51 protein-coding genes, 1 tRNA gene and 1 other RNA gene (2 of these 53 running past the window's edge) are annotated in these 57671 nt (G+C 40.5%); 45 read left to right on the top strand and 8 right to left on the bottom strand.

The window, feature by feature from the left end; genetic code table 11:
* The 10 genes from RCP16_RS18185 to hisJ form a co-directional block, all read left to right on the top strand.
* Nucleotides 1-623, top strand: partial view of an acyltransferase gene (locus tag RCP16_RS18185; protein ID WP_137225564.1) — the 3' portion only. Its footprint begins 592 nt before the window's first position; only the last 623 of its 1215 coding nucleotides appear in the window; the start codon falls outside the window, past its left edge; its stop codon occupies nt 621-623.
* A 311-nt stretch (nt 624-934) separates the two neighbouring features.
* Nucleotides 935-2137 carry an ATP phosphoribosyltransferase regulatory subunit gene (locus RCP16_RS18180; RefSeq protein ID WP_308641001.1) on the top strand — a complete coding sequence of 401 codons (1203 nt, stop codon included), beginning with the start codon at nt 935-937 and terminating at the stop codon, nt 2135-2137.
* Between the two features lie 45 nt (nt 2138-2182).
* A complete protein-coding gene (gene hisG / locus RCP16_RS18175; RefSeq protein WP_069325839.1) occupies nt 2183-2815 on the top strand; it encodes an ATP phosphoribosyltransferase in 633 nt (210 codons plus the stop codon).
* An 89-nt stretch (nt 2816-2904) separates the two neighbouring features.
* The gene (gene hisD, locus RCP16_RS18170) at nt 2905-4188 is read left to right on the top strand and encodes a histidinol dehydrogenase (RefSeq protein ID WP_308641000.1); all 1284 of its coding nucleotides are present in this window, start codon (nt 2905-2907) and stop codon (nt 4186-4188) included.
* A 45-nt stretch (nt 4189-4233) separates the two neighbouring features.
* Nucleotides 4234-4839 carry an imidazoleglycerol-phosphate dehydratase HisB gene (hisB, locus tag RCP16_RS18165; RefSeq protein WP_308640999.1) on the top strand — a complete coding sequence of 202 codons (606 nt, stop codon included), beginning with the start codon at nt 4234-4236 and terminating at the stop codon, nt 4837-4839.
* 3 nt (nt 4840-4842) lie between these two features.
* A complete protein-coding gene (gene hisH, locus RCP16_RS18160) occupies nt 4843-5469 on the top strand; it encodes an imidazole glycerol phosphate synthase subunit HisH (protein WP_308640998.1) in 627 nt (208 codons plus the stop codon).
* A gap of 72 nt (nt 5470-5541) precedes the next feature.
* Nucleotides 5542-6273: a 1-(5-phosphoribosyl)-5-[(5-phosphoribosylamino)methylideneamino]imidazole-4-carboxamide isomerase gene (gene hisA, locus RCP16_RS18155; protein WP_193555971.1), complete on the top strand. Its 732-nt coding sequence runs from the start codon at nt 5542-5544 to the stop codon at nt 6271-6273.
* Between the two features lie 28 nt (nt 6274-6301).
* Nucleotides 6302-7060, top strand: coding sequence for an imidazole glycerol phosphate synthase subunit HisF (gene hisF / locus RCP16_RS18150; RefSeq protein WP_273592906.1), 759 nt, complete (start codon nt 6302-6304; stop codon nt 7058-7060).
* A complete protein-coding gene (gene hisIE / locus RCP16_RS18145; RefSeq protein ID WP_137225555.1) occupies nt 7057-7794 on the top strand; it encodes a bifunctional phosphoribosyl-AMP cyclohydrolase/phosphoribosyl-ATP diphosphatase HisIE in 738 nt (245 codons plus the stop codon). Before hisF ends, hisIE begins: the two co-directional genes overlap by 4 nt.
* Nucleotides 7795-7812: 18 nt before the next feature.
* Nucleotides 7813-8637 (top strand): histidinol-phosphatase HisJ, encoded by an 825-nt coding sequence (hisJ, locus tag RCP16_RS18140; protein ID WP_308640997.1) that lies wholly within the window; start codon nt 7813-7815, stop codon nt 8635-8637.
* 95 nt (nt 8638-8732) lie between these two features.
* Here the strand turns inward: hisJ and RCP16_RS18135 are convergent, their stop codons facing one another.
* The 3 genes from RCP16_RS18135 to RCP16_RS18125 all read right to left on the bottom strand — a co-directional run bounded on the left by RCP16_RS18135 (nt 8733) and on the right by RCP16_RS18125 (nt 11954).
* The gene (locus RCP16_RS18135; RefSeq protein ID WP_308640996.1) at nt 8733-10001 is read right to left on the bottom strand and encodes an ABC transporter permease; all 1269 of its coding nucleotides are present in this window, start codon (nt 9999-10001) and stop codon (nt 8733-8735) included.
* On the bottom strand, nt 9985-11295 hold the full coding sequence (locus tag RCP16_RS18130; RefSeq protein WP_308640995.1) for an HlyD family secretion protein: 1311 nt from the start codon (nt 11293-11295) through the stop codon (nt 9985-9987). Before RCP16_RS18130 ends, RCP16_RS18135 begins: the two co-directional genes overlap by 17 nt.
* A gap of 137 nt (nt 11296-11432) precedes the next feature.
* Entirely contained in the window at nt 11433-11954 is a 522-nt protein-coding gene (locus RCP16_RS18125; RefSeq protein WP_069325831.1) for a MarR family winged helix-turn-helix transcriptional regulator, read from the bottom strand.
* A 240-nt stretch (nt 11955-12194) separates the two neighbouring features.
* Between RCP16_RS18125 and RCP16_RS18120 the strand changes: the two genes are divergently transcribed.
* From RCP16_RS18120 to RCP16_RS18085, 8 genes are all read left to right on the top strand, one after another.
* Nucleotides 12195-13142, top strand: a complete 948-nt coding sequence (locus RCP16_RS18120) for a ribose-phosphate diphosphokinase (protein ID WP_069325830.1) — start codon at nt 12195-12197, stop codon at nt 13140-13142.
* A gap of 168 nt (nt 13143-13310) precedes the next feature.
* A complete protein-coding gene (locus RCP16_RS18115) occupies nt 13311-14690 on the top strand; it encodes a tetratricopeptide repeat protein (RefSeq protein WP_308640994.1) in 1380 nt (459 codons plus the stop codon).
* A gap of 49 nt (nt 14691-14739) precedes the next feature.
* Entirely contained in the window at nt 14740-15693 is a 954-nt protein-coding gene (gene trxB, locus RCP16_RS18110) for a thioredoxin-disulfide reductase (protein WP_069325828.1), read from the top strand.
* Nucleotides 15694-15995: 302 nt separating this feature from the next.
* Nucleotides 15996-16943 (top strand): ROK family glucokinase, encoded by a 948-nt coding sequence (locus tag RCP16_RS18105; RefSeq protein WP_069325827.1) that lies wholly within the window; start codon nt 15996-15998, stop codon nt 16941-16943.
* A 52-nt stretch (nt 16944-16995) separates the two neighbouring features.
* Complete coding sequence (gene rapZ / locus RCP16_RS18100) at nt 16996-17889, top strand: RNase adapter RapZ (RefSeq protein WP_069325826.1); 894 nt, start codon at nt 16996-16998, stop codon at nt 17887-17889.
* A 12-nt stretch (nt 17890-17901) separates the two neighbouring features.
* Nucleotides 17902-18894, top strand: coding sequence for a gluconeogenesis morphogenetic factor MgfK (gene mgfK / locus RCP16_RS18095; protein ID WP_069325825.1), 993 nt, complete (start codon nt 17902-17904; stop codon nt 18892-18894).
* A gap of 5 nt (nt 18895-18899) precedes the next feature.
* Complete coding sequence (whiA, locus tag RCP16_RS18090) at nt 18900-19838, top strand: DNA-binding protein WhiA (protein ID WP_069325824.1); 939 nt, start codon at nt 18900-18902, stop codon at nt 19836-19838.
* Nucleotides 19839-19986: 148 nt separating this feature from the next.
* Complete coding sequence (locus RCP16_RS18085) at nt 19987-20256, top strand: HPr family phosphocarrier protein (RefSeq protein ID WP_069325823.1); 270 nt, start codon at nt 19987-19989, stop codon at nt 20254-20256.
* 70 nt (nt 20257-20326) lie between these two features.
* Here RCP16_RS18085 and RCP16_RS18080 read toward each other — a convergent pair whose 3' ends face one another.
* The gene (locus RCP16_RS18080) at nt 20327-20788 is read right to left on the bottom strand and encodes a stalk domain-containing protein (protein ID WP_069325822.1); all 462 of its coding nucleotides are present in this window, start codon (nt 20786-20788) and stop codon (nt 20327-20329) included.
* A gap of 292 nt (nt 20789-21080) precedes the next feature.
* On the opposite strand from RCP16_RS18080, the gene RCP16_RS18075 reads away from it, so the two are divergent.
* Together RCP16_RS18075 and RCP16_RS18070 are read left to right on the top strand one after the other, a co-directional pair.
* The gene (locus RCP16_RS18075; protein WP_069325821.1) at nt 21081-21845 is read left to right on the top strand and encodes an SIMPL domain-containing protein; all 765 of its coding nucleotides are present in this window, start codon (nt 21081-21083) and stop codon (nt 21843-21845) included.
* A gap of 355 nt (nt 21846-22200) precedes the next feature.
* On the top strand, nt 22201-23361 hold the full coding sequence (locus tag RCP16_RS18070) for a stalk domain-containing protein (RefSeq protein ID WP_308640993.1): 1161 nt from the start codon (nt 22201-22203) through the stop codon (nt 23359-23361).
* A gap of 79 nt (nt 23362-23440) precedes the next feature.
* Here RCP16_RS18070 and clpP read toward each other — a convergent pair whose 3' ends face one another.
* Complete coding sequence (gene clpP / locus RCP16_RS18065; protein ID WP_069325819.1) at nt 23441-24037, bottom strand: ATP-dependent Clp endopeptidase proteolytic subunit ClpP; 597 nt, start codon at nt 24035-24037, stop codon at nt 23441-23443.
* 355 nt (nt 24038-24392) lie between these two features.
* Nucleotides 24393-24467, bottom strand: a tRNA-Arg gene (locus RCP16_RS18060).
* Nucleotides 24468-24719: 252 nt separating this feature from the next.
* Here RCP16_RS18060 and RCP16_RS18055 point away from each other — a divergent pair.
* The 25 genes from RCP16_RS18055 (at nt 24720) to RCP16_RS17935 (ending at nt 56821) form a co-directional block, all read left to right on the top strand.
* Nucleotides 24720-25751 carry a sugar-binding transcriptional regulator gene (locus tag RCP16_RS18055; protein ID WP_069325818.1) on the top strand — a complete coding sequence of 344 codons (1032 nt, stop codon included), beginning with the start codon at nt 24720-24722 and terminating at the stop codon, nt 25749-25751.
* 131 nt (nt 25752-25882) lie between these two features.
* The gene (gap, locus tag RCP16_RS18050) at nt 25883-26887 is read left to right on the top strand and encodes a type I glyceraldehyde-3-phosphate dehydrogenase (protein WP_069325817.1); all 1005 of its coding nucleotides are present in this window, start codon (nt 25883-25885) and stop codon (nt 26885-26887) included.
* A 134-nt stretch (nt 26888-27021) separates the two neighbouring features.
* Nucleotides 27022-28203, top strand: a complete 1182-nt coding sequence (locus tag RCP16_RS18045; RefSeq protein ID WP_069325816.1) for a phosphoglycerate kinase — start codon at nt 27022-27024, stop codon at nt 28201-28203.
* A gap of 104 nt (nt 28204-28307) precedes the next feature.
* On the top strand, nt 28308-29060 hold the full coding sequence (gene tpiA, locus RCP16_RS18040) for a triose-phosphate isomerase (protein ID WP_069325815.1): 753 nt from the start codon (nt 28308-28310) through the stop codon (nt 29058-29060).
* Complete coding sequence (gpmI, locus tag RCP16_RS18035; protein WP_069325814.1) at nt 29061-30605, top strand: 2,3-bisphosphoglycerate-independent phosphoglycerate mutase; 1545 nt, start codon at nt 29061-29063, stop codon at nt 30603-30605.
* An 82-nt stretch (nt 30606-30687) separates the two neighbouring features.
* Nucleotides 30688-31992, top strand: coding sequence for a phosphopyruvate hydratase (gene eno, locus RCP16_RS18030; protein ID WP_069325813.1), 1305 nt, complete (start codon nt 30688-30690; stop codon nt 31990-31992).
* 306 nt (nt 31993-32298) lie between these two features.
* The gene (secG, locus tag RCP16_RS18025; protein WP_069325812.1) at nt 32299-32529 is read left to right on the top strand and encodes a preprotein translocase subunit SecG; all 231 of its coding nucleotides are present in this window, start codon (nt 32299-32301) and stop codon (nt 32527-32529) included.
* A gap of 431 nt (nt 32530-32960) precedes the next feature.
* The gene (gene rnr, locus RCP16_RS18020) at nt 32961-35729 is read left to right on the top strand and encodes a ribonuclease R (protein WP_308640992.1); all 2769 of its coding nucleotides are present in this window, start codon (nt 32961-32963) and stop codon (nt 35727-35729) included.
* Nucleotides 35730-35856: 127 nt separating this feature from the next.
* Nucleotides 35857-36339 carry an SsrA-binding protein SmpB gene (gene smpB / locus RCP16_RS18015; RefSeq protein WP_308640991.1) on the top strand — a complete coding sequence of 161 codons (483 nt, stop codon included), beginning with the start codon at nt 35857-35859 and terminating at the stop codon, nt 36337-36339.
* Nucleotides 36340-36596: 257 nt separating this feature from the next.
* Nucleotides 36597-36961, top strand: a transfer-messenger RNA (tmRNA) gene (ssrA, locus tag RCP16_RS18010).
* 280 nt (nt 36962-37241) lie between these two features.
* Nucleotides 37242-38141, top strand: a complete 900-nt coding sequence (locus tag RCP16_RS18005; protein ID WP_308640990.1) for a hypothetical protein — start codon at nt 37242-37244, stop codon at nt 38139-38141.
* 219 nt (nt 38142-38360) lie between these two features.
* On the top strand, nt 38361-39086 hold the full coding sequence (locus RCP16_RS18000) for a DUF3990 domain-containing protein (protein WP_308640989.1): 726 nt from the start codon (nt 38361-38363) through the stop codon (nt 39084-39086).
* Nucleotides 39076-39441 carry a hypothetical protein gene (locus RCP16_RS17995; protein ID WP_308640988.1) on the top strand — a complete coding sequence of 122 codons (366 nt, stop codon included), beginning with the start codon at nt 39076-39078 and terminating at the stop codon, nt 39439-39441. The genes RCP16_RS18000 and RCP16_RS17995 overlap by 11 nt, the downstream gene beginning before the upstream one ends.
* A gap of 101 nt (nt 39442-39542) precedes the next feature.
* Nucleotides 39543-39767 carry an IS3 family transposase gene (locus RCP16_RS17990; protein WP_308640987.1) on the top strand — a complete coding sequence of 75 codons (225 nt, stop codon included), beginning with the start codon at nt 39543-39545 and terminating at the stop codon, nt 39765-39767.
* 254 nt (nt 39768-40021) lie between these two features.
* A complete protein-coding gene (locus tag RCP16_RS17985) occupies nt 40022-40207 on the top strand; it encodes a MarR family transcriptional regulator (protein ID WP_308642506.1) in 186 nt (61 codons plus the stop codon).
* Nucleotides 40204-40791, top strand: coding sequence for an AAA family ATPase (locus tag RCP16_RS17980; protein WP_308640986.1), 588 nt, complete (start codon nt 40204-40206; stop codon nt 40789-40791). The genes RCP16_RS17985 and RCP16_RS17980 overlap by 4 nt, the downstream gene beginning before the upstream one ends.
* A gap of 124 nt (nt 40792-40915) precedes the next feature.
* A complete protein-coding gene (locus tag RCP16_RS17975) occupies nt 40916-42076 on the top strand; it encodes a cobalamin-independent methionine synthase II family protein (RefSeq protein WP_308640985.1) in 1161 nt (386 codons plus the stop codon).
* A gap of 150 nt (nt 42077-42226) precedes the next feature.
* The gene (locus RCP16_RS17970) at nt 42227-42550 is read left to right on the top strand and encodes an AbrB/MazE/SpoVT family DNA-binding domain-containing protein (protein ID WP_308640984.1); all 324 of its coding nucleotides are present in this window, start codon (nt 42227-42229) and stop codon (nt 42548-42550) included.
* 1 nt (nt 42551) lies between these two features.
* Entirely contained in the window at nt 42552-42944 is a 393-nt protein-coding gene (locus tag RCP16_RS17965; RefSeq protein WP_273592917.1) for a type II toxin-antitoxin system death-on-curing family toxin, read from the top strand.
* Between the two features lie 182 nt (nt 42945-43126).
* Complete coding sequence (locus RCP16_RS17960; RefSeq protein WP_308640983.1) at nt 43127-43918, top strand: carbohydrate-binding protein; 792 nt, start codon at nt 43127-43129, stop codon at nt 43916-43918.
* Between the two features lie 162 nt (nt 43919-44080).
* Nucleotides 44081-46867, top strand: a complete 2787-nt coding sequence (locus RCP16_RS17955) for a glycoside hydrolase family 3 C-terminal domain-containing protein (RefSeq protein ID WP_308640982.1) — start codon at nt 44081-44083, stop codon at nt 46865-46867.
* Between the two features lie 228 nt (nt 46868-47095).
* Nucleotides 47096-50836, top strand: a complete 3741-nt coding sequence (locus tag RCP16_RS17950) for an alpha-L-arabinofuranosidase family protein (protein ID WP_308640981.1) — start codon at nt 47096-47098, stop codon at nt 50834-50836.
* An 86-nt stretch (nt 50837-50922) separates the two neighbouring features.
* Nucleotides 50923-53454: a LamG-like jellyroll fold domain-containing protein gene (locus tag RCP16_RS17945; RefSeq protein ID WP_308640980.1), complete on the top strand. Its 2532-nt coding sequence runs from the start codon at nt 50923-50925 to the stop codon at nt 53452-53454.
* Between the two features lie 256 nt (nt 53455-53710).
* Nucleotides 53711-55102 carry an MATE family efflux transporter gene (locus RCP16_RS17940; protein ID WP_069325798.1) on the top strand — a complete coding sequence of 464 codons (1392 nt, stop codon included), beginning with the start codon at nt 53711-53713 and terminating at the stop codon, nt 55100-55102.
* 174 nt (nt 55103-55276) lie between these two features.
* Nucleotides 55277-56821 carry a right-handed parallel beta-helix repeat-containing protein gene (locus tag RCP16_RS17935; RefSeq protein WP_308640979.1) on the top strand — a complete coding sequence of 515 codons (1545 nt, stop codon included), beginning with the start codon at nt 55277-55279 and terminating at the stop codon, nt 56819-56821.
* A 21-nt stretch (nt 56822-56842) separates the two neighbouring features.
* Here the strand turns inward: RCP16_RS17935 and RCP16_RS17930 are convergent, their stop codons facing one another.
* Both RCP16_RS17930 and RCP16_RS17925 read right to left on the bottom strand, forming a co-directional pair.
* Nucleotides 56843-57163 (bottom strand): AzlD domain-containing protein, encoded by a 321-nt coding sequence (locus RCP16_RS17930; protein ID WP_308640978.1) that lies wholly within the window; start codon nt 57161-57163, stop codon nt 56843-56845.
* Nucleotides 57156-57671, bottom strand: the 3' portion of a protein-coding gene (locus tag RCP16_RS17925) for an AzlC family ABC transporter permease (RefSeq protein WP_308640977.1). 177 nt of this gene lie beyond the right edge of the window; the window shows 516 of its 693 coding nt (coding positions 178-693); its start codon lies beyond the right edge, outside the window — the gene reads right to left on this strand; it ends in the stop codon at nt 57156-57158. Before RCP16_RS17925 ends, RCP16_RS17930 begins: the two co-directional genes overlap by 8 nt.

The following is a 57671-nucleotide window of genomic DNA, read 5'->3' as shown; positions in this document are numbered from 1 at the left end:
CGTATTTCTCTTACTATATGATGGGTGCATTTGTAGCGATTTATTTCAAACCATTTCGTGCATGGCTCATGAGCAAATGGACAGACATGTCTGAAAGGCAAAGAGTTAGTACGATATTGTTGTGGGGTACTTGGCTAGTTACTGGATTGATCTATGTACAAATCTGGTATAGTGCTCGTATGACCAATGAATGGTTAGATTCGTTAGTTTATGAACTGATGTGGAATGTATATACGATGTTATCTTCATTAGTATTACTTCACTCTGCTTTTATTCTTAATCGGATAGCTCCCAAATGGGTATTAGCGATTATGCGCCGATTAGGAGAATTATCGTTTGCGATTTATTTAGTTCATCCATTTGTATTGGCTTACTATCGTGAAACAAGAGAATTTCTTACGTTAGGCACATTAGGTTATTTTATCTGGATCTATGGCGGAATGTTATGTGCATTAATCATTTCAGCCGTCTTCGTACAAATGGTCTTTAGAAGAGTATCGTTCTCATGGGTATTGCTAGGCAGTATTCCAGCTTCATTATCTGGACGACACAAAAACAAAAAACAAGCAAAATCAAATAGTCGTACAACCAAAACAGACGCTGTGAAAAGACCAAGTCCCTAACAGTTGTCATGACATGATTCAGTTGAAGTCTGTATGTGCAAAACCACCTTTAAAGCTAAGGTGGTTTTTTTATTTTCCGGGAAATAATGTGAGATATGATTAGCTAGGATTAGTTAGGTTGATCGTATGGTTAATGATACAATTAGAAATATAAAAATCTGATAAACCCATCTACTTTGGAATACATATTTACAGGTAAAGTTGCGTTGACGGTCGATATCGATTTGTGTTATTATATCCAATATCCTTTACTTTATTAGCAAAGTAACACTTTAAAGCGTTAAAATATTGATCAATTAGAGGTGACTGTTTTGTCCAAGCCCAAAGGATTCGAAAAGCCCGCAGGTGTACGTGATTATCTACCGCATGTTGTAACCAAATTGCGTCATATTGAACGCAATGTACTGGACTGCATGTCTGAGTGGGGCTATCGTCAGATTATAACGCCTACAATGGAATATTATGATACGGTTGGTGTAGCTAGTTCTACATCAGATCGCAAACTATATAAAATGTTAAATAACCGTGGAACAACGATGGTATTACGTTCGGATATGACTACACCGATCGCTCGTGTAATGGGTTCTGTTTTAAAAGAAGAATCATTACCTGTTCGTCTGTCTTATCATGCCAATGTGTTCCGCTCGATTGAAGAAAAAGCGGGACGGGAGACAGAATTTTTTCAAACCGGTGCAGAATTAGTAGGAAATGATTCAGCTGAAGGAGATGCAGAAGTGATTGCTTTAGCGATTGCTTCATTGCAAGCAGCAGGAGTAGAAACATTCAAAATTTCACTCGGACATGTTGGATTTTTGACAGGCTTATTGGAAGAAGTATTACCGGATCAAACGATCGAACAAGAAGCACTGAAAGAAACGTTGCTTAATCGTGATTTTGTTGGCTTCCGAGAACAGTTAGCACATTTTCAATTGTCTTCAGAACAGCGCCAAGAATTAGAAGGATTGCTTCGTTTGCGTGGAGCGCAAGATATTTGTCGTCAAGCGACAGCGTTAAGTAGTAATCCACGTGCTATCGCTTCGATTCAGCATTTGTGCAAAGTATGGGAAGTGCTAGAAGCGTATGGCGTATCTGAGCATGTGATGATCGATTTAACGATGATCGGAGACTTTTCGTATTATACAGGTATGGTATTTGAAGGGTATGCAGCAGAGCTGGGCTTTCCTGTATGTAGTGGAGGACGGTATGATAATCTGCTTACCCAATTCGGAAGACCTGTAGCTGCTACAGGATTTGCTTTGAAAACGAATCGGATACTGGACGGGGTTAATCTTCTTTTACCACAAGAAGAAGCACCCGTACTGATCGCTTATGATGTAAATAGTCGACGTGAAGCATTCGCACATGCTACAGAACTTCGTCGCCAAGGCAAAATTGTGATCACTGAACATATCGAAGCGACTCACAGACTAGAACCATCTACAGATACTCATCCATTAACAGTGAAATATAGTCAGACAATTCGTTTTACCGATGGACAAGTCATTTCTATCTAAAACGTAATCAGATATATAGTAAATAACAGGGAGATGTACCCTTCTATGACACAAATTCTTAAAGTTGCGATGCCAAAAGGGCGTATCTATAAAAAGGCAGCAGAGCTTTTTCGTAAAGCAGGGATTGAGGTTCCTTTAGATGTCGATGATTCACGGAAATTAATTGTACATTTACCTGAAGTGGGTATGGAATTTATTCTAGCCAAGCCAGTCGATGTACCGATCTATGTGGAACATGGAGTTGCCGATATCGGTATTGTTGGTAAAGACGTACTGATTGAAGAAAATCGAGCAGTATACGAATTATTGGATCTGGGTATAGCTCGTTGCCGGATGTCTGTAATTGGTCTACCGGATTGGAAGCCCGGTATTCAGCAACGTGTAGCTACCAAGTATCCAAATGTGGCTTCTCAATATTTCCGGGAGCAAGGACAACAAGTCGAAGTCATTAAATTAAACGGTTCGATCGAGCTTGCACCGATGATTGGTCTTGCTGATCGTATTGTGGATATGGTCGAAACGGGAGAAACATTACGCGAAAACGGATTAGTTGAAATGGAGACTTTATTTGGTATTACCAGTCGCTTAATTGCTAACCGTGTCAGTTATCGGATGAAAAATGAAGAAATTCAACAGCTATGCGATCAATTACAACGGGTGATTCCAGAGCCAACATGACTTGAATAAATATAAAGTAATCTGTATAGATGGATATATTACACCCTAGATAAACAGAACACAGTGGGACAGATAAGGGGGAAATAGCAGTGAAGATCGTATCTGCACGAGATTTTGATTTGCGAAGAGAAGTGGATTACGGATCACCAGAGCAAAATGCAACTGTGAAGCAAATTGTGCAAGATATCAAGCACACTGGAGACCAAGCTTTGTTACAGTATACCAAGCAGTTCGATGGTGCAGACCTGACAGCAGACTTGCTTCGTGTCACCGATGAAGAGTTGCAAGCAGCTTATCAAGAAGTAGAACCTTCTTTTGTCCAAGCGATTACAGCGGCGGCTCATAATATTCGTCAATTTCATGAAAAGCAAAAACGTAACTCATGGATGGATCTACAATCGGATGGAAGTCTATTAGGGCAAATCATTCGTCCGCTCAAACGTGTCGGTGTCTATGTTCCCGGTGGGAAAGCAGCTTACCCTTCTTCTGTACTAATGAATGTAATTCCAGCTCAAGTGGCAGGTGTACCAGAGATCGTGATGGTGACCCCTCCTTCAACAGGTGGTAAAGAAGGAATTAACCCTTATATTCTAGTCACCGCAGCAGAAGCAGGAGTGACTGAAATGTATCGTGTCGGTGGAGCTCAAGCGATAGCGGCACTAGCCTATGGTACTCAAAGTATAGAACCGGTGGATAAAATTTGCGGACCGGGTAATATCTATGTTGCACTGGCGAAGCGGGAAGTGTACGGTGTTGTTGATATTGATAGCATTGCAGGCCCAAGCGAAATTGTTGTACTAGCAGATGAATATGCGAATCCAGCTTATATTGCAGCAGACTTGTTGTCTCAAGCGGAACATGATGAGATGGCTTCTGCCATTCTAGTGACTTGTTCTGAACAGCTGGCAGCTGCTGTAGCTTCAGAAGTACAACAACAATTAGAAACATTGCCTCGTCAAACTATTGCTAATGCTTCGATTCAGAATCATGGAGCAATTATTGTGACAGAAACGATCGCAGAAGGTATCGATGTAGTCAATCGACTTGCTCCTGAGCATCTGGAGATTATGGTCGAACAACCGATGAATTATGTAGGCATGATCGAAAATGCCGGGGCGATTTTCCTCGGAAATTACAGTTCAGAACCAGTAGGCGATTATTTTGCTGGACCGAATCATATTATTCCGACCAATGGAACAGCGCGCTTTTCTTCCCCTGTAGATGTCGATGATTTTATCAAAAAATCAAGTATGATCTATTATAGTAAAGAAGCATTGTTAACGAATGGGAATACGATTATGGAGTTAGCTCGCCATGAAGGATTAGAAGGTCATGCACGCGCAATCGCGATTCGTTTGGAACAAGAAGGTTAAGCTTTGACCCATAGATACTTTAGAACCCAAGCAGGAGGTATAGGTATGTCAACTGAAAGCCAGAATACACGTCAAGCCGATGTCAGCCGTAAAACCAATGAAACGAATATTCAGCTTGCTTTTAACGTCGATGGAACAGGTATTTCTGAAATAGAGACAGATGTTCCTTTTCTAAATCATATGTTGGATTTGTTCACCAAGCATGGACATTTCGATCTAAATCTCAAAGCACAAGGTGATATTGAGATTGATGATCATCACACGGTAGAAGATATCGGTATCTGTCTTGGACAGACGCTACGTGAAGCATTAGGTGATAAACGTGGGATTAAACGTTATAGCAGTGTATTTATTCCGATGGATGAAGCTTTGGCACAAGTGGTGATTGATGTGAGTAATCGTCCGCATTTTGAATATCGTGCTGAATATCCTTCTTCACAAGTAGGCAGTTTCCAGACAGAACTGGTTCATGAATTTTTGTGGAAATTTGCTTTAGAAGCGCGAATTACTCTTCATGTCATCGTACATTATGGGCAAAATACGCATCATATGATTGAAGCGATTTTCAAAGCATTAGGACGTGCTGTGGATGAAGCAACAACGATTGATCCACGTGTGACAGGAGTACCTTCGACGAAGGGAGTGCTATAACAGATGGCGATCGCTATTGTTGATTATGGAATAGGCAATCTGCATAGTGTCAGCAAAGCGATTGAACGATTAGGCTATGAAGGTATAGTCACAGGCGATCGTGATGAGATTCTGAATGCAGAGGGTGTCATTTTACCAGGTGTAGGTGCTTTTGGAGATGCAATGAATCATATTCGTGAAGGCGGTATGGATCATGTTGTGCTTGAAGTTGCCAACAGTCGTAAGCCTTTGTTGGGTATTTGTCTAGGGATGCAGTTGTTATTTACAGAAGGTGAAGAGCATGGTATTCATCAAGGACTGAATATTTTACCGGGCAAAGTGGTGAAGTTCGAAGATAGTGATTACAAAATTCCGCATATGGGCTGGAATCGACTAGAGTACAAACAACCGGATCATCCTCTTGTGCGTGACCTTTATAACGGGCATGTATACTTCGTTCATTCGTATCATGTCAAACCCGATCATGCAGATGATCTGATTGCTGTATGTGATTATGGGCAACCGGTTACCGCCATTGTAGGACGAGATAATGTATACGGTATGCAATTTCATCCTGAAAAAAGTGGAGAATTGGGTACGTTGTTATTACGCAATTTCTTAGCATTATGTACGGGTGAGCGAACGAATTAAGTTGAAAAGAAATCGTTAAATAGATTTTATATATTTTATCGAATGACTTATATAATCAAGGGGGAAATCATATTGTCTTCTTTTACTATTTATCCTGCTATTGATATTCGAGGAGGTCGCTGTGTTCGTTTGATTCAAGGCGATTACAATCAGGAAACTGTCTATAATGATGATCCTGTGGCTGTAGCTACTGATTTCACAGTAAAAGGAGCACAATATGTCCATCTTGTCGATTTGGATGGTGCCAAAGCAGGGCATCCTGTCAACCATGAGTTAATTGGTCGTATTGCTAATGCTGTGTCTGTACCTGTACAAGTGGGTGGCGGATTACGTACGCTGGCAGATGTAGAGACGTTATTGAATCTTGGTGTCAGTCGTGTCATTATCGGTACAGCGGCTATCGAAGATCGTGAATTTACAGAGTCTGTGTTGGGTACATACGGCAATCGTGTAGCAATCGGTATCGATGCACGTAATGGATTTGTAGCGACTCGTGGCTGGTTAGAGACTTCAGAAGTGAAAGCAGAAGTGTTAGCCAAAGAATTAGCGGCTAAAGGAGCCGAAACGTTTATTTTTACCGATATTTCACGTGATGGTATGATGCAAGGTCCTAATATTGATGCGATTGCAGCAATTGCTCAAGCTTCAGGTAAACAAGTGATTGCTTCTGGTGGAGTAACTGTACTGGATGATCTCGTGAAGTTAGCAGCACGTCGTGAAGAAGGAATTAGCGGAGCTATTGTAGGAAAAGCAATCTATACAGGCAATATTGATCTGGAATTAGCTTTACGTACGATTCAGTAAATGTTATCAAGCTTGAGGAGGGCGAACCATGCTTGCAAAGCGTATTATTCCATGCCTTGATGTTAAAGAAGGGCGAGTCGTCAAAGGTGTGAATTTTGTTAATCTGCGCGATGCAGGTGATCCGGTAGAATTAGCGGCTCTGTATGATCGGGAAGGTGCAGATGAGATTATATTTCTGGATATTTCAGCTTCGATTGAAGGCCGGGAAACGATGATTGATGTTGTACGCAGAACAGCGGGTGAAATATCGATTCCTTTTACAGTAGGTGGCGGTATTTCTAAAGTCGAAGATATGAAAAATATTCTACGTGCGGGTGCAGACAAGATCGGAATCAATACAGCAGCAGTACTCAATCCGCAATTGATCAATGATGGTTCACAGCGATTCGGAGCACAGTGTATTGTGGTTGCGGTAGATGCGAAGTTCAACCCGGAATGGGGCGAGTGGGAAGTGTACACTCATGGAGGACGCAAACCTACAGGTATTCGTGCATTGGCATGGATCAAAGAAGCGGAACAACGTGGAGCTGGTGAAATTCTGCTAACCAGTATGGATGCGGATGGAACCAAAGATGGATTTGATATTGATCTGACTTCCGCTGTCTGTGAAGCGGTTAATATTCCGATTATTGCGTCAGGCGGAGCAGGAACATCAGAGCACTTCTATGATGTATTCACTAAAGGCAAAGCTGATGCCGGGCTAGCGGCTACTATTTTTCATTACAAAGAGATCGGTATTCCTGAGCTTAAAAATCAGTTGAAAGACAAAGGAGTGGAGATTCGATGAGTGGATCTGATTTTCAACACGAGATTATTCATCAGTCTTTATCTTGGGAACAACTGGTCGCTAATATCAAATGGGATGCTGATGGGCTTGTACCTGCGATCGTACAGGATGAGAATAGCAAACAAGTACTAATGATGGCTTATATGAATCAAGAATCGTTACAACGCTCTCTAGACTCTCAAGAGACATGGTTCTGGAGCCGTTCTCGTCAAGAATACTGGCATAAAGGTGGAACATCAGGCAATACTCAACAGATTACATCGCTATCTTATGATTGTGATGGAGATACGTTATTAGTCATGGTTCATGCAAAAGGCCCTGCTTGCCATACAGGCAGAATAAGCTGTTTCTATAATGAGGTGAATGAAGTGGATAATCAACCAACATTTAACAATAATGAAGAACAAGATGCAACGTTATTGGCTTCTGGTAAAGATCGCTTTGCCATTTTAGCAGAATTGGAACAAATGATTGCTGACCGTGATCGTGATCGTCCTGAAGGTGCGTATACAACGTATCTGTTTGAAAAAGGAATCGATAAAATTTTGAAAAAAGTAGGCGAAGAAACGGCTGAAACGATCATTGCAGCTAAAAACCAAGATAATGATGAACTTCGTTATGAAGTTAGTGATCTGATCTATCACTTGTTAGTATTATTACAAGAGCGTAAATTGCCTTTAGATGATGTACTGGCTGAATTGGATCGCCGTCATGAGCGTCCACGCAAAGATTAAGAGCGGAGGCGAAAGTCTATGCGAATAGATTATCATACCCACCATGCACGCTGTGGACATGCTGTAGGTGAGCTAGAAGAGTATGTACAGCGAGGTATCGCTATCGGGTTGTCTCATCTAGGGTTATCGGATCATCTGCCACTGATTCATGTCGATCCTGCAACGTATTATCCTGAAATGGCGATGCCCATGGATGAGTTACCTCGTTATATTGAAGAATGTCTGATGCTCAAAGAAAAGTACCGTGATCAAATTGCGATCAAAGTTGGTTTGGAAGCAGACTATATTGAAGGATATGAAGAGAAGATTCAGCATATTCTGAATCAGTATCCTTTTGATTATGTGATTGGTTCGGTTCATTTTCTAGGAGAGTGGGATATCTCCGATTTTCGCCAGACCGCAGGTTGGGAAGGTAAGCATGTACTGGATGTGTATCGCCAGTATTATGATGCAATCAGCAAAGCGTGTGCGACAGGATTTTATGATATTGTAGGGCATTTGGATGTGATTAAGCGCTTTGGTTATGTACCGTTGCCAGAAGAGACAGAGGAGCGTATTGCTCTGGAAGATATGGCGCTACAAGCAGTAAAACAGGCAGATATGGTGATGGAGCTTAATTCATCCGGTCTATCTAAAGTCTGCAAAGAAATCTTCCCCAGTCGTCGTATCGTGGAGCAAGCGATTGCGCTTGATATTCCGTTAACGCTAGGCTCTGATGCTCATGATCCGCTGAAATTAAGTGATCATTTGGATGAAGCTAGAGCATTGTTGCAAGAGTTAAATGTGCAGCAATTAGCAGTATTTGAACAACGTCAACGTTCGTTTGTTCCTTTAAATGGATAAAAAATAACCCTTTAGCTGAATTCAGTTAAAGGGTTATTTATATGGTATATCAGGCTATATTATTGGTCTTGTTTGAAATGTACTTACGAGTACGATTATACTTTTTGTGGTTTACCACCAGAAGGTAAAGTAGCAGATGAATCAGTAGATGTTGTATTCACACTAGTATCAGATGTAACGACAGTTGTACCACTATCTGTAGGTCCTTCAGGTAGAGTATTCACACCATCCCGTTCAGCTTTGCGTGCTTTACGACGCTCGTTCAAGATCAGTAAGAAGATCACGAACAGAATACAAGTGATAAGAATCAAGAATCCACCTAGCTCTTGTGAAAAGTATTTTAGATCTCCACCACGGAAACCAAGTCCGCGTAAAAATTTGAAATGCCAGGATAGAGGTAATGCATGACTGACCTGTTGCAAAATAGGTGGCAACAACGCTACAGGAATCTGAGCACCACTTAAAATAAAGGATGGTAACAGGATCATCGTAATTCGACCTGCTGCTTTGGCAGGAGAGGAAGCACTCCAACCAACCATCATACATAGCAACGATAAAGCGATAGTATACATAATGAATGGAATAAATAACTGAAATACATTCGCTTCAAATCGTAATCCGCCTACTTGTTTGAGACAACCCATAACCAAGTACATCGAAGCTGTCGCAATTAAAGAGTAAGGGATAACTCGGAAAACGATGCTAAGTGGTTTCTGTACCATACCTGCAAGTAAACCTTGTTCACGTAGACGCGGTACGATCCCCAATGTGGCTCCACCTAGAATCGATAGAAATACCGTATTTACAAATCCGATAACTGAACTCATTAACATGTTATTCGTAGGGTTATATAGTAATCGAGTCTGCAAATTGAGTCCTGTAGATAAATTAGTAGCCTGTGTAGCGTTCAGTCCCATCGCTACAAGCTTTCCTGAAGAAGCAGTAGAGTTCTCTGCTGTGATGACTTCAGTAGCCCCTGTACGCAAGCTAGCAGTCGCTGTCGACAAAGCTGTATCCACGTAGAATCCAATATTGCTTTGGTTCCCTTGAGCACGAGCTTTCTCTAAGCCGGCTGGCAAATAAATAACACCTAAATATTTTTCATTGTATAAAAAATCATTTGGATCGGTGTAGTTATACGTGATGTACTTGATATCAATATACTGATCGGCATCGAGTTGTTCAATCAGATGTTGACTGTATGTGCTGTGATCCATATCGACCACAGCAACAGGTGCTTCATTTAATTGATTGTTTTTAAAAACATAACCAAAAGCGGCTGAAATAATCAATGGAGCAATAATGATAATAAAAATAAATTTACCATTCAGAATGAGCTTGAATTCATCAATTATTGCTTTCATTGGTTAGAACCTCCACCGTCATTCCCGGCAGCAATTCAGATGTGCGTTTCACATCGACACGCACAATGAAAGAAGTTGTGTCGGCTTGACCTTTTTCACGGCTCATCCGCAAAGCAGCATACTGTGGTGCAGATGTAATATAACGAACAGTACCTTGTACATCTTTATTAAGTGAAATCACATCTGTTTTCACTTTAGCGCCAGCTTTGAACGTTTTGATATTTTCTTCGCCAACATAAAGGTCATAATACAATTTACCTGTTTCGATTACGACTACCGGTGTACCCGCAGAAACGTTTTCGCCTACTTTGGGTACGACACGAGTTACTTTACCGTCTACCGCTGCTTTTAGCACACGACGATTTTTTTGAACGTTTAGTGTATCTAGGTTGATTTGCAATGAATCTTTTTGTTTTTGCAACAATTCGATATTGTATTTACCGTTACCGATATCTTCTTGCCCTTGTTGAATTTGTTTTAAAGCTTGTTGAGCTTGTGCTACTTTGAGACTAGCTTGCTCACGATCTTCAGCAGTTGCTCCATTTTTCATTTTTTCAAGTGCGGTTTCTTGTGCTTTTACTTGATTACCTGTGAGTTCTACTTGTTTTTGCGCAGTCGCTAATTGATCTTGTGCGCTTTGTAATTGTTTATTTGCGGTATCTACAGCATTTTGAGCACTATCTACACTCGCTTGTGTAGCTAATCCATTATCAAAAAGAGATTTGTTACGATCAAAGCTGGTTTGAGCGAAATCAGCAGCTTGTTGAGCAGCTGATACAGCCGTTTGTGCAGAAGTCACTGAATTATTCGCAATTTCGACTGATTTTTTAGCCGAATCGACAGCGATTTCTTGGCTGGTAATATCTTCGGCACGAGCGCCTTGATTGACTTGAGTCTCTGCTAGTTGAGCCGCTTGAATATTTAATTTAGCATTGGCTTCTTGTTCTGCTAATTTATTAGATTGACTGGTTAAAGAGCTTCTAGCTTGACTGATTTGGACATCGACTTGAGACATTTGTTCTTTGATTCCTTTGATTTGCAAATCAATATCATTGGTATCTAACGTCATCAGAACTTGTCCTTTTTTCACACGTTGCTCTTCGATAACTTTAACAGAGCTTAATTTACCAGCTTGTCCTTCAAATGAACTGTTCACAGTATCAATAGTGAGGACACCTTCTTTTTTGAGAGCAGCCATAGAAACAGCATCTTTACCATGCATAGTTAGTAAGTATCCACCTATACCTAGGGCAGCTATTAATACAATAATAGGGATTAGTTTTACGATTTTCACTTGTTTGTGCTCCTGTTCTTCATCAATTAAATATCATTTTTTTAATATAAAATTCAAACTATCTCCTCGACGTTATCTTAAAAAGATATGGTACGGGGGCTGATAGTAAGGTTCCGTATTACTTTGCCAAAAAAAAGTTAACCTTGTTTAGATGTTTCTAGTCCTGCTTGAATCTTGTACAATAAACGATGTAGCACTTTTTGTTCATCATCGGTTAGCTGAGACATCATTCTATCAATCTGTTCCATATAGATAGGAAGGGTGTCATGAATCAATTGCTTACCTTCATCGGTTAAATGAATAGAGGTCATTCGGCGATCCTCATGTGCACCACGTCGAATTAATCCGTCTTTTTCCAGACCATTAATGAGTCCAGTCATTGTTGAACGAGTTACACCTGAATATTCAGCAAGATCGGAAGGTTGTAGCGGTTTTTTGCGTAACAATAATGGCACCAAAATACGCATTTTACTTGGTGATAGTCCATGTCTAGCAAGCAAAGTGGATGTTTCATTAAATATTTCATGCGAAGTACGAATTAATAAAATCGAAGTACGCATACAATCGATATTGAAATCAGGGTATAATTTACTTAATTCGCTTAATTTGTCCATCTCTTCCGATGGAGTATGCTCATCAGATGATTCTATTATCGACATTTTCTTCACCTTTCTTTAGGGCAAAACTAACATTTCAATAATAACGGCTTATGACTTGATTAACATATTGTACGGTTCCGTACTACATTTAGTCAAGAAAATTTTATGAAAGTTTCTGAATATGGTTTTCTTTAACGCTTTATAATGGTTTCCGGTATGATAGAAATAATTAATCTATCTGTAACTACCGATAATATAATGTTAGGTTGACGGAGTCTGGATATGAAATAGGAGGCGCTTATGAAAGATAAATTACGTATTTTCTCAGGATCATCTTGCCCGGAGTTAGCAGCTCAGATTGCCGAGCGACTCGGTGTACAGCTAGGCAAAATTAAATTATCTCAATTCAAAAGTGGCGAAACCTATGTTCATTATGAAGAAAGTATTCGTAATATGGATGTATTTTTGGTGCAATCGTTATCGCATCCGATCAATGAAATGTTTGTCCAATTATTAGTGATGATTGATGCGGCGAAGCGTGCTTCTGCGCGTACGATCAATATCATCGTTCCTTATTATGGATATGCAAGACAAGAACGCAAGTCCGCTCCACGTGAACCGATTTCTGCCAAAATGGTAGCTGATGTACTGACAACAGTAGGTGCTCATCGTGTGATTACAATTGATCTGCACGCATCGGCTATTCAAGGATTTTTCAATATTCCTGTCGATCACCTAACAGCTCTGGATCTGATCAGTGGTTATCTTAAAACGAAAAAAATAGAAGACGCTGTCGTGGTATCTCCTGACGCTGGCCGAGCTTCTATGGCGGAAAAGTTAGCTAATCGTCTGGATTCTCCTTTTGCTATGATGATCAAAAAACGTCCGGCACATAATGAATCGGTTATTACGCATGTGATCGGTAATGTAGAAGGCAAAACGCCTATTATTATCGAAGACTTGATTGATACAGGAACAACGATTATTAATGTAGTCGAAAGTTTGAAAGAGCGTGGAGCCAAAGAAGTGATCGTCTGTGCTACCCATGGTCTTTTCTCAGGAGCAGCTTTGCAACGTTTGGATCATCCGTATATTCGTGAACTGGTTGTGACGGATTCGATCAGCCTGCCTCCAGGACATCTGGATCGCTTAACTGTATTATCGGTTTCGCCGATGCTTGCTCATGCCGTACGCATCATTATGGAAGGTGGCTCTATCGCTACTTTATTCAGTGATGCAGGGATCTAATTATACTTTGGTAGTAGGGTGATAGAACCGTAGCTTTAGTGTGTCAGAGGGATATGATATACTTACTTGATAATGATTTTTAAATGACAATCATAGTCGTCTAATTCTAAATAAATGATATAACTATTGATAAATGTGGTATAGAAACAAAGGAGGTGCCTTGATCCGGTGAATGATTATAAGCGAAAAGTAGAAGAAGATGGGCGTAAAGTCATCTCTCTTCATTGGGATGCTAACTTCTTTTTCGAAAGAGCTGTCCGTTCATTAGACCGTCATCATTATGACAAGGCATTGAAATATTTTCAAAAAGCTGTTGAATATGAACCTAATAATCCTGTGAATCATTGCAATCTAGCGGGTATATTATCTGAGATGGGTAATTATGAAGGATCGAACCAAGTACTTGCTGATATTCTGGACGGCGTAGACCCTGCAATGGTTGAATGTCATTTTTATATGGCGAATAATTATGCCAATATGAGTCAATTTGAACAAGCAGAGACTTCATTGTTAACCTACCTTGATTTAGATAAAGAAGGTCAATTTCTAGACGAGGCTGGCGAAATGATGGAGCTATTGAATAAAGAATTGAAGCGTTCATCAAGTACCGATTCACATACGCAGTTACCTGTGAGTGATTATGATGCAGCTCAGCGTTTATTGCAGCAAGGGCATTTTGCAGAAGCATCTGAAAGCCTAAAGCAGATCATAGCGGTGCAACCTGATCTGCATGAAGCACGTAATCAGTTAGCGATTGTGCTGTACTATCAAGGGAAGATTACAGAAGCGGCTATACAGATTGAAGAGGTTCTTTTACAAGATCCTTATCATTTGCATGGGTTATGTAATCAAGTGATTTTGATGCAACATCTCGGACAGACCGAACAAGTGAAGCAACGTATGAATATTCTGAAACGAATGATTCCTTTTCAACAAGAACATTTGTTAAAGTTAGCGACTACACTTGGTATGCTGGGGGAACATCAATTAGCGTACACGTATTTTCGCAAGCTGATCAAACAGCAAGAATCGGTTCATCAATGGGCAATTTATCATTATGCGGCAACAGCAGCCTGTCATTTGCAAAAGGTAGATGAATCTCAGAAGTTATGGCAGATGATTTTGCGCTTTGAGCCAGAAGCGGAAGTGCCTGCATTTTATATGGAACATTTGGAACAGATTAAGCTTGGTGAATTGATGCCTTCTTATCAGTATCAGTTGTTATCTCCATCAACAAGTACAGCGTATCCCAGCGTGAGTATTGAACATTATATGTATGCAGAACCTACATATATTCAATTGCTCCATATGTTAGCTCATGGAAATGAACAACAACAGCTACGTGCGCTTCAATCTTACGTATTTGATGATAATGATGAAGTGTATCAAGCTTTACGCCAATTGTTGATCGAGCCACAGATTTCAGAGACATTACGTACTGAAGTCAAGCGGGTATTACGACAATGGACAACAGCACAGACATTGCCGACTGACTATTTTAGAGTGGATACAGAACTTGCAAAGTCTAGTCTACCTATTGTAGATTAGAAAGCTTGTCACATATATCTTTTAACTACATCAAGGAGGTTTTCTATTTATGTATAAAACAATCGTTATTGGTACAGGACCTGCTGGATTAACAGCAGCTATTTATTTGGCTCGTGCAAATCTAAAACCGTTAATTATTGAAGGCCTACAACCAGGTGGACAATTGACTACAACCACAGAAGTAGAAAATTTCCCGGGATTTACAGAAGGTATTATGGGACCTGAATTAATGGACAATATGCGTAAACAAGCAGAACGTTTTGGTGCAGAATTCAAATCAGGATGGGTAGAACAAGTTGATCTATCTCAACGTCCTTTTAAAGTAAAAGTAGAAGGAATGGGCGAGTTAGAAGCCGAATCCGTGATTATTTCAACAGGTGCTTCTGCAAGATATCTAGGCATTCCTGGAGAGCAAGACAATATCGGTCGCGGTGTAAGTACATGTGCGACTTGTGATGGATTCTTTTTCCGTGGTAAAAAGCTAATTGTTGTCGGTGGCGGCGATTCAGCAATGGAAGAAGCAAGCTTCTTGACTCGTTTTGCAACCGAAGTAACAGTCGTGAATCGTCGTGATGAGCTTCGTGCTTCCAAAATCATGCAAGATCGTGCACAAGGCAATCCTAAGATCAAATGGCAGTTAAACCGTAAGCCGCTTGAAGTAGTATCAGACGGTATGGGTGTTAAAGGTCTAAAAGTGCTGAACAATGAAACAGGACAAGAAGAAGTCATTGAAGCAGACGGTGTCTTTGTAGCGATCGGTCATACACCGAACACTGGTTTCTTGGGCGAACAGATCCATACGGATGGACACGGTTATGTCACAGTTACTCCAGGTACAACAGAAACCAATATCCCAGGCGTATTCGCTTGTGGTGATGTGCAAGATACACGTTACCGTCAAGCGATTACAGCAGCAGGTAGTGGTTGTATGGCTGCAATGGATTGTGAGAAGTATCTTGAAGGCAGTATGGTACACGACTGGAGCGAATCACTCAACGAGTAAGAACATAGATGGAGAGGGAGCCATTATGGCTCCCTTTTTGGTGAGATTAGACAAGACAACAGAGCCGTGGGTTCGCTTGACCAGAATCTAAGGTTCGCTTATAGTGGGATACGTACATTCAACTGAATCGTGTTCTATCTTATATATTTTCAAGCCTAATCCTATATATGATATTTATTCATCATTTTGTATACTTTTCTATGTCTAGAAGGATGATACAATGACATATAATCATAGTAGTGGTTAGAGATCTTATAAATCATGAACTATTAAACTTTGAATGGAAAAGGTGGATCGGTCATATGTCTGAAAATATTTATATTGGTGTTGATCTTGGCGGTACAGCTATCAAAGTAGGTATCTGTAATCAAGAAGGAGAATTGCTTCATACGTACGAAGGTCCGACTGAAAAAGAAAAAAGCTCAGATGCGGTTATCGGTAATATTGAAAAATATGTACGTCATATCGTAGAGCAATCACCTTATGAGTGGGATCAAGTGGTAGGTGTTGGAGCTGGTGTCGCTGGCTTCACTGATGTTCGTGCTGGTGTTATTTTGATGGCTCCTAACATCAATTTTCAGAATGTGCCGATCCGTGCTATTTTGGAAGAACGTCTAGGCAAAACGATTCGTGTCGATAATGATGCTAACGTAGCGGCTCTAGGTGAAGCTTGGAGTGGAGCAGGCAAAGGGATTACGGATTGTGTCTGTTATACGTTAGGTACAGGTGTAGGCGGCGGTATTATTGTCAATGGTCATATTTATCAAGGATTCTCAGGTTTAGCTGGTGAAATTGGTCATATTTCAGTTGTGCCTGATTTGGAAGCGATTAAATGTGGTTGTGGCAAAATGGGCTGTCTAGAAACGGTATCTTCTGCAACTGGTATTGTTCGTATGGCCGTGGAAGCTGTAGAACGTGGCGATCATACATCATTATCTGCCATCGAAAAAGTATCTGCAAAAGATATTTTTGATGCAGCTAAAGCAGGCGATGAAGTGAGTATCCGTATTATTAATCGTGCTGCTTTTTATCTTGGTAAATCGATGGCTGCTGTTGCAGCAACATTGAATCCAGAACGCTTTATTATCGGTGGCGGTGTATCCAAAGCAGGCGATATTTTGTTCAATGAAATCCGTAGAGTATTTGCTGAACTCACTCCTGAACCGTTGCAACGTGGAGTAGAAATTATTCCTGCGAAGCTTGGTAATGATGCAGGTATTGTTGGAGCAGCTGGTTTATTGTTACGTTAAGGTATAGAGATCATATCAAAGTCTAGATTCGTTAAAGGGAGGGTACTTGAGCATGAGCAAAAGCGAAAATTCATCGATAGCCACAATGATTATTATTACCGGAATGTCTGGAGCGGGCAAAACGATTGCTGTACAGAGCCTTGAAGATCTTGGGTTTTTCTGCGTAGATAATCTGCCCCCTGTACTGATTCCAAAGTTCGCTGAATTAATAGAGCAATCCAATGGTAAAATCGGTAAAGTTGCATTGGTTATCGATTTACGCGGACGTGAATTTTTTGCTGCTCTGTCTGAATCCCTGAATTATATCAAAAACCATTATACGATTCATTCTGAAATCTTATTTCTGGATTCTAGTGACTCTGTATTGGTTCAACGGTATAAAGAAAGCAGACGTCGCCATCCGTTAGCGCCTGAAGGTATGCCGCTCGATGGTATTCGTTTAGAACGTCAGATGTTAGATGATCTCAAAACATCAGCGACTCAAATTATAGATACAAGTATTATCAAACCTGCTCAATTAAAAGAGAAAATCATTTCTAGCTTTTCTCACTTGGAATCGAATCGCTTGTCGATCAACGTCACATCATTCGGGTTCAAATACGGTATTCCAATCGATGCAGATCTAATTTTTGATGTTCGCTTTTTGCCGAATCCTCATTACATCGATAATTTAAGACCGCATACTGGGCAAGATAGCGATGTCTACGAATATGTAATGAAATGGCCGGAAACACAAGCTTTTCTGACCAAATTATTAGATATGCTACACTTCTTAATTCCTCATTACCGGAATGAAGGTAAAAGCCAGGTTATTATAGGAATTGGCTGTACAGGCGGTAAGCATCGTTCTGTTGCGATTTCTGAGTACTTAGGCCGTATGCTTGGTGCAAGTGAAACAGAAACAGTACGTGTTAGTCATAGGGATGCTGATCGTGATCGGCATTAAGGAGTGAAAGATATGTCTATTTCACAACCCACTTTACCTGTGGTTCGTCCTCGAATCGTGGTTATGGGTGGTGGCACAGGGTTGTCGGTTATGCTTAGAGGTCTCAAAGAAAAGCCCCTTGATATTACCGCTATCGTCACTGTTGCAGACGATGGCGGAAGTTCAGGGATTCTGCGAGATGAGCTAAAAATGCCGCCACCCGGTGATATTCGTAATGTACTTACCGCTTTAGCAGATGTAGAACCTCTTTTATCAGACATGCTCAAATATCGTTTTCAAAAAGGCGAAGGACTTGCAGGTCATAGCTTAGGTAACCTGATTCTGGCAGCAATGACAGACATATCGGGTGATTTCGTGACTGCTGTTCGAGAATTGAGTCGTGTATTTGCTGTGCGAGGACAAGTGCTTCCAGCAGCAGAACAGGCTGTTATTTTACACGCCGAGATGGAGGATGGCTCTATCGTCACTGGGGAGTCTAAGATTCCCGAAGCCGGTAAAAAAATCAAACGTATTTTTCTGGAACCTGATCATGTAGAACCTTTGCCTGATGCGGTACTTGCGATCGAACAGGCAGATGCGATTCTGATCGGACCTGGTAGTCTGTATACCAGTCTGTTGCCCAATTTGCTCGTGCATAAGCTTGCAGAAGCGATGTTAAATTCCAAAGCCCTCAAGCTATTCATTTGCAATGTGATGACACAGCCAGGAGAAACAGACCACTACACGGTGAGTGATCATTTGAATGCGATCTATGAGCATGTCGGTCATCGATTATTTGATTATGTGATTGTGAACAACGATCCGATTCCTTTAAAAATGCAAAAGCGCTATGCCGAACAAGGAGCCAAGCCAGTGATTCTGGATCTAGAAACAGTGGAATCGCTGGGTTATAAAGTGATCGCGGATAAGTTGGTACTTTATGGTACGTATCTTCGTCATGATGCGGATAAGTTAAGTCATCATATTTATGAGCAAGTTAAAAAATCTATGTTATCGAAAGGGTGAGTCCATTGTCATTTGCGGCGCAGACGAAAAAAGAATTAACGATGGTAGAGGCTGATGACTGTTGTGAACATGCAGAACTGTCTGCGCTTATACGGATGAATGGTTCAGTGCAGATTTCCAACAAAAAAGTCATTCTGGATATCTCCACTGAAAATGCCGCTATCGCAAGACGGATCTATTCCCTGATCAAAAAGCATTTTGCTGTGCATACCGAATTATTAGTGCGCAAAAAAATGCGTCTCAAAAAAAATAATGTCTATATTGTTCGTATTCCTATGGGTGTACAGAGCATTTTGACGACGCTCAAAATTGTTTCTGAAGGATTTATGTTCACACCGGGAATCAATACCGAAATGGTACGCAAAAACTGCTGTAAACGTGCTTATTTACGGGGTGCTTTTATGGCAGGCGGATCGGTCAATAATCCTGAGGGATCATCGTATCACTTGGAGATTGCTTCGATGTATGAAGAACAGTGTCAGGCGCTCGTTGATCTTGCGAATGAATTCGAATTGAATGCTCGCTGTATTGAGCGAAAAAAAGGATTTATTTTATATATCAAAGAAGGCGAAAAAATTATTGAATTTTTGAGTATTATCGGAGCGCATCAAGCGCTATTCAAATTCGAAGATGTCCGTATTATGCGAGATATGCGTAATTCTGTGAATCGTATCGTCAATTGCGAGACTGCTAACTTGAATAAAACGATCGGTGCAGCGGTTCGTCAGATTGATAACATCAAATTTATCCAACGCCGTATTGGACTGGAACAATTGCCTGATAAATTACGTGAAGTGGCAGAAGTCCGTTTAGCAAATCCTGATATCAACCTCAAAGAAGTCGGTGAAATGCTCAAAGGTGGAGTCAGCAAGTCAGGAGTCAATCATCGGCTACGTAAATTAGATGAGATGGCTGAAAAAATGCGTAATGAGCACTATGCTTGAATAAAATAATCTCACGTAAGCTTTATTTTTTTCTAGTACGGTGCGTGCTATAATGGTATAGTGTTATGAACATGGTATTAAACACTGTGAGCTACTTAGGTATGCTCAATAGATGTAATGAATATGTATTATAGGGGGTAACGATCTCATGACAAAACACCCGGTTGTTGTTCGATTGAAAACGGGATTACACGCAAGACCTGCAGCATTGTTTGTACAGGAAGCGAATAAATATTCTTCAGAGATTTTTGTTGAAAAAGATGATAAAAAAGTGAATGCTAAAAGTATCATGGGCATTATGAGCCTTGCGATCAGTTCGGGCACTGAAGTATACATTAGTGCAGAAGGCGCAGATTCAGAATCTGCTGTAAACGCTTTAGTCAGTCTAGTAAGCAAAGAAGAATTAGAAAACCAATAAGCCCCCCATACGATATGGAGGGCGTGCCGTCACAGATTTCTGTGGCGGTTTTTTGTATAGAGATATTCGTTTAACTCAGGAAGATCCCTTTTTTGGCAAAATTCAATTTCAACTGAAAAGCATTCCAGGAGCTCTGGTAACCAAAGCCATCTCGCAATACAGCAAATGGAATATACATACGTCCGTTGACAACCTCCGCATCAGGTCCGTTCCACTGATGATTGTTCAGACGCATAGTAACGCCAGAACCGCTCATGATCATATCGAGCTGATCATCATTTTGCAATAATGTATATGTTTTGACACCGGATTCGTATCGCAACGTCATTCCAATAGAGTCACGCAACATGACTACTGGAATCATGGTATTTCCGCCGATTAAAAGTCCATTTTGTGGAAGACGGGTTCCATTCCATTCTAACTTCACTTCACGCGGCTTGGCTGGAGTGGCAGCTTGAACAGCTGTTGTATTAAAGATTAGAATACCCATCATAAGCAGAATGGAACCCCATAGACATTTATTTTTTAACATGGTGACTCTCCCCTCATTCTTATTGTTCCCGATCTCGTGTACTCATTATAGCTCTAAAGTCCATAATGGTGGGATTATATGAGATTATAAAAAAAATAATCTAACTTGTCACGATGAACTTGAACAATGTGTAACTTGTTGTGTGAAATAGACAATATCTTCTCTCTATTCTTGTTATTCTTCAGCAAAATAAACGATCATTCTTCTTCAAACAGAGCGTTAAATCATGAACGATGCAACTTTTATTCACGCCTTATCGTTTAGTAGGTATAACCTTTAAGGAGTGAGTAGCATGAAGAAAACAAGTAAATCCTTAGCTTCATTGATGATCGCAGGTACACTATTAACAGGAATGGGAACACTTATAGCACTGCCTAGTCAGACGATGTATGCTGCTGAGACAGTTGCTCCTGCAACAGCAACAGGCGTGATTAACGTAAGCGGTACAGGTAAATTAACCGTCAAACCCGATATTTCATACCTAGCGATCGGAGTACAAACAACGTCTACAACAGCAGCCAAAGCGCAATCGGCTAATGCTGAGAAAATGGCGAAGTTGAATACTTTACTCAAAGGAGACTGGAAGATTCCAGCTGCGGATATTGAGAGTGTTCAATTCTATGTACAACCCAACTATGACTATAACGGTAAAGACCAGCAAAAAGTTACAGGGTATACGGCATATCATAGTGTACAAGTGACTTACCGTGATCTGGACAAACTAGGTTCGTTGTTGGATGCTGCTGCTAAATCAGGAGCGAATAATGTTGGATCTGTGAGTTTTGGTATCGAAAATGAAGATACCTACCAAGAGCAAGTTATTGCTAAAGCGATGGCTAATGCCAAAGCAAGAGCACAATCGATTGCCAAAGCAGCTAACCTTTCACTAGGAAGCCTATTGTCTGTTAGTGATCCAGGAGTGAGTGCACCACCTGTAGTCTATATGGAGAGACAAAGTGCTAAAGCAACAGAAGATTCTGCTGCTGCGAGTACAGCTATCGAACCAGGTACAATCGAATTAAATGCTACACTTAATGTGCAGTACTCTATGAATTAATAGTATGGAGCCACAATTGAATCTGATTTTGACAAAATAATCAGATTTGTAACTAATTATACGTGCAAATCCACGTATCGTTTCAGTATAGTAGAAGTTTACTAAAGTAGAACTATCCTCAAATTAGAAACGTTTATCCTGTTCAATGTGTATGCGATCAGGGTAAGCGTTTTTTCTATATTTAACCAATTGAGTGCAAAATGTCTTACAGTTTCATTACTTTTACTATCGCAATCGTGACTATGTTGTAAATTGATATTTAGTTATTTGTAAATCTATCTATGGTTGTTCAAAGTATAATGATAAAGGTTAAACTAAATATAACATGATACATATGATAAGGGAGAGATGATTTATGAAAACAACTCAAAATAATACATCTAAAACACATTTGAAAAAAATATCTGCATTTTTGTTAGCAACCACATTGGCAACGGTGGGAACAGTAGCGGTTCTGCCAGGTACTTCTTCTACGGTGCAAGCTGCAACAACCAAAGCTTCTACTGCGAAGTCAGCTATTCATGTACAAGTGGAAGGCAAAGCAATTGCAACTACAGGGATTGTAAGTGCGAATGGTAGCTCATTGCTTCCTTTGAAAGCTACAGCCAAAGCAATCGGTGCTACAGTCACTTTCAATGCGAAAGAGAAAACAGTAACAGTGACAAAAGATAAACACAAAGCATCTTTTGCTCTAGGATCAGGTTCAGATGACGGTGTATTTGTGACATTGGATGGTAGTACCATTGGGGATAGTTATGATGCCAAAATAGTCAACGGTACTTCTTATGTAGCAATCAAAGCCGTGACAGATCAATTGGGATATCGTGCGGTATGGAATGGTGCTACACGTACTGTAAATATAACCAAAGAGGGCTTAAACAATATTGAAGTAACAACAACCACTCTAAAACCAACCAAAACGAATAATTATACAGAGACCAATATTAAATATCCAGTGGTATCCGGTCTAGACAATGCAGAAGCTGAAGCAGCGATTAATAAAGCTTTTGCAGCACACGCTCAAACGTATTTAGAAAAAGTACAAAAACAAGCTAAAGAATTTGGTGCACCTCCTAAAGATTCAGTTATCACTTATGAAATCGATAGCGGTTATAAAATAACGTACAATCGTAATGGTGTACTAAGTATCCTAGTGACTGATTATGAATATCTTGGTGGTGCGCATGGTAGTTCTATACAAACAGGCATGACATTCTCATTAAAAGATGGCAAGCAAATTCAATTAGGCGACTTGCTCAAATCCAATAGCAATTATCGTAAAGATATCGACAAAATTATCAATGCTCAAATGAAAAAAAATGGAGATCTTTACTTTAAAGATAGTTTTAAAGGAATTGCTGCTAATCAAGGATACTATTTAACAGATAGCGGAATCACTCTGTTTTTCCAACAATATGATATCGCACCTTATGCAGCAGGTATGCCAGAATTCCCGATTACTTTCAAACAAGTGTTGCCATCAGGCGTGAATCCACTTGATGCATACAAAGCTTAAATAAAAAAGTATACAAAAAAGCCTCCGGTTTATACCCCGGAGGCTTTTTTGCGTGTTGTTCCAGCATGCTGGAGTAAAATTATACCCCTTGTGGAGGTGTATTTTCAATCACTTTATCAACGATACCGTAATCTTTTGCTTCAGCAGCAGTCATAAAGTAATCGCGGTCTGTATCTTTTTCGATACGTTCCAACGGTTGACCTGTACGTTCTGCTAGAATTTTATTCAATTTATCACGCATTTTAAGAATACGACGAGCACGGATTTCGATATCTGTTGCTTGTCCTTGTGCTCCACCAAGTGGTTGGTGAATCATAATCTCGCTGTTAGGCAATGCAAAACGTTTACCTTTAGCACCAGCGTTAAGTAAAAATGCGCCCATACTTGCCGCCATACCTACACAGATGGTAGATACATCAGCTTTGATAAATTGCATTGTATCGTAAATAGCCATTCCCGCAGTGATCGAACCGCCTGGACTGTTAACATATAGGTGGATGTCTTTCTCCGGGTCTTCGGCTTCCAGAAACAGCAATTGTGCGATAATCGCATTGGCTACAACATCATTGACTTCAGAACCGAGAAAAATAATGCGGTCTTTTAACAGACGAGAGTAAATGTCATAGGCACGTTCCCCACGACTGCTTTGTTCAACGACCATTGGAATATAACTCACTAGAAACCCTCCTTCAAAGTTGTACATCATCAATAGAATAATTATAGATCAAATATTGTATTAGAAGATACTCATTGTTCTTACCACATTATAGGATAATTCAAACCAAAAGTCAAAGAAAGTCAAACTATCCTGACCAAAAGTGAAGGAACTTCTGCAAAATAGGTTAATGAAGAAGAGAGCAACCTAATTTTGGGTATAAAAATAACCAGCATCGGCTGGTTGAAGGGTATTCTGCGTTTATAGGTAATTCACTTAATGTTGCGCAAATACTTCTACGATAGGATAGAACATAGTAAGTACGTACATAATCGTATTGATCATAAAAACAACACTGCATTATAACTTAATTAAATGGCGCGCCCGCCAAGAATCGAACTTGGATCTCAGGCTTCGGAGGCCTACGTCATATCCATTGGACCACGGGCGCATGTAAAACAGCAGTACGATTGATTATAGGATATCTACCTATAAAAAGCAAGTTGACGATTCATACCATAATCAAGAAAAACGATAACATCAACCTCTCACAGAATAGTTGCATGAAAAACTTGCTTCTGCATGGAAAATTGGTTAAGATAGACGTGGGACTTAAAAAGTTACGCCGGGACGTTTTAAGTCCAATTTATTGAATAACGGATATAATGGACACTGAGCGAGATAAGTTGCAGGAGTGGAATGCATGCGAAAAATATTAGAAATACAAAAGCAGCTTCTGCCCGATCTCACCGAAGTACTCAAAAAAAGATATACGATTCTGCATCAGGTTATGATGGTAGGGCTGGTTGGAAGAAGATCACTCGCCACATCGCTTAATATGACTGAACGCGTCTTACGTGCAGAGACCGATCTTCTCAAATCGCAAGGATTGCTTGAGATTGAAAGTACGGGAATGAAGGTTAGTGAAGCAGGCAAGCAATTGCTTGATGAACTTGAGCCTATTATTCAGGAACTGCTTGGATTATCCAATCTGGAAGAACGTATTCGCACTTTCTATAAGCTGAGACAAGTCATTGTCGTTCCTGGTGATAGTGACATATCTATTATGGCTAAGCAAGAGCTTGGACGAGCAGGAGCCAAAGCGCTGCTCAGTGTAATCCGTGAGGACGATGTCGTTGCTGTAACAGGAGGCTTTACATTAGCTGAAGTCGCCGAGCAACTCAGTCCATCCATACCGGCACCTCTCAAGAATGCCTGGTTTGTACCGGCAAGAGGCGGACTTGGAGAGAGTATGGAATTTCAGGCGAATTCGATTGCTTCCACTATGGCAAAGCGTGTAGGCGCACAGTATCGGTTATTGCATATTCCCGATTTGTTACGTGAAGATGCTTACGAATTGCTTTATCAGGATCAGAATATCCGTGAAATTGTGGGTCTGATTCGTAAAGCACGTATCATTATGCACGGAATCGGAGATGCGATGGAGATGGTGCGTCGCCGTAGACTTGAACCCGAGGCAGCGGAAGAAATTCATGCCGCTGGAGCTGTTGCTGAATCATTCGGTCATTATTTTAATGAACAGGGTGAGACGGTGCACCAGATGTTGACGATGGGACTTCAGCTCGATGATATTTCCAAAGCGGAAGTGGTTATCGGTATTGCTGGAGGCCGTAGCAAGGCCAAATCGATTCATGCTGTACTCAAATTCGGTCAGGAAGATATTCTGGTCATTGACGAAGCCGCCGCTAGAGAAATTGTGAAAGAACTAGACTAGTCCTTTTGCTTCATTTTCGAACGTCTAGCGGTACGGCACACAAGTTTTACTCTATAATGTTGTCTTGACATGCCTTTAACGGGTGTGTCTTGAAATAAATTAAATACACTATCTCTAGGAGGAATTAACTCATGGTTAAAGTTGGTATTAATGGTTTCGGACGTATCGGACGCTTGGCTTTCCGTCGTATTCAAAATGTAGCAGGTATTGAAGTGGTAGCAATTAACGATTTGACTGACGCTAAAATGTTGGCTCACTTGTTGAAATATGATACAACTCAAGGTAAATTTGACGGCGAAGTTGAAGTTCATGACGGATTCTTCAAAGTAAACGGAAAAGAAGTAAAAGTTCTAGCTAACCGTAACCCAGAAGAACTTCCTTGGGGAGATCTTGGTGTGGATATCGTTCTTGAATGTACTGGATTCTTCACAACTAAAGAATCAGCTGAGAAACATTTAACAGCTGGTGCTAAAAAAGTTGTTATCTCTGCTCCAGCTACTGGCGAAATGAAAACAATCGTTTATAACGTAAACCATGAAATTCTTGATGGTACTGAAACTGTAATTTCTGGTGCTTCTTGCACAACGAACTGTCTTGCTCCAATGGCTAAAACATTGCAAGATCAATTCGGAGTAGTAGAAGGCTTGATGACTACAATTCATGCTTACACTGGCGACCAAAACACTTTGGATGCTCCACATGCTAAAGGTGACTTCCGTCGTGCTCGTGCAGCTGCTGAAAACATCATTCCTAACACAACTGGTGCTGCTAAAGCAATCGGTCTAGTTATCCCTGAATTGAAAGGTAAATTGGATGGTGCAGCACAACGTGTTCCTGTAGCAACTGGTTCCCTTACTGAATTGGTAACTATTTTGGAGAAAAAAGTTACTGTTGATGAAGTTAACGCTGCTATGAAAGCTGCTTCTGATGCTGAAACTTATGGTTACACTGAAGACGAAATCGTTTCTTCTGATATCAAAGGTATGACTTTCGGTTCCCTATTCGATGCTACTCAAACTCGCGTTCTAACTGTTGGTGACCACCAATTGGTTAAAACTGTAGCTTGGTACGATAACGAAATGTCCTACACAGCACAATTGGTTCGTACTCTTGAGTACTTCGCTAACAAAGCGTAAGAATCATTCGTGAACTGAAATAAATATTAATTCCATAAAGCGGAAACAGGTTTCTTGTGTTTCCGCTTTTTCTAAATGAATATCTGTTTTAAATTGCTCGTTAATCAAAATTCAGGGCATGGAGGAACAATATAATGAATAAGAAAAGTGTTCGCGATATAGAAGTAACAGGTAAAGTGGTATTTGTACGTGTAGATTTCAACGTACCTATGGAAGACGGTAAAATCACAGATGACAAACGGATCCGTGAGACATTACCTACTATTCAATACCTTGTTGAAAAAGGTGCAAAAGTTGTACTTGCAAGTCATATGGGTCGCCCTAACGGTGAAGTGGTTGAATCATTACGCTTAACTCCACAAGCAACGCGTCTATCTGAATTGCTAGGTCAACCGGTTGCTAAAGCTGACGAAGCGATTGGCGATGCTGTAAAATCACAAATCGCTGAATTGAAAAACGGTGACGTTTTGGTTCTTGAAAACGTACGTTTCTACCCTGGCGAAGAGAAAAATGATGCAGACTTAGCTAAATCTTTTGCAGAATTGGCTGATCTATTCGTCAATGACGCATTTGGTGCAGCTCACCGTGCGCATGCTTCAACAGAAGGTATTGCACACCACTTGCCAGCAGTATCTGGTCTTTTGATGGAGAAAGAATTAGATGTATTGGGTAAAGCTTTGACTAGCCCTGAGCGTCCTTTCACAGCAATCGTAGGTGGATCTAAAGTAAAAGATAAAATCGATGTAATCGATAACCTAATCAATCTTGCAGACAACATCATTATTGGTGGTGGATTGACTTACACATTCTTCAAAGCTCAAGGTCATGAAGTAGGACAATCTCTTCTAGACGAAAGCAAATTGGATGTTGTACTTGGATTCGTAGAAAAAGCAAAAAAATTAGGTAAAAAATTGTACCTTCCAGTAGATATCGTTGTTTCTGACGATTTCAGTGCAGATGCAAACACAGATATCGTAACAATCGACAAAATCCCAGCAGCTTGGGAAGGCGTAGACATCGGTCCTAAAACTCGTGAAATTTATGCTGATGTTATCAAAAACTCTAAATTGGTTGTATGGAACGGACCAATGGGCGTATTTGAAATCGCACCTTTCTCTGGTGGTACAAAAGCAGTCGCAGAAGCTTGTGCAACAACTGAAGCTTACACAATCATTGGTGGCGGTGATTCCGCAGCAGCAGCAGAGAAATTCGGCTTAGCTGACAAAATGGACCATATCTCTACAGGTGGCGGTGCTTCCCTAGAGTTTATGGAAGGTAAAGCTCTTCCAGGCGTTGTGGCATTGAACGATAAATAAGTTTAAAATAGATATAGATTTGGGTGCTTTGGGTCATACAAAGCACTTCAGTATGGCTTAGGTTAGAATACTGTAGTTATGCAAACAGAAGGAGTGATATCGCAGTGAGAACACCAATTATTGCTGGGAACTGGAAGATGTTCAAAACCGTTCCTGAAGCAAAAGCGTTTATTGAAGATATCAAAGGCAAAGCAGAAGTAGATGGCGTAGAAAGCGTAATTTGCGCTCCTTTCACTAATCTTCCTGCTTTGGTTGAAGCAGTAAAAGGAACTTCGATCAAAATCGGTGCACAAAATCTTCATTTTGAAGACAATGGCGCTTACACTGGCGAAATCAGTGGCGTAATGTTGAAAGATCTTGGTGTGGACTATGTAATCATCGGTCACTCTGAGCGTCGTCAATATTTTGCTGAAACAGACGAAATCGTTAATAAAAAAGTACATGCTGCTTTCCGTCATGGTTTGACTCCTATCGTATGTGTAGGTGAAAAGCTTGAAGAACGTGAAGCTAATCAAACTAAAGAAGTATGCAAAGTACAAACAGAAGGTGCTTTTGTAGGATTGAGCGCAGAGCAAGCGAAAGAAACTGTTATCGCTTATGAGCCAATCTGGGCAATCGGAACAGGCAAATCTTCTACATCCCAAGATGCGAATGAAGTTATCGCTTATATTCGTGAATTGGTTAAAGGTCTATACAACGAAGAAGTGGCTAACGCAGTTCGTATTCAATACGGCGGTAGCGTGAAACCTGAGAATGTTAAGGAGTATATGGGACAAAGCGATATCGATGGCGCACTTGTCGGCGGCGCAAGCTTGCAACCTGATTCTTACATTCAGCTCGTTGAGGGGGCGAAGTAAATGTCAGCACCCAAACCAGTAGCATTAATCATTATGGATGGATTCGGTCTACGCGCAGAAGTAGAAGGCAACGGTGTTGCTCAAGCGAAAAAACCCAATTATGATAGATATCTAAGCGAATACCCACATACAACTTTGACGGCTTGCGGTGAAGCTGTGGGTCTGCCTGAAGGACAAATGGGTAACTCGGAAGTCGGTCACTTGAATATTGGTGCAGGTCGCATTGTATATCAAGATTTGACTCGTATTTCCAAGTCGATTCGTGACGGAGACTTTTTCCAAAATGAAGCGTTGGTTGGCGCATTTACAAATGCAAAAACAAACGGTAAAAAATTGCATGTGTTCACCCTGTTATCCGATGGCGGTGTACATAGTCATATCGATCATTTATTCGCTACACTGGATATGGCTAAACGCGAAGATTTCCATGATGTACTGATTCATGTATTCTTGGATGGACGCGACGTATCACCAGATAGCGGTAAACGTTATATGGAACGATTGGTTGCTCAAATAGCAGAAGTTGGCGTAGGTAAAATTGCTACGGTTCAAGGTCGCTATTACGCAATGGATCGTGACAAACGCTGGGAACGTGTGGAAAAAGCTTACCGTGCTATCGCTTTCGGCGAAGGTCCGGCATTCAAAGATCCAGAAAACGTTATTTCTTCTTCTTATCAAAATTCAGTATTTGACGAATTCGTTGAACCATCTGTTATTGTCGATAGCGAAGAAAAACCAGTCGGTACAGTAAGTGATGGCGATTCAGTGATCTTCTTGAACTTCCGTCCTGACCGTGCTATTCAGTTATCTCAAGCCTTTACTCAAGAAGCATTTGAAGGATTCGATCGTGGACATGCACAACCTAAAAACCTGTACTATGTATGCTTAACCACATACAGCAATACAGTAAGTGGAACGGTAGCTTATGGACCGAAGAATCTAAATAATACACTTGGTGAAGTTTTAGTACAGCATGGCAAAAAACAATTGCGTATTGCTGAGACTGAAAAATATCCTCACGTTACTTTCTTTTTCAGTGGCGGTCGTGATGTAGAACTAGAAGGCGAGACTCGTATCTTGATTAACTCTCCTAAAGTCGCTACGTATGATCTACAACCGGAAATGAGTGCGCGTGAAGTAGCAGATGCTTGTATCGCTGAGATTGAAGCAGAGCGTCAAGATGTTATCATTTTGAACTTTGCTAATCCTGATATGGTAGGTCACTCTGGTAAGCTAGAGCCTACAATCAGAGCGGTAGAAACAACAGATGAGTGTGTAGGTAGAGTCGTAGATGCGATTCTAGCTAAAGGTGGCGTAGCTCTAATTACTGCTGACCATGGTAACGCTGAGACAGAGATCGACGAATTGGGTCGTCCGCAGACGGCACATACAACGAACCCTGTACCATTTATCGTCACAGATAAAAATGTTACTTTGCGTGAAGGTGGTATTTTAGGTGATATCGCACCAACCATTCTTGATTTTGCACAATTACCTAAACCGGAAGAAATGACAGGTACATCTATTGTCAACAGCCGTAAGTAATTGCTCGCTATAAAAGATATGCATTAAAATGTAATGATCATTTATGATCTAAAATAACGATTTAAAAGGAGAACATTTAACCATGACTATTATTTCTGATGTTTATGCACGCGAAGTTCTTGACTCCCGTGGTAACCCTACAGTTGAAGTTGAAGTATACTTGGAATCAGGCGCTTTGGGTCGCGCAATCGTTCCTTCTGGCGCATCTACTGGTGCTCATGAAGCTGTAGAACTTCGTGACGAAGATAAATCTCGTTACTTGGGTAAAGGCGTTCTTAAAGCAGTAGAGAACGTTAACGAAATCATCGCTCCAGAAATCATTGGTATGGATGCTCTTGATCAATTGGGTATTGATAAAGCAATGATCAAATTGGACGGTACTCCTAACAAAGCTAAATTAGGTGCTAACGCTATTCTTGCAGTATCTATGGCTACTGCTCGCGCAGCTGCTGATGCTCTTGATCTTCCATTGTATGTATACTTGGGCGGATTCAACGCTAAACAATTGCCAGTACCAATGATGAACATCATCAACGGTGGTGAGCACGCTGATAACAACGTTGACGTTCAAGAATTCATGGTATTGCCAGTTGGAGCTCCTAGCTTCAAAGAAGCTCTTCGTACAGGTGCTGAGATTTTCCACAGCCTTAAATCTGTATTGAAAGCTAAAGGATTAAGCACTTCTGTAGGTGATGAAGGTGGATTCGCTCCTAACTTTACATCTAACGAAGAAGCATTGACTTCTATTGTTGAAGCAATCGAAAAAGCGGGTTACAAACCAGGTGTTGACGTATTCTTGGGTATGGACGTTGCTTCTACTGAGTTCTACAAAAACGGTAAATATGAACTTGCTGGCGAAGGTAAATCATACACTTCTGCTGAGTTCGTAGACTTGATGGCTTCATGGGTTGATAAATACCCAATCATTACAATCGAAGATGGTTGTTCTGAAGATGACTGGGAAGGTTGGAAATTGTTAACTGAGAAATTGGGAGACAAAGTTCAATTGGTTGGTGACGACTTGTTCGTAACAAACACTGAGCGTCTTGGTCGTGGTATTGAAGAAGGTATTGGTAACTCTATCCTTGTTAAAGTTAACCAAATCGGTACGCTTTCTGAAACATTTGATGCGATCGAAATGGCTAAACGCGCTGGTTACACAGCTGTTATCTCTCACCGCTCTGGTGAATCCGAAGATAGCACAATCGCTGACATCGCTGTAGCGACAAATGCTGGACAAATCAAAACAGGTGCTCCTTCACGTACAGACCGTATTGCAAAATACAACCAATTGCTTCGCATCGAAGATCAATTGGGTGACCTTGCTAAATACGATGGTCTTAAATCTTTCTACAATTTGACTGCACACAGAGGCTTAACTAAATAATTCACTTTTAAGTGATAGACAACCATCTGGTATCATGCCGGGTGGTTGTTTTTTTATATGTGTTTTATATCTATAGGTGCTCTTTAAGATTATGTATATGTTGACACCTTAAAAGAAGAGCTGGAGTCAAAACCTTACTTCACGATACATATCGGAGTAAAAAGATTGCTTTTCACTTGAAAAATATGCTAAAATAAGAATGCTGTTTTCTATACGATTATTACATACGATAGTGGTGGTCAATCACTGTTGTTCTTATATGATAACGATAGATGTTCGGCGTATTCGTTTGAGGAGGTGGAATTCATGTTATTGACTTTGAAAGTACTGCTCATGATTTTTTCCGTTGGGTTGATCGTTATTGTTCTACTTCAAAAAGGTAAAAGTGCTGGACTTTCTGGTGCCATCTCCGGCGGTGCGGAACATCTTTTTGGTAAAACCAAAGCGCGCGGAATGGAACTGGTGTTGGAACGTACAACAGTAGGACTGGCTATTGGATTTTTTGTTCTAGCTATTCTTGTAGCGGTATTTAGTTAAATCATGAATCGCCTGAAGTGGTAAAGGATAACTTTACTGCATCAGGCGATTTTTATATGGTAAGCAATTGTAAATAGATGCTCTTTGGTAAGTGATTGTTCATAGAGAATTCATATAAGGGAACTATACTTGGAATTGTTCCCGAGCTTGTCCATTATTCCCACGTAAGTCAAGTAAGGCCGAAGTGCATGATGTGCAATACCTTTCAGGCAGTTTTGTTATTCCCAACCAAGGAGGGGATAATAGAACTGCCCTCTTTTTTTATGCAGAAGGATACAGGAAACTGAATATTTCGGTCGAATTGAATAGGTGAGATTAAATTAGTGTATACTAGGGTATGAGTATACTAAACGCTACAATGCATGCAGTTATACATACGGATCAAGAAGGGAAGATAAGCTTACCCTGAAGGTCGTCCGAGGTGAAATGATATGATTACTGAACAACAAGTATTAGATGTAATAAAAAGTATCGACTATAAACCAATGACTTATCAAGAATTGGAGCAGCAGCTAGAGATTCAAGCGGCTTCAGACTTTAAAGAATTGGTCAAAATATTAAATGAACTTGAGCGTACAGGAATCATCGTACAGAACAAGTCTCATCATTATGGTCTACCGGAACATATGGATTTGGTTCGTGGACGTATTCAAGCTCATGCCAAAGGATTTGCTTTTCTAATTCCTGAGGAAAAAGAGCATGGTGATGTCTATATCAATGCCAATGATATGGGAACCGCAATGAACGGGGATATCGTGTTTGTTAAAGTGACGTCTCGCAGTACGACAGGAGGTCGTATGGAAGGTGAAGTCATTCGTGTCATCACTCGCAAAAATACACGTGTGGTTGGTGTATTCCAAGGATTGGATACGTACGGATTTATTATTCCAGATGATAAGCGGATTAACCGCGATATTTTTGTGCCCAAAGAAGCATTCGGTGGTGCAGTAGAAGGCGAAAAAGTGGTTGCTGAAATTGTCAGCTACCCAGAAGGCAGAGCAGCAGCAGAAGGACGAATTGTTGAAGTGTTGGGTCACAAAGATGATCCGGGCGTAGACATCTTGTCTGTTATTCGTAAGCATCAACTGCCAGAGTCTTTCCCTGATGAAATTATGGATGAAGCGCAAGCGGCTCCTGATTCCATTACAGATGCAGAGATCGTCGAACAAGGCAGACGCGATCTACGTGACAAAAATATCGTCACGATTGATGGCGAAGATGCCAAAGACTTGGATGATGCTGTTAATGTAGAGCGTCTAGACAACGGACATTACCGTCTAGGCGTGCATATTGCAGACGTAGGTTACTATGTCAAAGAAGGCTCTAAGCTCGATATCGAAGCTTACAACCGTGGATGTAGTGTGTATCTAGTGGATCGCGTGATTCCAATGTTGCCACATCGTCTATCGAACGGGATCTGTAGTCTTCATCCACAGGTAGATCGTCTAACTCTTTCATGCGAAATGGAATTCGATGAGCATATGAAAGTCGTGAAGCACGAAGTATTTACCAGTGTAATCAAAACCAAAGAGCGTATGACGTATACCAATGTACGCAAAATTTTGGAAGATGAAGATCCAGAATTGTTAGAGCGTTATGCTCCGCTTGTCGAAGATTTCAAATTAATGCGTGAACTTGCGATGCAGTTACGTGAGATGCGTGCTCGTCGTGGCGCAGTTGATTTTGATTTTGACGAAGCGAAAATCATTTTAGATGAAAAAGGCAGACCGATCGATATTGTGAAGCGTGAGCGTTCTGTTGCAGAACAGATTATCGAAGAGTTTATGCTAGCTGCGAACGAGACTGTAGCCGAGCATTTCAGTACACTTCAAGTGCCGTTCTTGTATCGTATTCATGAGAATCCAGATCAAGAAAAATTACAGAACTTCTTAGCATTTGCTTCTAACTTTGGTCATGTTATCAAAGGAACAGGCGATCATGTTCATCCACGTGCATTGCAACAATTGTTGCAAGATATCAAAGGTGAAAAAGAAGAAACAGTAATCAGCACAATGATGCTTCGTTCGATGAAACAAGCGAAATATTCCGCAGACAGTTCAGGTCACTTTGGACTAGCCGCCGATTACTATAGTCACTTTACATCACCGATTCGTCGTTATCCCGATCTGGTTATTCACCGTGTCATTCGTGAAGTGATCGAAAATGGTGGTAAGCTTAAGCCGAAGCGTCAAGATTATCTGAATTCACGTATGGCGGATATTGCACAGCAATCTTCAGAACGTGAACGTGTTGCTGTAGATGCAGAGCGTGATACCGATCAACTGAAAAAAGCAGAGTATATGCTGGATAAAGTAGGCGAAGAATTCGAAGGTATGATCAGCAGTGTTACTAGTTTCGGGATGTTTATCGAACTGGATAATACGGTAGAAGGTCTGATCCGCTTAGGTATGCTGACTGACGATTATTATCATTTTGACGATAAACAAATGATCTTACTTGGTGAACGTACTTCCAAAATCTATCGTATCGGTGATGCGATTACCGTACGTGTAGCTCGTGTGAATATGGAAGATCATACGATCGACTTTGAGCTGAAAGATATGCCGAAAAGCAATCGTCCTGAACGCGCAGATCGTGGCGCTCGTCCTCCACGTGGAGATAGCGACCGTAAAGGCGGACGTGGCGGAGATCGTGGTAAAAACAAAGCAGCTGGTAAAGCGGCGAAGTTCGGTAAAGCAGCGAAGGCTGCAAAAGCGAGCAAAGCGCCTACAGCATCTGTAGCTCCAACCGCAGATAGTGGTAGCAAAAAGCCGGCAAGACGCAAACGTAAACCATCTACAGTCTCTGGTCAAACGAGTGCTGTAAGTGTACCGAATACACAACAGCCGCGTGCTACAGAAAATACGGTATCTGCGAGTACCAGTAATAGTGAAGGTGCGCCTAAAAAAGCGAAAGGCATTTCGACTCATGCTCCGAAAAGTTCGAGTAAAGACAACTCTCGCAACTTCAACTTCGGTTCAGGTAAAGGTGGCTATAATAGCCCTGTCGAAAGTAGCAAAAAGCGTAAAGGCAGTCCAGCACCAAGACGTAAAAAGATAGAAGGCCCTGTATTCGATCCAGAAGCAGGCAATATCCAAACGTCTTCTGCCAAAGCAGATCCTAGCAAAACAGGTGGCGAAGTGAAAAAGAGTCGTCCACGTAAACGCAAACCAAAACCAACAGAGCAAAAACCTGAATAAATAAGATATCGATCGGCTTTCTTCTTTCTCTGTACACCTTAGAATGAGGATAGAGGATGGAGAAATGCCGATCTTTATTTGTAAGTAGAGTATGATCACTAATTCGGTAATAAAGGAGTGAACCCTTATGGCGCCTAAAAAGGGTGAAAGTAAAGTTTTAGCGCAGAATAAAAAAGCATCACATGATTATTTTATCGAAGATACGTATGAAGCAGGAATGGTCTTAACCGGTACAGAGATCAAATCATTGCGCCGGGCAAGAGCGAATATCGGTGATGCGTTTTCCACGATTCGTAATGGCGAAGTGTTTTTACACAATATGCATATTAGCCCATTCGAAGAAGGCAACCGTGCCAATCCAACCGATCCGACACGTACTCGTAAACTGCTATTGCATAAAGGTCAGATTAGCAAATTGATCGGTGCCTCTAAGCGAGATGGGTATACAATTGTTCCACTTAAAGTGTATATTCGTAACGGATATGCCAAGCTATTAATCGGTCTGGGTAAAGGTAAGAAACAGCATGATAAACGTGCGACAGCAGCCAAAAAAGATGCAGATCGCGATATTCAACGCGCTTTGCGGGATAACCAAAAGGTTTCTCGTTAAGTGAGTTGGTTAGAAGATGGAGCGAGATGGGTAAATGGATAGAAGTGAGATACTAAAGGCAACTGGACAACTGTTCAAAGATGCTGAAATGTGGTATACTCATAGTCTGTGGTCGTTGTATATTCTTTCAATAGAAACAGCTTATGGCTGATACAGGCGACACTTTGCAGTTCTTTCTTATGGAGGGAAAGACTGTTGCTGTATATTCGGATAACGAGACTCATGTGATCCGTTCTAATCCAGCACCCTTATATTAAGGGGGCGTTTATGGATTCGACGGGGGTAGTTCGAGCATGAGTAGCGGGTAGTGGGGACGCGTCCGCTTTATCAACGCTAAAGCCTATTAAACGGCAAACAACAAACTAACTACGCTTTCGCAGCTTAATAACCTGTGAGCGTGCTCTCCCCTCGCATCGCCCATGTGCCAGGACGAGGGCCCAACTAATAGTGGGCTACGCTGTCACATCTCCGCCTGAGGTGTGCTGAATAAGATAACCAGGCTGACCCAAAGGGAATCCGGTGACAGGGAGTTCCTAGGGTGACATCAAATCTGTCACTACACCCGTAGAAGCTTATGTAACGTTGCCTTCGGACAGGGGTTCGACTCCCCTCGCCTCCATTATGATTTATCAGTAAGACCGCCTGCAGAGGCGGTCTTTTCTGTATTTTAGTAATATACTGTAAGATGATGTTACGTTTGAAAATACTTCATAGATAAGAATAAAAGTGAAGGCTGTTGTTACAACTAATTATAGTAACTAACGTTAATTATAGTAGCTAGCAATATGTAATAACCTAAAAAAGTAAATAAGATTCTGTAATTATAAATCTTTACTAACATAAGATAACGTTTTCACAGTATAATATTTTATTATACAAATTTAATCAAAGGTGGCATTTAATTGAAACAGATACCATTCGAGATAATAGAACAGATGATACAATGCTTTGGTCGTTGTTTTCATTTTAAAGATCCTGTTGCCAATTTTATGACTTCTTCAGGAGTCCCTAGAGACCTTATTAATCGGTATAAACATGAAGCAAAATTTGTGTGGGCAAGACATGTACTTAGTGAATTGAATGAGACAAATGAAGGCACATTAATTCAAAGAAGAATTCTAACTAATTTATGCTCTCTTCGTGATATTCCTGATAAAGAGGTAACTGATCGAAATTCTGGTCTGGATGCACTGCGTAAATTGAAAAATTTAGCAATGGAAAATGAACTATTAGTTAAAGAAGAAAGAAGGAGTGTAGATCAGAGACGTACCCAATCTGAACAAAGACAAAAGCAACTTCAGGAGAGAGCAAAAAAGCTTGAACACTTGAAAATACAATTTAATAATGGATTAATTGATCCCAATCGTCAAAGAGCTGGGTATTCTTTGGAAGAGTTATTAAATAATCTTTTCCAACTTAATGATATAGAGTATCGCAAGTCATATAGAAATCCAAATAACACTCAGCAGATAGATGGTCACTTCAATTTTGGAGGTTTTGATTATTTGGTGGAAGCGAAATGGCGAAAAGATATGCCAAATAGTGGTGAGATTGGTGGGTTTAAAACTAAAGTCGATTCAAAACTAGAAAGTACTCGCGGATTATTTGTTTCTATAAATGGATTTCGACCAGAAGTTATTGAAGAATACAATGGTAGAGGTGCAAAAATAATTTTCTTAACAGGAATGGATTTAATTATAATATTAGAAGGCAGAATTTCTCTAGATGAAGCATTAAAGATAAAAATAGAAAAAGCAGCTCAAGAAGGAATAACCCACTATCCATTAAGTTTTATTGATTAAAATTAATAGTGTAAACGGGCAAAAAAATGAATTAAATAATCAATGGATAAAGATTTGTATGAGTATTCTCATAAGCATAAAATAATTTTTGGAATCTCAAAGTAGTAATCTAGCAAGAAACTCTAGACGAAATTAATTATTGTTGTTTTTACTTCATAACGATGCATTTGATATCACTTTTATGATACGTGGTACAATATAAATAGGGGAGAAATTTTAGTGCAATTAAGAACTAGATTTGTGCTACCGGAAGTATTATATCACGGTACAAAAATGTCAGCTGTTTTAAACCCTAATGGCTTTTCAAACAAAGTCATAAATGAAAATTTTATGAATAACATTCGTTCAAATGACCGCGATTTCGGCACTGGTTTTTATACAACTGTAGATTTTAGACAAGCTGCTAATTGGGCTAAAAAAGCATTGGTCTCGGCTGAAAATTCTGGATTTGAAACTTATCCTGAGCAAGAGTTGCCAGTTGTTCTAAAGATACATTGTCAGCTTCCTTCAGAGTTTGATGCAATTGAAGTTTATGATTTTCGTGGTGAGAGTGATAAGTGGTCAGATTTTATTTTACTTCATCGTTATAAAAGTAGCTTAAATAATTGTGCCTGCATTAACATTTTTGGACACGAACATCCTCAAATTGTTTGCGGACCAATGGCCGATAATGATACAGGTAGTGTAATAGCACTTTTTAAGGATCAGAAAAGAGAAATTCTTAATGAGAGTGACCGGATGTGGTTTCGCGAAGAGATTACAAAAAGTGAAGATGGAAGACGTAGGGTGGGTCTTGATTTAGGTGATCAGTTGGCTTGGTTTGGAGAAACTTTAAATTCCTTTTTAACATTGGATGGATATTATAAATTAAACATGGATAGTTTTTTAGGGGATGAAGTGACTGGAAAAAATTATTGGGGGGAGTGGGACTATTATGGAAATTAACAATCGTGATTTGGCTATTAAGGCTTATAAGAACGCAGTCTACTCCGAGTTAAAAAGACGATTAGAATCTTCTGATAGAGCTTCAAACATGATGGACACTTATTATAAACCGCTAAAACAAACATGGGGCTTGGAACTTAATCCCGAAGCTCTGGTAGAAGAGATGATTAGACTTGATTATATCAAAACTCATTCTTACGATGCTAACATTATGATTAGACCACATTTTAGAACAAGCAGAGGGAAATCTAGCTATATTATAGGTCATAGAAGGTTGAAAAACATTTTAAAAAATGCGAAGGTAGTTATAAAAGAAGATCCTACAACAGGGACAAAAAATCTTCATAGAAATTAATTTATATAAGAATAGCTAATGATTTATTGAGAATGAAATTTATACAACTGATTTAAGAACTTTAATAGGAGTTTTTTTCCAAAGAATGTTCTCTTTTTATCTTGAAACCAAGTATTAATTTGATTTTACTGATATTTAAAGCATTTAACTTTTATTCTATTTATCATAAAAATAAACTTTCGCAATCATTGTTCTATATATTCTCAACATTGGAAGAAGCTCGAAGCCAAATTACCGATTACTTAACGTATTACAATGAAGAACGTTTTCAAAGAAAACTAAACGGCCTTTCCCCGAAAGAATTTCGGGAAAAGGCCGTCGTTTAAAAACATACTTTTTTAGTGTCTACTTGACGGAGCTATGGCCATTTTAGGTGGTCTTTTTTGATTCTATTTTGTTATAGCTGTTTTTTATTGCATAATCAATACGATCGAAATACTATATTAGATGATCTAAATCAATAATTTTCGAAAGGAAAATTATTGACTATTTTTAAAGTGTGGATACGTGCTACAAGTTCTTTAATCACCAGTTAAATGCTAGATATAGTGAAATAACCTTTAATAGTTACTAATATTTAATCGCTATTTATAAATTACATAAATATGGAGACCATTCTACGTTTACAGAGATTGCTAACCGATTAAGTGTGAAAAAGTCGTCTGTTGTTGAAATGGTCAAAACGTTGTTAAAGCATGAGTATGTTATTAAAAAAGAGATTTTAGAGAAAGTGGCACAGCATTTAGAAGATGAGGTGTTCCAATGATTATTTGGATTAATGGAGCTTACGGTTCTGGCAAATCGACTTGTGCGTATGAGTTGCATTGCAGACTGCCTAATTCATTTGTCTATGATCCTGAGAATGTAGGCTATTTTATTCATAAAAATATACCTATATCCTTGCATGAATCTAATTTCCAAGACCATCCTCAGTGGCGTTCGTTCAATTACGATATGCTGAAATATTTATCATCTACATATGAAGGTACGATTATCGCACCTATGACATTGATCGATCCTGGCTATTACGATGAAATTATTGGTCGCTTGATGAGGGATGGTGTAGAATTACATCATTTTATCCTTTATGCGGACAAGGAAACGATTGAGAAACGACTCAAAAAACGTTTTGAACGGGGAACATGGACGAGGGAAAGAATTGAGCCGTGTATGTATGCTTTTGACCATATCATTACAGAAGAGAAAATCATAACAGACGATAAAAGTATCGATCAGATCATTGAGGAGATTGCAGATCGAAGTCATCTTCACTTAATAAAGGATTCTCGCAGTGCATTTCAGAAAAAGATGGATCATTATAAAACCACGTTAAAACAGATACGTTTTTAGATACTTTTTGTCATAGCTAATAACTATAGCCAGATATACCTTTTCAGCTTACGTCAAGAAAGTCTCCTCATGTTAAAATAAACAAATAATATTAATCGTGAACAACACCAAGGGGGATTTTAACATGAGTGATAAATTTCAAATCGTAGGTAGCTTGTTGCGACCGGCTGAGTTGTTAGAATATAAAACACAAATCGAGCATCGTGATGATATTAACTATCCATTTTATCAGGAGTTCGATGGATATGAGCAGACAGAAGCGAAGGCGATCCAGTCTGTCGTGGAAAAAGAAATCGAAAATGACCTGTCGATCATTACAGATGGTGAATATTCTAAATCCATGTGGCACCTAGACTTTGTTTGGGGCTTCCAAGGAATTGAACGTTATATTGCAGATCATGGATACTTTTTCCGCGATACAGATGGAAATTCCAAATACGAGACACGCAAAGATATCGGACTACGGATCACAGGCGAACTCGGCGGGAAAAATCATCATTTTATCGAAGTATTCAAAAAGCTAAAAGATCATGCAGGCGATCGTGATACGAAGCTTTGTGTACCGTCTCCATCCCATATTTTCGGTGAATTGTCATGGTCGGATAATATCGGTGGTACTGATGCGGTCTACCAAAATGCGAAAGAACTCAAAGCAGGTCTGGTCAAAGCCTATACTGAATTTGTGAAAGAATTTGCAGAAGCGGGCGGTAAAATCCTGCAATTCGACGATTGCTTGTGGGAACTATTTGCAGATGATAACCCGAACTCTCCGTATACTGGCGAGCATATTAACCAAGAAGAAGTACAGGCGCTGGCGACTGAATTTATCGATATTAGCAATACTGTTATCGACTATGGTCACAGTCTGGGTCTAAAAATGTGGACACATAACTGCCGTGGTAACTATGATTCTCGTAATATGGGCGGCGGTTCGTATGTGAAGATTGCGAACTTGTTCTTGAAGCAACTCAAGTACGATCGCTTCTTCTTGGAGTGGGATGACGAGCGTGCAGGTTCACTTGAAGCACTTGCTGTGTTCAAAGACAAACCAAACACTGAGGTTGTTTTGGGCTTGCTATCCTCCAAAACAAGTACGTTAGACGATGAAGAACGTGTTCTTCGCTTGTTGGATGAAGCGTCTACGATTATTGATAAAGATCGTTTGTTACTTTCGCATCAATGCGGATTTGCTTCTTGCGATGGTGGTAATGAGTTGACCGAAGCAGAGCAATGGAAAAAAATCAATCAAGGGCAGAAGATTGCGGAGCAGTATTGGGCGAAGTGATTTTCCAATTGATGAAAGAATATACATGTGATTAGATTCTTGAATGAAAGTATAAAAGAAGCCATCTATTAGATAATGATAGGTGGCTTTTTACTATTAACTATGATATTCTCTACTCAAAGTTATAACAGTTATAACTTTATAACTTGAATGATTAAACAAATAATAGAGGTGATTAGAGTGCACAAAACGATAAAGCTAAATCAAAAAAAGTCAGATCATAACGTATATTCTCGTAAAATTGGTCGGATGGGTAACAGTCTTGGAGTTAGCTTTCCAAAGTTGCTGGCTGAGAAGTTGGATATTTCTCAAGGCGATGAGATTGAATTTATTGAAAATCATGATGGTGAGATTATATTAAGAAAGGTTCGTCAGATAGAGCTTCCTGAACATGTTCGACCTGAAGTATTAGAAGCATTTTATGATGTTTTTGAGGAAGATCGTGCGATATTTGATGATTTGAAGGACAGATAATATGACGCTATTTTTGACTAAAGAAGAAGTGATTGCTGCTCATTATTATATGATGCGACAAATGAATGATGTAGATCAGGCAGGGATCAAAGATCATACCTTGCTTGATTCTGCTATACATAGACCGATGCAGAGTTTATTTGGCGAAGATGCGTATCCTAGCTTGTTTGACAAAGCGGCGGCGTTTTTAGAATCACTTGTTAAAAACCATTGTTTTCATAATGGTAATAAACGTACAGCGTATTTAGTGGTGAAGTCTTTTTTGATGATTAATGGTTACCATTTGAGAATGGAACGTGTATTTGCTGTTGAATTTATTGTGGATATTGCTACAGGAAATACTTCTTTTGAACAAATTGTAGAGATACTTCGTAAGTACTCTGCATCCAAATAGTATTCTATGGAAAATGTGAAAATAAATATAAAAACAAATGTATCTCGACCTAGTATAGATATTTCGGTTTAATTATGATAGCTTTTTCTATAATTAGCAGTACATCTATCTGTGTTGTTGAAAGAACTCTTGATAAATCTTTAAAGCACTATAAATAAACCAATAGAACGGAGCCAAAGCCCATGACCAACTTATCGCTTGAAATCCAAAGCGCCACTGGCAAAGTCTTAGCTTCTCATACCGACACCAACCAAGTACATCTCGTGTACACCCAAGCGTACCAACCCGAAGATATCATTGTCCTCAAATGCTCCAAACCCAATACATATCTCATGATCCAACTGGAAGACTCGATGGGTGAAGCTTTTATTTATTTTACAGGCGAAGAATACCCATACTCAATACCTTTTGCTGAAAAAAGATCTTCATACTCACCGAAATCGTTTACAGGCGAGATGCATCTGTTGACTGCACGTTTAGCAACGACGGAAGAGATTCAGGCTTATCGCAATTTAGCTTACAACCCTTATGATCAACATACCAATGAAACCTGCTATCCACATGCTTCGGCAAATGTAGAGACGCGTGGTGAAGCTGTTTTTGCAGCGCGGAATGCAATCAATGGTAATCGTGCCAATCATTCGCATGGAGAATGGCCTTATGAATCGTGGGGGATTAATCAGCGTCCAGATGCGGCGATTACGATTCATTTTGGGCGCAATGTATTGATCCATCAGGTAGTGTTGACGTTACGAGCTGATTTTCCACATGATAATTATTGGGAGCGGGTGACGTTGACGTATTCGGATGGAAGTTCAGAGCAAGTGAATCTGGTTAAGACGCATCAACCGCAAATCATTTCGATCCAAGAAAAAGCAGTAGAATGGGTTACATTGAGCGAGTTAATCCAATCTGATGATCCTTCTCCTTTTCCAGCTTTGACACAGTTTGAAATATATGGTCGGGAAGCTTGAGATCGATGTGATTTTTTGATATCATGTTCCACTTATCGTAAAGAACTAATTTTAGTCAGCAAAGTTAGTTTTTTTTCATTATGTACACTTGCTCTACGTTTTGCTTTTGCACAAGATGAAGTACATAATATAGATAGATCAACTAATCAGGAGGCGATACATTTGAGTACATCAACGATAGGCGTTCCATTAAAGGGATTTGCAGAATTTAGTCGTAAAGTGGCTGCTGAAGGTGCAGTATTATTGAAAAATGAGGGTCAGGTTCTTCCGATTCAGAAAAAAGAAAGCGTTTCAATATTTGGACGGACACAAGTTAATTATTATCGCAGTGGTACAGGTTCTGGTGGTAGTGTACATGTAGCGTATACGACTAATCTGTTGGATGGATTACGCAGTAAAGCGGATATTACAGTCAACGAACAATTAGCATCTGTCTACGAAAAGTGGATCGAAGAAAATCCGTTTGATAACGGTGGCGGGGGTTGGGCTGCAGAGCCTTGGTTCCAGAAAGAAATGCCGTTAACAGATGAATTGGTCGCCGAAGCACGTAAACATTCGGACAAAGCGATTATGATCATCGGACGTACTGCTGGTGAAGATCAGGATAATGCAGATGAGCCGGGAAGTTATAAATTAACGATTGAGGAACAATCCATGTTGCAACATGTAACTGCTCATTTTGACCAGACGGTTGTGATCTTGAATGTATCCAATATTGTAGATATGAGCTGGATTAATGATACAGGATACATACACCCGATTAGCAGTGTCATCTACGCATGGCATGGCGGAATGGAAGGCGGTAACGCGATTGCAGATGTGCTTGTCGGTGAAGTGACACCTAGTGGTAAGTTAACCGATACGATTGCTTATTCGATTGCAGATTACCCGTCTACACGTAATTATGGTAACGAATTTAAAAGTGTATATGAAGAAGATATTTATGTAGGTTATCGCTATTTTGAAACGTTTTGCCCGGAGAAAGTACAGTTTGAATTTGGATACGGCATATCTTATACAGACTTTACGATCGATGCCCAAGAAGCTAAAGTGATCTCCAAAGACGGAGAAGAACATATTGAGTTCACGGTCAATGTGCAGAATAGCGGGTCTACGTTTGCAGGTAAAGAAGTGGTACAAGTCTATGTAGAAGCACCTCAAGGAGAACTGGGCCAACCTGTCAAAGTGTTAGCAGGATTCGGCAAAACGAAGCTGTTACAACCGGGAGAAGCAGAAACGTTAACGATTACGTTCCCTATGTCTTCTTTGGCTTCCTACGATGATAGCGGAGTAACAGGGCACCGTTCTGCTTATGTTCTAGAAAGTGGGACGTATATTTTCCATGTAGGAACCAGTGTGAAAAAGGTACAACCTGTACAGGTAAATGGACAAAGTGGTTATGTACTGGAACAGTTGCATGTGGTGGAGCAATGTGCAGAAGCGATGGCTCCTATTGAAAGCTTTAATCGGGTCAAACCGGGTACTCGCAAAGAGGATGGCACGTATGAACTGAGTTCTGTCGAAGCTCCAACACGCCAGATTTCGCTAAAAGAACGCATTCAGCAAAACCTTCCTGAAACCCTAGCGCAGACAGGAGATAAAGGACATAAGCTGAAAGATGTAGCCGATGGCAAAGTCAGTATCGAAGAATTTGTAGCTCAATTGAATAACGAAGACTTGGCTGCTCTAGTCCGCGGAGAAGGGATGAGTAGTCCACTGGTAACATCAGGGACAGCATCTGCTTTTGGCGGCGTGAGTGACAATCTATTTGGCTATGGTATTCCAGTCGCATGTACAGCAGATGGCCCGTCTGGGATTCGTATGGATAGCGGAGAGCAATCTACACAGGTGTCGATTGGAACACTGCTTGCGGCAACATGGAATAGTGAACTGGTTGAAGAATTGTATATGATGGAAGGTCAGGAAATGCTGATTAACCATATTGATGCATTACTTGGACCGGGACTTAATATCCGTCGTAGTCCATTAAATGGACGTAACTTTGAGTATTTTTCAGAAGATCCGTTGATCTCAGGTGTGTTCGCAGCGGCTTGTACGCGTGGAATTATGAAAGGCGGTTCGAATGCGACACTGAAGCATTTTGCTTGTAATAATCAGGAGAAACATCGTAGTAAAGTCGATGCTGTTGTCTCTGAGCGTGCGCTTCGCCAGATTTATTTAAAAGGATTCGAGATTGCTGTGAAGCAAGGTGGAGCGAACTCGGTCATGACTTCATACAATCCGATTAATAGCCATTGGGCGGCTTCCAATTATGATCTGAATACAACGATTCTACGCGGTGAATGGGGCTTTAACGGTATCGTGATGACCGACTGGTGGGCGATTATGAATGATACGGCTGAAGCCGGTCCTGCTGATCGCAAAAACATGAACGCTATGGTACGTGCGCAAAACGATCTGTATATGGTTGTGCCTAACTATGGAGCAGAGACGAACGCTTGGGGCGATAACACGATCGAATCTCTAGCGAATGGATCTTTAACCGTAGGCGAGTTACAACGTTGTGCGATTAATATTTGTGAATTTATTATGCAAGCGCCTGTGTTTGCCCGTAAAGAAGCCTTTGTTGAAAGTATTGATCTATTTAAAGGCAATGCAGGCTTATCCGCAGAACAAGCACAAAAAGTAACACCTAACCAACCGATTCCACTGGATACCGATGAATCTACATTTATCGAAGTCAAAGAAAGCGGAATGTACCGATTGTTCGCTTATGTCATGTCACCTGATAATGATCTGGCGCAAAGTGCTTGTAACTTAACGTTTAATGATCAGCTTGTGACCACGATCCAGACGAATGGTACAGAAGGCAAGTGGGTTACACAGAAGTTAGTGAAGGTGGAATTAGAAGCAGGAGTATACGAATTGAAGTTTGAATTTGTGAAGCCAGGAATTGAAGTGAAGCATTTGGAATTGAGAAAAGTGTAAGTATTCTTCATAAAATGAAAGATAACAAAACCACTAGTGAGCAAAGGGCTAGTGGTTTTTGCTATCATTTTTCTAAAAATCGACATCCTTTTCTACTTATTTTCCACTAATTTCAAAATTAAGCATTGAAAAGTATAGCCATAGTAGAGTAATATGGCTATATAATATGCAATTATATTAATTTATTAATATTTATATTAACTATAGAGAGTAGATAGGAGAATAATCATGACTCAACTACAAGATCAACTCATCGTACATTATAAGTTTGATAATCCAGAACATATTGAGCAAGATTCTTCAGGTAAAGGAAATGATGGGATCGTCGCAGGCACGATCAAGCCTGTAATCTCTGAAGTCTTTGGTAGACATGCAGTTACGTTTGCAGGAGGACGAAATGGTAGTTCATTTATTCAACTTCCTGTTCACGCACTTCAAAATGTAAGCGATAACAATGGAATAACAATCACAACATGGGTGAATTTGGGCATGGGCGTGAGTATATGGGAACGCCTTTTTGATTTTGGTAATGGAGAAGGAAGTCCGTCTTTATTTATGACACGTCAGATGCGCGGAACCCTGACTGCTGATGGCGATCTAGCGATAGATCCGGGTAAAGGATTTGTACGAGATGAATGGATGCATGTGGCTTTATCTGTGAAAGGAACAGAAGGTGGAACGCTCAGTAGTGCCGGCCCTGTGGTCTATGTAAACGGTGAAGTACTTGCCGATGGATCGATTAGCCAGACGTCTAGCGGTAACTATGCACGCTTGCGTCACTTTTTCCAAGCATTCGCAGAACAGACTACAAAGAATGCAAATTATATCGGACGTTCTCAGTTTGTTGCGGATGATGATTTTGTGGGTTCGCTAGCTGATTTCCGTGTCTATGAAGCAGGATTATCTGCGGATGAGATTATAGAAGTGATGTGCGATTCATTAACCGATGAAGAGATTATTGGACTAGCACGAGATAAATATTTGTCTTTCCCAACAACGATTATTACCAAAGATATTGCATTACCACAGGAATTGATGGGTGGACGGGTAAATGTAGCATGGACTTCCAATCAACCAGCATGGTTATCGGATCAAGGCCAGATGGGACAAGTTACTGAGCCACAAGCAGTTACATTAACAGCTGTATTGACTAGAGGCACGACTAGACTTGAAAAGAGTTACCACGTGTCTGTATTACCTGCTCATTTGCCACCGTATACGCTAACTATTCATGGCGATCAGGAAGTATTGGATGTTAGTGAAGTGATGTACGGTTTATTTTATGAAGATATTAATAATGCAGCCGATGGCGGAATCTATGCAGAATTGATACAAAATCGTTCGTTTGAATCGTTTGCATTTGATACCTATTCTCATGCTTCTGGTGAATGTGGATGTTCGACTGGACGTAACCGTGAGCCGTTATTTGCATGGTTTGGAGATACAGAGCAGATGACTCCACAATCCAGTGGTGGGTTAAATGAACACTTTGGCGTACAAGATCCAGAAGTGAACTCTTATTATGTGACAGTAGCGGATGAAGCAACGATTTATAATCGAGGATTTGGCGATACCAATCATAATTGTGCGATGGCGATTCGTACAGGGGCGCAGTATAACTTCACGATTTGGGCAAAAGCGGAATCTGCTGGAAGCATCACGATCCAACTACAATCTGCTGAGCATGATAGCATCAGCGAGCCAATTACGATACCGATTGAAGGCAATCACACATGGAAAAAATACGGAGTCGATGTTCCGATTACATTGACAGGTACAGCAGATACATTCGGGCAATTAGCGATTACGTTTGATGGCGAAATCTCTATTGATATGGTCTCGTTGATGCCGTTCGATGTATGGGGGGCGACAGAAGAGATCTCATCTTCTTCTGCTCATGCTAACTATACAGGCAATACGAATTACCGTTTGCGTAAAGATCTGGTTAACGCATTGGTTGAAATGCACCCTAAATTTTTACGTTTTCCAGGTGGTTGTATCTCTGAGGGTTCATTTATCTGGGAAAATGTATACGACTGGAAAGACTCGATCGGAGATATTGAATTACGCAAAGAAAACTTTAACGTCTGGGGCTATATGATGACGATGGGTCTCGGTTATATGGAATATTTCCAATTAGCTGAAGACTTGAATGCTGTTCCTCTTCCTGTCATGGCATGTGGTGTATTGTGTCAGGCACGCTCTGATTATGCGCATCCAGCAGGTGGGGAATTACGGGATTACTTTATTAAGAACTTTACCGATCTGATCGACTTTGCGATTAGTATGGATTTTGAAAATAATGAATGGGCAGCGATGCGTCGCCATATGGGACATGAAGCACCATTCGATCTTCGTTATCTAGGCGTTGGTAATGAAAACTGGGGTGTAGAGTTTTTTGCTAACTTTGAAGTGTTTAAGGTCGCGATTGATCAGTACATGGAGAAGCATTATCCGAATCATGAACTCCATATTATCTCAACCGTTGGAGCACAAGCAGATGATGATGCCTACCAACAAGGCTGGAAATTTTTGAGTGGCAATATGGAAGGGTCAGCAGAAGTGGCTTTTGCCGATGGGGAGAAAGTAACTGAAGAAACTGTCACATGGTATAAAGATCAATCCAATTATATGGATACGATTGCCGATGAGCATTATTACCGTTCCAATGAATACTTACTCAGTAATGCAGATCGGTACAACTATTATTATCGAGCATATCATCCAGATGGCAGTATCGACTGGCAACAATCGTCTAAAGTATTTGTCGGTGAATATGCGTCTACAGATAAAAACACGCTTGCAGGCGCTGTAGCCGAAGCCGCCGTGATCACTGGTTTTGAAAATAATGCAGATGTGGTTCGTCTAGCCGCTTATGCACCACTATTTAACAAAGTATTAACCGATGGAACATACCGCTGGACACCGGATTGTATCTGGTTCGATGATGAAAGTGTCTGGTTTACTCCGAACTATTATGTACAGCATTTATATGCGAAATATCTGGGAACAAAAGTACTGGGAACTTCCTTTTCAACTTATAAAAATGGAAAATCGATCGAATGGATTCCGCGTGGTGGGATCGAGATTGCGACTGGCAATGCTGAGATGATCGTTAGCCGTGTCAAAGTGATATCGAATAAAGATCATTCTGTACTGCTGGAACAAGATTTCACACAAGAGTTACAACCGATCTGGCAAGACATTCCGGGTTCTGTAGGCTATACGATCGATCCAGCACAAGGATTAATTTTGAAAGCACAAGCAAGTGGGCTTAATGGACTTTATATTATCAATGAAGAGTGGACAGATTACACAGTGGAGGTGGTGGCTTCTAGAGTATCCGGTACCGATGGATTTTACATTGGTGCAGGTCTGACTGATATCTCTGCGGAGAACAAAGATGTGATCGAGTATGCGATTGGTTATGACGGTCACGCTACAGGTGTTAAAGTGCATAAGCAAGGCGTAGAAAGCTATACATTAGGTGATTATTCGACCAGTACAGCCGCAGGTAATCTAAGAGCAGCTAGCTATGAACCGATCACTAATCATACACCGTATACGATTACAGTTAATTATGGTGGGGATACAGGCAATCGCTTAATCTGCTTCTATACAGACGGTCAGACAACAAGTAAAGTACACGATTACAAGCTAGAAGCCTACAACCGTGAAGTATTCCATTCCGTCACCAAAGACGAGAAGCATATCTATATCAAATTAGTAAATGCTGATGATGCTGACAAAGCTACACGCATCAACCTGCAAGCATTAAATGTCTCACCAACAGCTCAATTCATCACGTTAACTGGTGATGCTGAGCTTGTACATGTTCCCAATGTAAACAAAAAGAACGACGAGAAAGTGGTACCTCAAGAACAACAGCTACAGATCGAGGATCAATCGTTAGTCGTTCCATTGTCTGCAAATTCTGTGAATGTGCTGGTGTTGGATATACAGTCGTAATCATTCATTTCTATTCTTATTTTAGTCACAAAGAGCGGATGACTATGATCCGCTCTCATCTTTATTATGCGGAAGGGGCACAAGTAATGAATAAAGGTTGGATTCAAAAAGCAACTGCACTGACATTGATGATCTCATTAACGATTCCTGCGATTGGTTTTGGAGGAACTACATCTCATGCAGAAGAATATGAGTTGAAGCAAGCCGTCACTAGCCCTACATTTTCCAATGTATCGGTACATGATCCTTCGATTATCAAAGCAGGTGGAACGTTCTATGTATTCGGTTCCCATATTTCTGCTGCTAAATCACAAGATTTAATGAATTGGACTTCATTTGCAAACGGTTACACTACTCCAGGAAATACGATCTATGGCGATCTTTCCAAAAACCTAGCCGGTTCATTCAAATGGGCAGGCGAAAATGATGCAGATAGCAAAGGTGGATTCTCGGTCTGGGCGCCAGATGTGATCTGGAATCCTAAATATGTGAATGCGGATGGCACCAAAGGTGCATATACTATCTATTACTGCACATCTTCTACCTATATTCGCTCTGCCATCGGTATGGCGGTATCTCAAAAAATAGAAGGACCTTATACGTATGTCGATACAATGATCTATTCTGGATTTACCAAAGATAAAGCATTCGACAACAACAGTACAGTTGATAAAAAATGGACGAACACCAATATACAGACGTTGATCAATCAGAAAAAATTAAGTGGTGAAAGTTCAGCATGGTTCAATGCAGACGGAACCTATGCGAATCAGAACTATCCTAATGCGATAGATCCAACGATATTTTCGGATACGAAAGGTAAGCTATGGATGACTTATGGTTCATGGTCTGGCGGTATTTTTGTATTAGAAATCGATGCCAAAACAGGCAAACCGATCTATCCGGGCAAAGATGGGCAAACCAAAGATGGACGCTTGATTGATCGTTATTTCGGCACCAAAGTTGCTGGCGGTTACGGTCAGTCTGGTGAAGGGCCTTATATTCAATACAACAAAGAAAGTGGATACTACTATCTGTATATGACGTATGGCGGATTGGCTGCAAATGGTGGATACAATATGCGTGTCTTCCGCGCGACCAAGCCAGATGGTCCCTATCAAGATGCGAAAGGGCAACAAGCCACATGGCCTGCGCAAACGTCTAATGTGACCTATGGTAATAAGCTAATCGGTAATTATTTATGGGATAGCAAAGTAGGCGATCCCGGGTATGGAGAAAACTTCGGCTATGTTTCTCCAGGTCACAACTCGGTCTACACCGATGATAAAACAGGGCAGACATTCCTTGTCTTCCATACTCGTTTCCCGGCGAGAGGTGAAGAGCATGAACTTCGTATTCACCAGATGTATATCAATAAAGAAGGCTGGCCTGTTGTATCTCCTTACCGGTATGCAGGTGAGACGTTAGCTAAAGTAAGTGAAGAGATGGTTGTAGGCGATTATCAATTTATCGATCATGGGAATGATTCTTCTGCGGCGATCAAAAATACACAATATATTCGTCTCAACAAAGATCGTACGATCTCGGGCGAACTGCAAGGAACATGGCAGAAAAAAGGCACAGCAGATGCTATACTCACGATTGATGGTGTGAAGTATACAGGTGTATTTGTGAAAGATTGGAATCCAGTGACCAAGCAGTATAATATGACATTCACAGCCTTATCGACCAATGGAACAATGGGTTGGGGTAGTCGTCTCGTTGAGGAATCGGATAAGCAAGTGGTCGCAGATGTGTATAGTGATCTGAGTCTAGGTGATGTATCCAATATAATCAGCAATGTACAATTGCCGACTGTAGCGAGTCGTGGCACATCGGTAGTCTGGACAAGTTCCAATCCAGCAGTTGTTAGTAATACAGGTGTAGTCACTCGTCCGCAAGCAGGGCAAGCACCAGCAAATGTTACACTGACTGCTTCTATTAGCAAAGGTAACATCAAACAAACCAAAGTATTTCAGGTAACCGTACAACCTTTTGTAGAAGCTACATTAACAGCACAATACAGTTTTGAACATAATTTAAAAGACACAACGACAACATTCGGGCAAGGAACAGTGACTGGAGATCGCTTAGATTCTACAGTGGGAACGATTACGTATGGTACTGGAGTCAGTGGACAATCAGCTGTTTTCAACGGGACATCTGGTATTCGTTTGCCACAAGGATTGATCTCTAACAATTCGTATTCGGTTGCGGTATGGGTGAAGCCAGATCAATTGACAACCTATTCACCTGCCTTTTTCGGGGCGAAAGATACCGATCACTGGGTAAGCTTAATTCCGCGTGGTGCAACAGCAGACAAGGCGATGGTCTGGTCGGGCACAGCGTGGTATGACGGAGTGACAGGCGTGACGATTCCAGCGAATCAATGGACGCATCTGGCTTTCTCTGTCGATGAAGGTAGCTTAACGATCTATGTGAATGGCGTCCAGCAGTTTAGCGGGACGAACTTCCCGGATATTTTTACAGGTGGTAACGCTAGCTTCGGTCTAGGTGTGAACTACTGGGATACTCCTTTCAAAGGGCAGATGGATGAGTTACGTATTTACAAAGGTAGTCTAACACCTGCTCAGCTTTCTCAATTAGCGAAATCATAAAAACATCCAAGATTGCGCCAAAGTATTGTTCTTTCATGTAAAGAATGATATATTCATGTACGCAATCGACGGACATGTGCTTGGACAACAAGCTTCTTATATTGACACTATCAATCATGCTCTTCAGTTGCTTTTGACCTGAAGAGCTTTTTTATACTATTTTTTTCTAGTTATATTGTAATAAAGCCCTTTTGATACACTAATGTCGGTCTATTTCTCAGGTATGCCCATTCTAATGTAAAAGAAGTGAACTATGATGCAACCATTTGAACTTAAGTTTAAGCGAAGTCATCGACTACTAGATAAGTACTTTTCAGGATCAACGATTCATTATCGTCAGATGATTGCGCTGTTTGTACCGATTTTGATCGATCAGATTTTTATTATGGGATTGAACTTAATCAATACTGCAATGATCAGTTCAGCAGGTGTAGCCGCAGTCAGTGCTGTCAATATGATCGATTCGATCAATATTTTTCTACTGAGTGTATTTATTGCTGTTGCGACAGGCGGAACCGTAGTTGTTGCTCAGTACAAAGGACGCGAAGATGAGCGTGGAGTCTCTGAAGCGAGTGCAGGAGCCGTTTCTTCGGTCTCTTTACTGGCGATAGCGGTAGCTTTATTCGGGATTATTTTTCATGCACCGATTTTGAATATCCTTTTTGGATCGGCTGAAGCGGATGTGATGAATCTAGCACGAACGTATTTAATCGGAAGTTGTACTTCTTTTCTGGGCATAGCGATCGTGGAAGCCGTATGTGGAGCATTACGTGGGGTAGGTAGTACACGAGCTTCATTGATGTTATCGCTGATTATGAATTTAATTTATGTGTTGTTGAATTTTGTCTTTATTAACGGGTTACATATGGGCGTATTCGGAATGACATTGTCGGTGAATATTGCAAGATATTTGGGCGCTGCTTGTGCAATCTATTATCTGTTCAAAATGGATGTTAACCTGAAAGTTCAATTGCGTGAGATTCTGATTATCAAGTTCTCGATGTTGAAAAGAGTACTCTTTATCGGTCTTCCTTTTGCCGCTGAACAAATGTTTTTCAATGGGGGTAAAATTTTAACCCAGATCTTTATTGTAGGTATGGGAACGTATGCCATCGCTACGAATGCGATCTGTTCTTCATTAGCAGGCGTGATGCAGATTCCAGCCAATGCACTAGCGCTTACGATTATTACAGTAGTTGGTCAGTGTATTGGTAGCGGACATATCCAAGATGCTCGCAAATTTACCAAGTCATTTCTTATTTTATCGTCGCTTTCATTTGTCGTGATGGGACTATTGATCTTCCCATTCTTCTATCCATTAATCTCGATCTTTAATCCACCAGCAGAGATTGTAGACGATATTTTCTTAGTTCTTTTAATTAATACGATTGCTCAAGTTCCTTTGTGGGCGATTGCGTTTATCACTCCTTCTTCTTTACGTGCAGCAGGAGATTCCAAGTTTACTTCACTGGTGTCAATGTTATCTATGTGGTTATTCCGGGTTGTACTGGGTTATATCCTTGGGATTACGCTAGGTTGGGGTATTCTCGGGATCTGGATCGCGATGGATTGTGAATGGGCCGTCAGAGGCTTGATCTTTATGAAACGATTCCGAGGAAATAAATGGCTTCAACATCGAGTCATTTAGACAAATATCAATAAGCCTTGATTGCAGATGCAAGACGTCTGTAGTCAGGGCTTTTTTTACGTTATTTTAAAGTATAGTGAATAGGGGCATTACGAATAGAATGCTAGACAGTCATCAGATTACGTTTATAATGGGACATGTTCAGATCTTTAATCAAGAAAGGATGAGTATGAATTGCAAAAGTCTCAAATATATCGTCTGCTTCGTCTGGGTTGTGTATTATGTATCGGATTATTGATTTCTTGTAGCCAACCTTCAGCAGAAGCAGCAACGAACACATATTATGTCTCGCCTACAGGTAAAGATAGTCAGAAAGGAACAATCACTTCTCCCTGGAAAACGCTCCAACATGCGGCAGATACAGTGCCCGCAGGCAGTACGGTCTATCTGCGAGAAGGTGTCTATAAGCAACAGCTAGCGATTACTCGCTCAGGATCAGCAAGCAAAGGCAATATTACTTTTACTCCTTATTCTTCGGAAAAAGCAGTCTTAGATGGAACAGGTCAAGCCGTTGATGGACTGCAAGGAATGATCGATATTCAAAATGCTAGTTATATTACGATCAAAGGATTAGAAATTCGTAATTATACGACTACTCATGCGGATGAAGTACCAACAGGCATCAGTATACAAGGAGCAGGTAGTCATATTCAAATTACAGGAAATAAAATTCATGATATTAAAAGTACGGTCTCATTATCAGGTAATCATGCAACAGGTCGAGATGCACATGGTATAGCAGTGTATGGCAACAAAGCACCAGAGTCGCTACATGATATTACGATCGATCATAATGAACTGTACAATCTCGTATTGGGTTCAAGCGAATCGCTAGTCGTCAATGGGAATGTAGAGAAATTTACGATCAGTCATAATCGTTTACATGATAACGATAATATAGGGATTGATGTGATCGGATATGAAGGAACAGCGCCTAATGTGAAGTACGATGTTGCCCGTCAAGGCGTGATCAAAGGCAATACCATCTACAATATCTCATCTAATCGCAATCCTTTTTACGGGAAAAAGATACCCAATAACAGCAACTCGGCAGGCGCTATCTATGTGGATGGTGGCAAAGATACAGTGATCGAACAAAATAAAGTGTATAACAACGATATTGGGATTGAGATCGCTTCAGAACATGCCGGCAAATCAACCGACAATATTACAGTGGGAAGCAATATTATTTTCAGCAATCGACTTACAGGCATCGCGATGGGCGGATATGATACCGAGCGAGGTTCAACGATCAATAGTCATATTATGAACAATACGCTGTATAAGAACGATACTCTCAATCGTGGTAACGGACAATTGTATGTGCAATACGATACACGCAACAATGTGATCAAAAATAATATTATGGTCGCTGGTGCATCCAATGTGCTTATCTACAATGAATACACCAAAAATAGTGGCAATATTATTGATTATAATCTGTACGATGCACCGAATGGTAGCGCAGAAGCCACATGGATTTGGAAAAATAAAGAGTATGCAGGCTTTCCAGATTATCGTAAACGTAGTGGTAACGATGCCCATTCACTATTTGCTAATCCCAAATTAGTAGATCCAGCGAAGCGAAATTTCCATGTACAACAAAGCTCGCCAGCCATTCATCAAGGGATTGCTGATCCATCTATAGTAGGTACACTGGATATCGATGGACAACCTCGCAAAAGCCATTCGCCGATTACTATAGGTGCTGATCAATAACAATCATAATGCAGTTACATTTTAAATATGGAGCCAGTACCGTATTCCAAGTCCAACCAGTATACCGATGACAACAGTAAGCAGAAATGAACGGGTGACTTTAATCATTAATGCAGCTGCTATAGAGCCACCGAGAATAGGCAATGAGATAGAAGATGATCCATGGTTAGTCGTAAATATTTGATCTACAATAAGCGCCACCATAATCGTAATCGGAATAAAGTTGAAATACAAGCGCAGGGTGGGATTCAATACTCGCCCTGCCATCATTTCAACACCGATCAGACGTGACAGAAAAGTCAAGATACATAGAACAATAATCAAAATCCACGGATCAGCCATGATGTGACCTCCTTACAATATAGAGTCCAACTAATGGAGCGATAATACCTGTTAAAATAAGATTAAATTCACTATTTGGCATCATATGATGTAATAGACTAGCCATACCTAACGCCGTGATAGCAGTAGCAATAATCGGTTTGTGAGTCAGAGTAGGAATAAGTAAAGCTACAAATGTAATTGGAAAAGCCAAGTCCAATCCCCAACGTACAGGATCAATAAGATCACCAAGGTAGGCACCGATATAAGAAGCAACAACCCATGCACTATAAAATGTTCCTGCCACCACTCCAAAATACAAAGGATCTGCTCCATACTTCTGATAACGTATATTTCCCAGAACAAATGATTCATCTGATACACCAAATGCTAATAACCAGCGATATTTTCGAGAAGCAGGTGCTAGATTATCTGCCAGTGCAGCTCCATATAACAAGTTACGCAAATTAAGCAATACCGCAGTGATCAGCATACTTGGCAAAGCAGCCCCTGATATAAACATAGCCAC

Source organism: Paenibacillus nuruki, from assembly GCF_963311185.1.
Classification (GTDB): domain Bacteria; phylum Bacillota; class Bacilli; order Paenibacillales; family Paenibacillaceae; genus Saccharibacillus; species Saccharibacillus nuruki.
The sequence above is the reverse complement of the archived record's forward strand: the minus strand, read 5'-3'. Positions and strand labels throughout refer to the sequence as shown.

Coding starts and splice junctions, on each gene's coding strand:
- hisIE (WP_137225555.1), top strand. CDS start 7,057: ATGAGTGGATCTGATTTTCAACACGAGATTATTCATCAGTCTTTATCT.
- gap (WP_069325817.1), top strand. CDS start 25,883: ATGGTTAAAGTTGGTATTAATGGTTTCGGACGTATCGGACGCTTGGCT.
- RCP16_RS18135 (WP_308640996.1), bottom strand. CDS start 10,001: ATGAAAGCAATAATTGATGAATTCAAGCTCATTCTGAATGGTAAATTT.
- hisG (WP_069325839.1), top strand. CDS start 2,183: ATGACACAAATTCTTAAAGTTGCGATGCCAAAAGGGCGTATCTATAAA.
- RCP16_RS17980 (WP_308640986.1), top strand. CDS start 40,204: ATGATTATTTGGATTAATGGAGCTTACGGTTCTGGCAAATCGACTTGT.
- gpmI (WP_069325814.1), top strand. CDS start 29,061: ATGTCAGCACCCAAACCAGTAGCATTAATCATTATGGATGGATTCGGT.
- smpB (WP_308640991.1), top strand. CDS start 35,857: ATGGCGCCTAAAAAGGGTGAAAGTAAAGTTTTAGCGCAGAATAAAAAA.
- RCP16_RS18105 (WP_069325827.1), top strand. CDS start 15,996: ATGTCTGAAAATATTTATATTGGTGTTGATCTTGGCGGTACAGCTATC.
- RCP16_RS17995 (WP_308640988.1), top strand. CDS start 39,076: ATGGAAATTAACAATCGTGATTTGGCTATTAAGGCTTATAAGAACGCA.
- eno (WP_069325813.1), top strand. CDS start 30,688: ATGACTATTATTTCTGATGTTTATGCACGCGAAGTTCTTGACTCCCGT.
- hisH (WP_308640998.1), top strand. CDS start 4,843: ATGGCGATCGCTATTGTTGATTATGGAATAGGCAATCTGCATAGTGTC.
- RCP16_RS18075 (WP_069325821.1), top strand. CDS start 21,081: ATGAAGAAAACAAGTAAATCCTTAGCTTCATTGATGATCGCAGGTACA.
- RCP16_RS18055 (WP_069325818.1), top strand. CDS start 24,720: ATGCGAAAAATATTAGAAATACAAAAGCAGCTTCTGCCCGATCTCACC.
- RCP16_RS17960 (WP_308640983.1), top strand. CDS start 43,127: ATGACCAACTTATCGCTTGAAATCCAAAGCGCCACTGGCAAAGTCTTA.
- RCP16_RS17975 (WP_308640985.1), top strand. CDS start 40,916: ATGAGTGATAAATTTCAAATCGTAGGTAGCTTGTTGCGACCGGCTGAG.
- RCP16_RS17940 (WP_069325798.1), top strand. CDS start 53,711: ATGCAACCATTTGAACTTAAGTTTAAGCGAAGTCATCGACTACTAGAT.
- hisB (WP_308640999.1), top strand. CDS start 4,234: ATGTCAACTGAAAGCCAGAATACACGTCAAGCCGATGTCAGCCGTAAA.
- RCP16_RS18085 (WP_069325823.1), top strand. CDS start 19,987: ATGACAAAACACCCGGTTGTTGTTCGATTGAAAACGGGATTACACGCA.
- RCP16_RS17945 (WP_308640980.1), top strand. CDS start 50,923: ATGAATAAAGGTTGGATTCAAAAAGCAACTGCACTGACATTGATGATC.
- rnr (WP_308640992.1), top strand. CDS start 32,961: ATGATTACTGAACAACAAGTATTAGATGTAATAAAAAGTATCGACTAT.
- rapZ (WP_069325826.1), top strand. CDS start 16,996: ATGAGCAAAAGCGAAAATTCATCGATAGCCACAATGATTATTATTACC.
- trxB (WP_069325828.1), top strand. CDS start 14,740: ATGTATAAAACAATCGTTATTGGTACAGGACCTGCTGGATTAACAGCA.
- RCP16_RS17930 (WP_308640978.1), bottom strand. CDS start 57,163: ATGGCTGATCCGTGGATTTTGATTATTGTTCTATGTATCTTGACTTTT.
- RCP16_RS17970 (WP_308640984.1), top strand. CDS start 42,227: ATGATTAAACAAATAATAGAGGTGATTAGAGTGCACAAAACGATAAAG.
- RCP16_RS17950 (WP_308640981.1), top strand. CDS start 47,096: ATGACTCAACTACAAGATCAACTCATCGTACATTATAAGTTTGATAAT.
- secG (WP_069325812.1), top strand. CDS start 32,299: ATGTTATTGACTTTGAAAGTACTGCTCATGATTTTTTCCGTTGGGTTG.
- RCP16_RS18070 (WP_308640993.1), top strand. CDS start 22,201: ATGAAAACAACTCAAAATAATACATCTAAAACACATTTGAAAAAAATA.
- RCP16_RS17965 (WP_273592917.1), top strand. CDS start 42,552: ATGACGCTATTTTTGACTAAAGAAGAAGTGATTGCTGCTCATTATTAT.
- RCP16_RS18120 (WP_069325830.1), top strand. CDS start 12,195: ATGAAAGATAAATTACGTATTTTCTCAGGATCATCTTGCCCGGAGTTA.
- hisJ (WP_308640997.1), top strand. CDS start 7,813: ATGCGAATAGATTATCATACCCACCATGCACGCTGTGGACATGCTGTA.
- RCP16_RS18045 (WP_069325816.1), top strand. CDS start 27,022: ATGAATAAGAAAAGTGTTCGCGATATAGAAGTAACAGGTAAAGTGGTA.
- RCP16_RS18080 (WP_069325822.1), bottom strand. CDS start 20,788: ATGTTAAAAAATAAATGTCTATGGGGTTCCATTCTGCTTATGATGGGT.
- RCP16_RS18125 (WP_069325831.1), bottom strand. CDS start 11,954: ATGTCGATAATAGAATCATCTGATGAGCATACTCCATCGGAAGAGATG.
- hisF (WP_273592906.1), top strand. CDS start 6,302: ATGCTTGCAAAGCGTATTATTCCATGCCTTGATGTTAAAGAAGGGCGA.
- mgfK (WP_069325825.1), top strand. CDS start 17,902: ATGTCTATTTCACAACCCACTTTACCTGTGGTTCGTCCTCGAATCGTG.